At 62.6% G+C, this 56753-nt stretch carries 52 protein-coding genes (1 of these 52 cut by a window edge); 31 read left to right on the top strand and 21 right to left on the bottom strand.

Annotated elements, in window-relative coordinates; genetic code table 11:
• Nucleotides 1-113: 113 nt before the first annotated feature.
• Nucleotides 114-998 carry a hypothetical protein gene (locus tag P2T57_RS07550; protein WP_276301874.1) on the bottom strand — a complete coding sequence of 295 codons (885 nt, stop codon included), beginning with the start codon at nt 996-998 and terminating at the stop codon, nt 114-116.
• A gap of 112 nt (nt 999-1110) precedes the next feature.
• Complete coding sequence (locus P2T57_RS07545) at nt 1111-2178, bottom strand: helix-turn-helix transcriptional regulator (protein WP_276301873.1); 1068 nt, start codon at nt 2176-2178, stop codon at nt 1111-1113.
• Nucleotides 2179-2420: 242 nt separating this feature from the next.
• Between P2T57_RS07545 and P2T57_RS07540 the strand changes: the two genes are divergently transcribed.
• Entirely contained in the window at nt 2421-2729 is a 309-nt protein-coding gene (locus P2T57_RS07540; RefSeq protein WP_276301872.1) for a HalOD1 output domain-containing protein, read from the top strand.
• 45 nt (nt 2730-2774) lie between these two features.
• On the opposite strand, the gene P2T57_RS07535 is transcribed toward P2T57_RS07540, so the two are convergent.
• The gene (locus P2T57_RS07535) at nt 2775-4256 is read right to left on the bottom strand and encodes a replication factor C large subunit (RefSeq protein ID WP_276301871.1); all 1482 of its coding nucleotides are present in this window, start codon (nt 4254-4256) and stop codon (nt 2775-2777) included.
• 371 nt (nt 4257-4627) lie between these two features.
• Between P2T57_RS07535 and P2T57_RS07530 the strand changes: the two genes are divergently transcribed.
• Nucleotides 4628-4855, top strand: coding sequence for a DUF7385 family protein (locus P2T57_RS07530; RefSeq protein ID WP_276301870.1), 228 nt, complete (start codon nt 4628-4630; stop codon nt 4853-4855).
• 18 nt (nt 4856-4873) lie between these two features.
• On the opposite strand, the gene P2T57_RS07525 is transcribed toward P2T57_RS07530, so the two are convergent.
• A complete protein-coding gene (locus P2T57_RS07525; protein ID WP_276301869.1) occupies nt 4874-6118 on the bottom strand; it encodes a metal-dependent hydrolase family protein in 1245 nt (414 codons plus the stop codon).
• Between the two features lie 159 nt (nt 6119-6277).
• On the opposite strand from P2T57_RS07525, the gene P2T57_RS07520 reads away from it, so the two are divergent.
• On the top strand, nt 6278-6871 hold the full coding sequence (locus tag P2T57_RS07520; RefSeq protein WP_276301868.1) for a DUF7978 family protein: 594 nt from the start codon (nt 6278-6280) through the stop codon (nt 6869-6871).
• A 374-nt stretch (nt 6872-7245) separates the two neighbouring features.
• Here the strand turns inward: P2T57_RS07520 and P2T57_RS07515 are convergent, their stop codons facing one another.
• Together P2T57_RS07515 and P2T57_RS07510 are read right to left on the bottom strand one after the other, a co-directional pair.
• The gene (locus tag P2T57_RS07515) at nt 7246-7812 is read right to left on the bottom strand and encodes a GNAT family N-acetyltransferase (RefSeq protein ID WP_276301867.1); all 567 of its coding nucleotides are present in this window, start codon (nt 7810-7812) and stop codon (nt 7246-7248) included.
• 69 nt (nt 7813-7881) lie between these two features.
• On the bottom strand, nt 7882-8622 hold the full coding sequence (locus P2T57_RS07510) for a metal-dependent hydrolase (RefSeq protein WP_276301866.1): 741 nt from the start codon (nt 8620-8622) through the stop codon (nt 7882-7884).
• A gap of 106 nt (nt 8623-8728) precedes the next feature.
• Here P2T57_RS07510 and P2T57_RS07505 point away from each other — a divergent pair, with 106 nt between their 5' ends.
• A complete protein-coding gene (locus tag P2T57_RS07505; RefSeq protein ID WP_276301865.1) occupies nt 8729-9442 on the top strand; it encodes a helix-turn-helix domain-containing protein in 714 nt (237 codons plus the stop codon).
• Nucleotides 9443-9782: 340 nt separating this feature from the next.
• On the opposite strand, the gene hmgB is transcribed toward P2T57_RS07505, so the two are convergent.
• The 4 genes from hmgB to P2T57_RS07485 all read right to left on the bottom strand — a co-directional run bounded on the left by hmgB (nt 9783) and on the right by P2T57_RS07485 (nt 14591).
• Nucleotides 9783-11120, bottom strand: a complete 1338-nt coding sequence (gene hmgB, locus P2T57_RS07500) for a hydroxymethylglutaryl-CoA synthase (protein WP_276301864.1) — start codon at nt 11118-11120, stop codon at nt 9783-9785.
• An 84-nt stretch (nt 11121-11204) separates the two neighbouring features.
• A complete protein-coding gene (locus P2T57_RS07495) occupies nt 11205-13004 on the bottom strand; it encodes a hypothetical protein (RefSeq protein WP_276301863.1) in 1800 nt (599 codons plus the stop codon).
• A 98-nt stretch (nt 13005-13102) separates the two neighbouring features.
• On the bottom strand, nt 13103-13690 hold the full coding sequence (locus tag P2T57_RS07490; protein ID WP_276301862.1) for a DUF2150 family protein: 588 nt from the start codon (nt 13688-13690) through the stop codon (nt 13103-13105).
• 49 nt (nt 13691-13739) lie between these two features.
• Nucleotides 13740-14591 (bottom strand): TatD family hydrolase, encoded by an 852-nt coding sequence (locus P2T57_RS07485; RefSeq protein WP_276301861.1) that lies wholly within the window; start codon nt 14589-14591, stop codon nt 13740-13742.
• A 724-nt stretch (nt 14592-15315) separates the two neighbouring features.
• Between P2T57_RS07485 and P2T57_RS07480 the strand changes: the two genes are divergently transcribed.
• On the top strand, nt 15316-15780 hold the full coding sequence (locus tag P2T57_RS07480) for a DUF8009 family protein (RefSeq protein WP_276301860.1): 465 nt from the start codon (nt 15316-15318) through the stop codon (nt 15778-15780).
• A 350-nt stretch (nt 15781-16130) separates the two neighbouring features.
• Here P2T57_RS07480 and P2T57_RS07475 read toward each other — a convergent pair whose 3' ends face one another.
• The gene (locus tag P2T57_RS07475) at nt 16131-16577 is read right to left on the bottom strand and encodes an NYN domain-containing protein (RefSeq protein WP_276301859.1); all 447 of its coding nucleotides are present in this window, start codon (nt 16575-16577) and stop codon (nt 16131-16133) included.
• A gap of 194 nt (nt 16578-16771) precedes the next feature.
• On the opposite strand from P2T57_RS07475, the gene P2T57_RS07470 reads away from it, so the two are divergent.
• The 5 genes from P2T57_RS07470 (at nt 16772) to P2T57_RS07450 (ending at nt 24232) form a co-directional block, all read left to right on the top strand.
• Entirely contained in the window at nt 16772-18358 is a 1587-nt protein-coding gene (locus P2T57_RS07470) for a S8 family serine peptidase (protein WP_276301858.1), read from the top strand.
• A gap of 239 nt (nt 18359-18597) precedes the next feature.
• Nucleotides 18598-20205: a S8 family serine peptidase gene (locus P2T57_RS07465; RefSeq protein WP_276301857.1), complete on the top strand. Its 1608-nt coding sequence runs from the start codon at nt 18598-18600 to the stop codon at nt 20203-20205.
• A 124-nt stretch (nt 20206-20329) separates the two neighbouring features.
• Nucleotides 20330-21895 (top strand): S8 family peptidase, encoded by a 1566-nt coding sequence (locus P2T57_RS07460; RefSeq protein ID WP_276301856.1) that lies wholly within the window; start codon nt 20330-20332, stop codon nt 21893-21895.
• A 76-nt stretch (nt 21896-21971) separates the two neighbouring features.
• Nucleotides 21972-23702: a Na+/H+ antiporter gene (locus tag P2T57_RS07455; RefSeq protein WP_276301855.1), complete on the top strand. Its 1731-nt coding sequence runs from the start codon at nt 21972-21974 to the stop codon at nt 23700-23702.
• A gap of 209 nt (nt 23703-23911) precedes the next feature.
• Complete coding sequence (locus tag P2T57_RS07450) at nt 23912-24232, top strand: hypothetical protein (protein WP_276301854.1); 321 nt, start codon at nt 23912-23914, stop codon at nt 24230-24232.
• On the opposite strand, the gene P2T57_RS07445 is transcribed toward P2T57_RS07450, so the two are convergent.
• Nucleotides 24208-24720, bottom strand: coding sequence for a hypothetical protein (locus P2T57_RS07445; protein WP_276301853.1), 513 nt, complete (start codon nt 24718-24720; stop codon nt 24208-24210). The genes P2T57_RS07450 and P2T57_RS07445 overlap by 25 nt on opposite strands.
• 129 nt (nt 24721-24849) lie before the next feature.
• Here P2T57_RS07445 and P2T57_RS07440 point away from each other — a divergent pair, with 129 nt between their 5' ends.
• On the top strand, nt 24850-26925 hold the full coding sequence (locus P2T57_RS07440) for a hypothetical protein (protein WP_276301852.1): 2076 nt from the start codon (nt 24850-24852) through the stop codon (nt 26923-26925).
• A gap of 1 nt (nt 26926) precedes the next feature.
• Here the strand turns inward: P2T57_RS07440 and P2T57_RS07435 are convergent, their stop codons facing one another.
• Nucleotides 26927-27061: a DUF7503 family protein gene (locus tag P2T57_RS07435; protein WP_276301851.1), complete on the bottom strand. Its 135-nt coding sequence runs from the start codon at nt 27059-27061 to the stop codon at nt 26927-26929.
• A 231-nt stretch (nt 27062-27292) separates the two neighbouring features.
• Here P2T57_RS07435 and P2T57_RS07430 point away from each other — a divergent pair, with 231 nt between their 5' ends.
• The 5 genes from P2T57_RS07430 (at nt 27293) to gcvH (ending at nt 30196) form a co-directional block, all read left to right on the top strand.
• Nucleotides 27293-27979, top strand: coding sequence for a DUF7504 family protein (locus P2T57_RS07430; RefSeq protein WP_276301850.1), 687 nt, complete (start codon nt 27293-27295; stop codon nt 27977-27979).
• Between the two features lie 169 nt (nt 27980-28148).
• The gene (locus P2T57_RS07425; RefSeq protein ID WP_276301849.1) at nt 28149-28325 is read left to right on the top strand and encodes a hypothetical protein; all 177 of its coding nucleotides are present in this window, start codon (nt 28149-28151) and stop codon (nt 28323-28325) included.
• Between the two features lie 93 nt (nt 28326-28418).
• Entirely contained in the window at nt 28419-28598 is a 180-nt protein-coding gene (locus P2T57_RS07420) for a hypothetical protein (protein WP_276301848.1), read from the top strand.
• Nucleotides 28599-28718: 120 nt separating this feature from the next.
• Nucleotides 28719-29816 (top strand): glycine cleavage system aminomethyltransferase GcvT, encoded by a 1098-nt coding sequence (gene gcvT, locus P2T57_RS07415; RefSeq protein ID WP_276301847.1) that lies wholly within the window; start codon nt 28719-28721, stop codon nt 29814-29816.
• Nucleotides 29813-30196 carry a glycine cleavage system protein GcvH gene (gene gcvH, locus P2T57_RS07410; RefSeq protein ID WP_276301846.1) on the top strand — a complete coding sequence of 128 codons (384 nt, stop codon included), beginning with the start codon at nt 29813-29815 and terminating at the stop codon, nt 30194-30196. Before gcvT ends, gcvH begins: the two co-directional genes overlap by 4 nt.
• Here the strand turns inward: gcvH and P2T57_RS07405 are convergent, their stop codons facing one another.
• From P2T57_RS07405 to P2T57_RS07395, 3 genes are all read right to left on the bottom strand, one after another.
• Nucleotides 30197-30958, bottom strand: a complete 762-nt coding sequence (locus P2T57_RS07405; protein ID WP_276301845.1) for a DUF7504 family protein — start codon at nt 30956-30958, stop codon at nt 30197-30199.
• Between the two features lie 343 nt (nt 30959-31301).
• Nucleotides 31302-32186 (bottom strand): La RNA-binding domain-containing protein, encoded by an 885-nt coding sequence (locus P2T57_RS07400; RefSeq protein WP_276301844.1) that lies wholly within the window; start codon nt 32184-32186, stop codon nt 31302-31304.
• A 252-nt stretch (nt 32187-32438) separates the two neighbouring features.
• Entirely contained in the window at nt 32439-34661 is a 2223-nt protein-coding gene (locus tag P2T57_RS07395; protein WP_276301843.1) for a hypothetical protein, read from the bottom strand.
• Nucleotides 34662-34920: 259 nt separating this feature from the next.
• On the opposite strand from P2T57_RS07395, the gene gcvPA reads away from it, so the two are divergent.
• From gcvPA to P2T57_RS07375, 4 genes are all read left to right on the top strand, one after another.
• Complete coding sequence (gene gcvPA / locus P2T57_RS07390; RefSeq protein WP_276301842.1) at nt 34921-36264, top strand: aminomethyl-transferring glycine dehydrogenase subunit GcvPA; 1344 nt, start codon at nt 34921-34923, stop codon at nt 36262-36264.
• Entirely contained in the window at nt 36265-37719 is a 1455-nt protein-coding gene (gcvPB, locus tag P2T57_RS07385) for an aminomethyl-transferring glycine dehydrogenase subunit GcvPB (protein WP_276301841.1), read from the top strand.
• Nucleotides 37720-38271: 552 nt separating this feature from the next.
• Nucleotides 38272-39294, top strand: a complete 1023-nt coding sequence (locus P2T57_RS07380) for a DUF8098 family protein (RefSeq protein ID WP_276301840.1) — start codon at nt 38272-38274, stop codon at nt 39292-39294.
• Nucleotides 39295-39298: 4 nt separating this feature from the next.
• A complete protein-coding gene (locus P2T57_RS07375; protein WP_276301839.1) occupies nt 39299-39868 on the top strand; it encodes a hypothetical protein in 570 nt (189 codons plus the stop codon).
• Between the two features lie 172 nt (nt 39869-40040).
• Here P2T57_RS07375 and P2T57_RS07370 read toward each other — a convergent pair whose 3' ends face one another.
• Nucleotides 40041-40397, bottom strand: a complete 357-nt coding sequence (locus P2T57_RS07370) for a response regulator (protein WP_276301838.1) — start codon at nt 40395-40397, stop codon at nt 40041-40043.
• A 138-nt stretch (nt 40398-40535) separates the two neighbouring features.
• Here P2T57_RS07370 and P2T57_RS07365 point away from each other — a divergent pair, with 138 nt between their 5' ends.
• Nucleotides 40536-41399, top strand: coding sequence for a class I SAM-dependent methyltransferase (locus tag P2T57_RS07365; RefSeq protein WP_276301837.1), 864 nt, complete (start codon nt 40536-40538; stop codon nt 41397-41399).
• 431 nt (nt 41400-41830) lie between these two features.
• Here P2T57_RS07365 and thrS read toward each other — a convergent pair whose 3' ends face one another.
• A complete protein-coding gene (gene thrS / locus P2T57_RS07360) occupies nt 41831-43759 on the bottom strand; it encodes a threonine--tRNA ligase (protein ID WP_276301836.1) in 1929 nt (642 codons plus the stop codon).
• Nucleotides 43760-43914: 155 nt separating this feature from the next.
• Between thrS and P2T57_RS07355 the strand changes: the two genes are divergently transcribed.
• Nucleotides 43915-44538 (top strand): methyltransferase domain-containing protein, encoded by a 624-nt coding sequence (locus P2T57_RS07355; protein WP_276301835.1) that lies wholly within the window; start codon nt 43915-43917, stop codon nt 44536-44538.
• A 132-nt stretch (nt 44539-44670) separates the two neighbouring features.
• Here P2T57_RS07355 and P2T57_RS07350 read toward each other — a convergent pair whose 3' ends face one another.
• Nucleotides 44671-47301, bottom strand: a complete 2631-nt coding sequence (locus tag P2T57_RS07350) for an efflux RND transporter permease subunit (RefSeq protein ID WP_276301834.1) — start codon at nt 47299-47301, stop codon at nt 44671-44673.
• A gap of 138 nt (nt 47302-47439) precedes the next feature.
• Here P2T57_RS07350 and P2T57_RS07345 point away from each other — a divergent pair, with 138 nt between their 5' ends.
• The 3 genes from P2T57_RS07345 to P2T57_RS07335 all read left to right on the top strand — a co-directional run bounded on the left by P2T57_RS07345 (nt 47440) and on the right by P2T57_RS07335 (nt 50399).
• On the top strand, nt 47440-48111 hold the full coding sequence (locus P2T57_RS07345) for a helix-turn-helix domain-containing protein (protein ID WP_276301833.1): 672 nt from the start codon (nt 47440-47442) through the stop codon (nt 48109-48111).
• A 104-nt stretch (nt 48112-48215) separates the two neighbouring features.
• A complete protein-coding gene (locus P2T57_RS07340; RefSeq protein WP_276301832.1) occupies nt 48216-48971 on the top strand; it encodes a hypothetical protein in 756 nt (251 codons plus the stop codon).
• A 123-nt stretch (nt 48972-49094) separates the two neighbouring features.
• Nucleotides 49095-50399 (top strand): cytochrome P450, encoded by a 1305-nt coding sequence (locus P2T57_RS07335; RefSeq protein WP_276301831.1) that lies wholly within the window; start codon nt 49095-49097, stop codon nt 50397-50399.
• A gap of 562 nt (nt 50400-50961) precedes the next feature.
• Here the strand turns inward: P2T57_RS07335 and P2T57_RS07330 are convergent.
• Complete coding sequence (locus P2T57_RS07330; protein ID WP_276301830.1) at nt 50962-51129, bottom strand: DUF7838 family putative zinc beta-ribbon protein; 168 nt, start codon at nt 51127-51129, stop codon at nt 50962-50964.
• A 296-nt stretch (nt 51130-51425) separates the two neighbouring features.
• On the opposite strand from P2T57_RS07330, the gene P2T57_RS07325 reads away from it, so the two are divergent.
• The 5 genes from P2T57_RS07325 to P2T57_RS07305 all read left to right on the top strand — a co-directional run bounded on the left by P2T57_RS07325 (nt 51426) and on the right by P2T57_RS07305 (nt 53937).
• On the top strand, nt 51426-51665 hold the full coding sequence (locus P2T57_RS07325; RefSeq protein WP_276301829.1) for a glutaredoxin family protein: 240 nt from the start codon (nt 51426-51428) through the stop codon (nt 51663-51665).
• 61 nt (nt 51666-51726) lie between these two features.
• Nucleotides 51727-52260 carry a cob(I)yrinic acid a,c-diamide adenosyltransferase gene (locus P2T57_RS07320; protein WP_276301828.1) on the top strand — a complete coding sequence of 178 codons (534 nt, stop codon included), beginning with the start codon at nt 51727-51729 and terminating at the stop codon, nt 52258-52260.
• 371 nt (nt 52261-52631) lie between these two features.
• Nucleotides 52632-53183: a hypothetical protein gene (locus P2T57_RS07315; RefSeq protein WP_276302091.1), complete on the top strand. Its 552-nt coding sequence runs from the start codon at nt 52632-52634 to the stop codon at nt 53181-53183.
• 74 nt (nt 53184-53257) lie between these two features.
• Complete coding sequence (locus tag P2T57_RS07310) at nt 53258-53737, top strand: nuclear transport factor 2 family protein (protein WP_276301827.1); 480 nt, start codon at nt 53258-53260, stop codon at nt 53735-53737.
• 2 nt (nt 53738-53739) lie between these two features.
• Nucleotides 53740-53937 (top strand): hypothetical protein, encoded by a 198-nt coding sequence (locus tag P2T57_RS07305; protein ID WP_276301826.1) that lies wholly within the window; start codon nt 53740-53742, stop codon nt 53935-53937.
• A gap of 22 nt (nt 53938-53959) precedes the next feature.
• Here P2T57_RS07305 and P2T57_RS07300 read toward each other — a convergent pair whose 3' ends face one another.
• Entirely contained in the window at nt 53960-54913 is a 954-nt protein-coding gene (locus P2T57_RS07300) for a zinc-dependent metalloprotease (protein WP_276301825.1), read from the bottom strand.
• A gap of 1042 nt (nt 54914-55955) precedes the next feature.
• On the opposite strand from P2T57_RS07300, the gene P2T57_RS07295 reads away from it, so the two are divergent.
• Nucleotides 55956-56753, top strand: the 5' portion of a protein-coding gene (locus P2T57_RS07295) for a Cdc6/Cdc18 family protein (RefSeq protein ID WP_276301824.1). Its footprint extends 432 nt past the window's final position; 798 of the gene's 1230 nt are visible here — the first part of the coding sequence; it begins with the start codon at nt 55956-55958; its stop codon lies off the right edge, out of view.

The raw sequence follows: 56753 nt of genomic DNA, 5'->3' as shown, positions 1-56753 counted from the left end.
GGCGATTCCGCGGTTCGCGGTCGTACTCACCTCGAAACGAACTAACCCGGAGAAGACACCAGAACAATCATTAAGACAATACAAGTATGGTTCTAAAACAACTACACAATTCCCTAACGCTCGTCGGAACGCTTGTCCTCGTCCTCCGAATCGCCCATCGGCAGTTCCGCCATGCTCTGATTCGCCAGCGTCTCGTTCGCCACTTCCTGTCCGATTTCGTCCTCGAACTGGTAGAGCGCGTGGGCCTCCTCGCCCAGACTGCGGATGTAACTCACGTTGACGTCGTGGGTCTCGCGGGTTCGCACCGATAGCTCCTCGGCCACTCTGGCGGTTTGGTTGGCCCGCAGTTCGACGGTCCGCGCCCGGACCACGAACTCCGAGAGCGAGGCCCGGTACTGACCCTCGGAAATCTCGCCGTCGGCCCACTCCTCGGTGAGGTTCCCCCGCACCGACTGGAGCGCGGCGAGGTTCGATTCGAGTAACTTGACTTCGTTTCTCAGGACCTCTGCGCGCTCGCCGGGCGTCGTCGCGTTTCTCAACCGCCCGGCGAGCGTGCGGTTCCAGAGGTCGCCCTGAAGCGAGGCCCCCTGCGCACCGACCGCACCGGCGAGTTGCTGACCCGGCGAGACGCCGGTCGTGGTCGCGTTCGAGTCGTTCCCGGTCGTGTCGTCCTCGTCCGGCCACGGCGGCGGACTCTGACTCGACTGGTCCTGTAGTCCCAACTCGCTACTCGACTTGGCTTGCGGTGCCGACCGATTCGGCCCGTCGGTTCGGTTTTCACCGGTCGTCTGGTTTTGCCAGCCCGCCTGCTGTTCGCCGGTCGTCTCGTTCTGCCCGCCCGCTTGTTGCCCACCGGCCGTCTGATTCTGCCCACCTGCCTGCTGTTCGGCGACTGTCCCGTTCTGTACCCCTGTCTGGTCTCCCCCATCGGCCGCGACTGCCCCGGTCGCTCCGACGAGCGCGACCACCGCGAGGAGCAAGACGAACGTCGGTCTCATTCGTCCGTTTCCACGCCGTCCACGGCCAATAAGCCGCCGTTACTGAACTCGGATTTAGCCGAATTAAGACTGATTCGGGCGGCCTATCGGTCCGCCACGCCTGCCGTCCGAGTTAGGATTCCCGTTGTTCTTGGGCCAGCGCGAGTACGTTCTCCCTACCCAACCGAAAACTCTCTATTTTGCCCTGCTCGCGCAGGCTCCCGACGACTTGGCTCGTCTTGGCCTCGGTCCACCCGAGTTCGTCCACCACCGCTTTCTGCTTGACTCGACCGCCCCGACGTTCGAGGAGTCGCAAAACGCGCTCCTCGTTGCTCAGGAGGTCCTCGGGCGGTTCGGCGTCGGCGTCGTCGGTCTCCTCGTCGCGCGACCGGTAGAGCCACCACCCGCCGCCCCCGAGCGCGACGAGGACCCCGAGACCACCCGCGACGAGCGCGAACAGTCCCCACGGTAGGTTCTCGGGGAGGTCGAACCACCCGGTGCCGGGCGTCGAGACGACGACTCGCGGTTCGTTGCTGGCGAACTCGATGGGACCGTTCCAGACCACCGCTTGGTCGCGCTTCTCGTAGCCCGTTTCGGGTTCGGGTTCGACGGTGGTGGCCTCGTAGCCTTCGGGCCACTTCACCAGCAGGCGGGTCTTCTCGTTGAGAATCAGCCCCGACAGCGAGTCGCCGACCCGGATTCGGTCGCCCGACACGTCGGCGAACCCGCGCCACTTGAACGAGTAGACCACCAGCCCGTATCGCTGGGGGAACTCCCGAATCTCGGCCCGGACCGAGTAGTTGGTACCGGACATCTCACGGTCCGTGGACTCCTCGGCGCTCCGGATGGTACTGTTCATCCGGCCGACGAACTGCTGGCTGTAGCGTTCGGAGTTGTTCTCGATGTCGGCCTTGTAGCCTCGGAAGGCCGCGGTCGTCTCGGGGTCGTCGAGTCGCGTCCGGTAGACCACTTCCCACGTGGCGGTCCCGTTTTCGTACACCTGTACGTCGAGGACCACCGTGTCGGGCGTGACCTGTTGCATCTGGGACCGGGCGGTCGCTGGCGTCGTCGGCGAGTCCATCGGACTCGCTGAGACCGCTCCCTCAATCGGTCTCTCTGAGACCGCTCCGCCAATAGGCGTACCGACCGCGGCCACGAGACAGAGCGCCGCGGCGAACAACGCGAACTGTCGCGCCCCCATTCGACTGTATCTCCGGCCCCCAGCAAAAAAGAGATTGCGTCATTTTGGGTCGTCTTACCCGCTCAGACGGGATTCCACGAGACGTTTCTCGGGCGTATTCGGTCGTTACCCCGATTAGGAAGGAGTTGGCAGGTTTAATCCGGATTAATTCGACGCCAACCCGCGCTCAGAATTTCCAATCGGCTTTCAGCGTTTCAGGGGTTCAAGCACCTGTCCGTCTTGCCGTGAATTGGCGAGACATCATGTCGAAGACGGAAACGCACACGGTTGACGCGGTGGAGTACGAGAGCGAGACACCCCTGCGCGTGCAGGCCGACTGGGAGGGCACCGAGACGCTCGACTCGGCGGTCACGTGCGCCATCTCTCGGGCGACCGGGGTCTCGGTGACTGAACTCGCGCCCCTCTACGAGTACATGGACCCTGACGCGCTCCACGAGTTCGTCGCGTCGATGCGCGACCGCGAGACGGAGACGTCCATTACGTTCCAGTACGAGGGCCACGACGTGACGGTCCGCGAGGACGGCGAAATCCTCGTCTGGCCCGCCCGGTAGCCCCCGACTGCCCCCGACTCCTCCGACCCGCAGGCGACTCAGAAGTCAGTCCGACCCGAAGTCGGTCAGTCCGGCCTGATTGTCGTCGGTGTCGTCCTCGCTGGCGTCGGCCTCCGAGTCGTCCTCGGACGCCCCCTCGGCCTCCGAACCGGCCGCCGAGTCGCTGTCCGAATCGGCTTCGGCCCCGGTGGCTCGGCTCCCGTGACTCCCCTCGAACGCGCCCCCGGAATGCTCCACGGCCTCCTCCTCCCGGAGTTCCTCTGCCTCCTCGACGATGTTCTGGACCTTGTTCGTGGTCTTGCCGGACCCGGTGACGAACGAGACGTGTTCGGCCTCCAACTCGTACTTCGCCGTCATCGCTATCGTCAACTCGCGGTTCTTGCAGTGGTGGGTCATCGCTGAGAGGAAGGGAAGCATCTCCCGCCGGGCGGTGGACATGCTCACGCCGTCGGCCTCGGCGATTTTGCGGGCCACGTAGTCGCGCTTGTTCCGGTTGGCCTTCGAACTCCCGAGCTTTCGCCAGTAACTCGGCGGGCCATACCGGGTCCAGTCGCCCTTGTCGCCCTGCCGAGCGGCCGCAACTCCGCCCGCGATGTTGTCGCCAGCGTACCGCCACAGCGAGTAGTCTTGGGAGGCCCGGACCCGGCCGAGCCACTTGTCGGCGTTCGAGAGGAAGTCGTAGGCGGTCGCTAACTCCTCGCCCTCGTAATCCTTGGGCACGTTGTCCTCGACCCAGTTGAGCATGTCGTCGGGGGTCTCGTCCACGTCGTAGGACTGCTGTATCGCGCTCTGGGCGTCGGCCTCTTTGAACAGCACGTCGAGGAAGTCGAAGATGCCGCTGGTCCGGTCGCGCTCGCCCGTGACCTCGACGTCCTCCTTCGTGAGTCGCTCGTTGGTCTCGGCGATAGCCTGCAAGTCGTTGACCGCCGACCGGAGGTCCCCGTCGTTCTTGTCGGCGATAGCCCGGAGGGCGTCTTTCTCGTAGTCGATGTTCTCCTGTTTGCAGATGTGGCGGAGCGCAGGCACGATAGACCGGGCCTGCACGTCGCGGAACTCGATGGTCTCGCAGTTGTTCCGCAGGGTGTTCGACATGTCGTAGAACTCGTTGGCGATGAGGAGCATCGGTTGACCCGACTCCTTGACGACCTCGGTGATGGCCTTGGTTCCTCCTCTATCGACGTTGCCGTGGAGGTTGTCGGCCTCGTCCATGATGACGAGTCGGCGACCGATTTCGCCCTGCGCGGTCTGGGTCAGCGTCCCGCTCTTGGCGGCCTCGCCCGCAACTTTGTCCACCACGTCCGCGGTCCGAGTGTCGCTGGCGTTCAACTCGATAGTCGGCCACCCCATGTCGTTGGCCAGCGCGTGGGCCGCGGAGGTCTTGCCCACGCCCGGACTGCCGTGCAAAATCGCGGCGTCCCGGTGGTTCTCCCACGTCTGGGCCCACTCCTTCAACTGGTCGCGGGCCTTGTTGTTCCCGCGAATCTCGGAGAGAGAGGAGGGCCGATATTTCTCGGTCCAGTCGGTCATTAGGGGGAGTAGGGACGAAGGGAGTTTAGTGGTTGCGAAGGATAGGTTCGGCCTCAGCGAGCAAAATCCGAGACTTGCGAGCGCCAGATTGAGAAGTTGTAACGAGGTTTTTACGGGCTACTTCTGACCGCCAGAGCGAAAGACGCGCTTGAACATTGCGGTGAAGTCCGGTCGATTCGACCGGACGAACCCCTCCGAGTTTTTGACTTCTTCTCGGTGTTCCTGTTCGTCAGTCATACTTGGCATTTGTCGGCCAAATCATATACAACTTTGCTACGACCCGTCGAAGCATTTATTCAGTTTCGCCATTACCCGTCACCAGCGACGAGTGGAGCGAAGCGACGAAGGGCGATTGACGAGAAGGCCGAGATATGCCCGAGCGATTCGACGTCCACGACCATCGCCACGCGCTGAAACTCCACAAGGATACGGGCAAGGTAGAGTTATGGGAGAACAAGAAAGAGTTGTCCTGCCCGGCGTGCGACGACGTCTTTTCGGACCTGCTGATTTCCGAGAAGCGCCACAACAGTTTCAACCCGCCGGGCGGTCGGTTCTGCGTGGTCCGCGACGACGACCGAATTCTGGTCTTCACCCACTGACGCGCTCCCCGCCGACGCTCACTCGCCGACGGCGGGGTCGGCGTCCTCGGTCCGAGGAGACGAGTTCGACTCCGCTCTGCGGTCGCCCAACCGGTCCAGCGCCGTTCCGGCGACGAGTTCGCCGCCCTTGAGAACCGCCTCCGGTTCGCGGAGCGCGGCGGTGTCTTCGAGGGGGTTCTCGTCCAGCACGAGGAGGTCGGCGAACGACCCGGATTCGAGCGTTCCGGCGTCGTCCAAGCCGATAACGTCCGCCGCGCGGCCGGTCATGGCGACGATGGCGTCCATCGGGTCCATCCCGTACTCGGTCATGAACGAGACTTCGGTGGCGTTCGCGCCGTGGTAGTTGAACGGCGTGCCGGCGTCGGTGCCGCCGACGATTTCGACGCCCGCCTCGACCGCGGCCTCGAACGACTCGATGTGGCGCTCGTAGACGTTCTGGGTCTTCTGGACGCTCTCGTCGGTGGCGTGGTCGGCGTTGCGGACGATGCGGTAGGGTGCCGAGAGGGTCGGGACCAGCACCACGTCCTCGGCCACCAGCAGTTCGATGGTCGCCGAATCGAGGAAGGTACCGTGTTCGATGGTGTCCACGCCTGCTCGGATGGCGGCCCGCGCTCCCTCTGCGCCGTGAGCGTGGGCGGCGACGTGGACTCCTCGGCGGTGGGCCTCGTCCACGAGAGCGTCCATCTCGTCTTGGGTGAACGCGGGCGAGTCGGGGTCCGTGCCGGGCGTCGTCACCCCGCCGGTCGCCATGAACTTGATGAACTCCGCGCCCTGCTTGACCTGCTCGCGGACCGCCTTCCGGCACTCGGTCGGGCCGTCTACCTCCCGGCCGAGGTGATGGCCGTGCCCGCCGGTGATGGTGATGGACCGGCAGTTCGCCACCATCCGGGGACCGGGCACGTCGCCGCGTTCGATGCGTTCGGCCAGCACCACGTCGAGGTCCCGCGCTCCCATCGCTCGGACGCCGGTAATCCCGGCTGTGAGGGTCTCGCGGGCGTTCTTGGCCTCGGTCAGCATCAGTTCGCCCTCGCTCATGTTCACCACCTCGGTCACGCTCGCTTGCCCCGACAGCGAGAAGTGGACGTGGGCGTCCACCAGCCCCGGCACGACCGTCTTGCCACCGAGGTCGAATATCTCCTCGTCGTCTCTGGGTTCGGCATCGCCGACCGCTTCGATTCGGCCCTCCTCGGTGTCGAACCGGAGCGACGCCTCGTCGTCCTCCTCGCCGGTTCCGTCCAAAATCCTGACATCCCGGAGAATCATTTGGTGGATATTTCTCGTCCGCGGTCTTGAATCCGATGGGGGCAGTCCTCGACGGCGACGGATTCGGAGCGGCAGGGCGAGCGATTCGAGAGGGAACAGGCTTCAATCCGCTGTCGGGAGGCCACAAGATACTCCATCCGTCGGTAGAAGGTCGCCGGTATGTCCACGACCCGAGACGCTACCGGAACGGGAGACGGAATCGCTGTCAGGGGACTGCTCGCCCGCGGCGCAGTCGGCGGTGCCGGCGCGTGGTTCGTCGGGTATCTGGTGGCCTACGTCTGGAAGTCCCAGACCGTCTCGGAGGCGCTTCGAGGAGTCGGTGTCGTCTCGGAACTGCTCGGCGGCGAGGCCGTCCCGGCGTGGAAGGGCGTCGCGTGGCTATTCCTCAACGCCCACTTCGTCGCCACTCGGATTCCGACCATCACCGGCGCGACCCGGACCGCCAACTTCGTCACGGGCGAGGGCGGTTCGACGTTGCTCCTCGCGCTCCCGGCCCTGCTGTTGACCGCGGTGGGAGCGATTGGGGCTTACGGACGAGGAGCAGGCCTCCTCGACAGTGCGAAGGCCGGCGCGGGCGTCGTGGTCGGCTATCTCCCGCTGTCGGCGGCCGTCGCTTTCCTGACCGCCCACGCCATCGGCGACACGCAGGTCGCTATCTCGCCCGACCCCGTGACCGCCGTCCTGCTAGCGGGCGCGGTCTATCCGGTCGTCTTCGGGGCCGTCGGCGGCGCGCTGGTCCGACTGGCCGAGTAACCAAGCATTCGACTCGGGGCCTCGGTTTGGGGCGTCGGCGATGCCGACGTACGTGTCGTTTCAGCGCGTTAGTCGGCGTTTGACGGCGGTCCGACTCTCGTTCCAATCGACTGCGAACGAGGGAAAGGGGCGTCCACCGAGACAGAGGAATCGGCTTACGACACTCCGGAACAGTCTGACTCTCGGTGTGTTCTCGCTTACCGGTCGAAACTATGCCAAACTTTCCCACAGGAATAAGTGTATTTCGTCCAACTTTTACGCGATGGAACGCTGGTGCGACTACTGCGAGGACGAACAGCAAATCGTGAAGACCGTCTCGTGGCAACCGAACCACTGCGCGGAGTGCGGAAACTCGCTCGAGGCTTCGTAGGCCGCTATTCGAGTTTTCGGGCGACCATCTCGCCCCAGTGTTCGAAGCCGTGGCGTTCGTAGAACGCGCTCGCCCGGTCGTTCTCCCGGTCCACGTCCAACACGAGTCGGTCGAGGGGCAGGTCTTGGTCCTCGGCTAGCGCGACTGCCGACTCCATCAGGTCGTCGGCGAGTTGGGTCCCGCGGAACTCGGGCCGGACGTAAATCTCGTTCAGGACCCCAGCGTCCCAAATCATCGCCAACTGCTGGGGCAGGACGAAGACGTAGCCCGCGAGAGTGTCGTCCGCGCTTTCTCCCTCGACAACTTCTGCGACCGTCACGCACCGGGGGTCGTGTTTCGTACACCAGAACACCCAGTCGAGGTACCGCTCGCCGTACTCGGTGGTGAGTTTCTCCTCGTAGACGGCCTGCTTGCCGTCGCCGCCGGTGCCCGACCCGAGGCCCAACTCGAAGGCGCGCTTGAGGTCCCAGAGGTCCTCGGGGTCCCGGTCCGGGTCGTAGGGCCGGAGTCGAACGCCGTCGGTCGTGGCCTCGTCGGCGGGAGCGTCGTCTGTTCCAGATTCGTCGGTCATACCCTGCGGTTGGCCGACGAGGGTGTTAGCGATTGCGTGTTGGTTTCGAGGGTCCCGGTCGTCGCCCGGTTATTCGCGTCGTCGCTCCATCCAGACTCGCATCCCGACCACCGAGTAGCCAGTCAGCGCCAGCAAGGCGCGCTCGCCGGTGTAGGCGATGGGAAAGAGGCGTTCGACCTGTCCCGTCTCCGCGCCCTTCTTTGGGTCGATGCCCGTACTGTAGTGGGTGTTGTCCGTCGTCGGCGCGGGCTTGGAGTTGCTCGCGCCGCTACTGGCGCTTGTACCGCCGCCACCGCCGCCCGCCGCGGCCGAGTCCGAGCCGCCTGTCGAGGCCGGGTCCGGCACCACCGCGTCGATGAGCGCCTGCACGTCTACGGTCACGAGCGTCTGGACGAACCCCTCGGTGGTGGAGTAGAACACCTTGCCCGAGAACGTGTAGAACCGGTCGTGGACCGGGTAGAGGAGGTTCGCGCCGTTGAAAAACCCGTCGAGGCCGATGCCGGCGAACGCCACGGCGACCACGCTGACCCACGCCACCCGGACTCCTCGCGGCCCCCACCGCGAGCGAAGGCGCGACCGGTCTCGTCGGTGCAGGTCCCACCACAGGAGGACGCCCCCGAGCAGGGGCAACAGGAGCGTGTGGAAGGCCGCCCGGTGGGCACCCTCTATCCAGAACCCCAGAAACACGTCGAAGTCCACCAGCGCGGTGGCGGCCATCACCACCGCCACCGCCTTCCCGTCGAAGTACTCGGCCAACAGCGCCGTCCCGACGAGTCCCGCGAGCGCGACGTGAACCACCGTCGATGGCATGCGTGCCACTTGGGGACGAGCAACAATATCAGTTTCCCGGCGTGTTCGGCGAACGTCGAACCCCGATTTCGATACGCTTTTCCGCGAGACTCGCGCACCTCGGACCATGACCGACGCCACCGACCCCCGCGAGGACCTCGCCGAGCGCATCGCGGGCGAGATAACCCTCAGCGAGAATCCCGGCGCGACCCTCCGGAAGTGGCGCACCGACTTCGGCGTCTCCCAGACCGACTTGGCCGACCACCTCGACGTGTCCTCGTCGGTCGTCAGCGACTACGAATCGGGCCGGCGAGAGAGTCCCGGCATCGGCGTGGTGGCCCGCATCGTCACCGCACTGTTGGACATCGACGAGCGCAGAGGCGGCGACCGAATCCGCCAGTACGCTCGGGTCCTCTCGGCCGGGTTCGAGAGCGACATCGTGAGTGACCTGCGCGAATACCCCACGCAGGTCTCGCTCGACCGATTCTACGAGACGGTGGGCGCGACGGAACTCTCCGAGGGCGACCAGCGCCACGTCACCGGCCACACCGTCATCGACAGCATCGAGGCTATCACGCGCCTCTCCAGCGAGGAGTTCTACCGACTCTACGGCCAAAGCACCTCCCGCGCGCTGATGTTCACCAACGTCACGCGGGGGGAGTCGCCGCTGGTCGCCATGCGCGTGGTCAACCCGACGCCGAACGCGGTGGTCCTCCACGGACTGGACCGCGAGGACTTGTGGGAACACGCGCCGAAGATGGCCCGCCTCGACGGCTTCTCACTGGCGGTTACGGACGAACCAATCGAGGACGTGCTGAAAGCATTGCGAGAGTTTCCGTAGAACATTATTTTGTTTCTTTTATAATTGTATAGTGATTCGATGGACTCCCGTCCCGGCCCGGCGCGCGTGGGCGCGTCGCTCCTGCGCCGCGCCTCGCGTGCGAGGGACGAGCATCGGAGGCCGAGCGAAGCGAAGGCCGAGAAGCACAGGAGGTTGGGGAGGACGAGGCACGGTCGCAGAGCGGAAGACGGCCATGCTCAAGCCTGAAGCTAGTTCTAATAATCAATTCGTCTACTGTTTCGGCGAGGACAAACCGGCAACCCTACTCGAAGAAATCGGAACCGAGAGACGAGAACAGCAGAAAAGCCGTGAATAGAAGAACGGACGCGCGACAGACCGATTATTCCACGTAGTCGTACAGACGCTCGTTCATCCGACCGCGACCGGTAAACACGAACTCGCCGTCGGGGACCGTGAAGTCCTCCATCTCGATGGTCTTGTCGTGATTGTGTCGGTCGTGGACGTTCTCGTACTCCTCGAAGGAAAGGTCGTAGCGCGCGGCGTTCTGCTCGTCGATGTTGAGCGCCTCGATTTCGTCTTTCCAGCCCTCTTGGACCGTCTCGGCGTGGATTTCGGCCTGTGCGCCGGAGCCGTAGGAACCGACGCCGAGCTTTTTCCCGGCGAGGTCACGGCCCTCCTCGGCGGCCTGCTTGAGCGCCGCGGCGCGGGCGATGTGGACAGAGCCGGTGTACCAGTTGCCGACCTCCCGCGAGATGGAGAGGGTCGGCTCGATGGCGGCGTCGTACCACGTCTGGTAGTCGTCGGTCGAACTCAGTTCATCCATGTAGTCCCGGATGGCTTCCTTGTACTCCTCGCGGTCCTCGAAGTCCTCCTCGCGCGGCTGGAAGCCGATTTCCTCGGCGAGGTCCTCCTCGATGGGGGTGCCCCGAATCATGTGGCGGTAGGCCAGCACCGCGGCCTTCCGGACCATGCCGGGGAAGGGCGTGTGGAAGGGGACGTAGGCGAAGTCGTCGGGGTGGGAGGCCCCTGCGACCGACTCGTAATCTTCGAGGGCCTCGCGCATCCGAGCGAGGTAGACCTGCATCGAACGCTTGCCGTCAACGCTCGGGAACTGCTGGTTGGGCTTGAGGAAGTCGGTCTCGTCGGCCGACCCGTAGCCCTGCTCGGCGGAGAGTTCCACGAGGTTGGGGTCCTCGGAGATGAGCATGGCGACTGCGCCAGCGCCTTGGGTGGCCTCGCCGGGGTCGCCGCGAGCGTAGAGTGCGGTATCCGTCGCTACCACGAGCGCCGACCGACCGCGGTTCCGACCCGCCTTTATCCAGTTGTAGGCGTCGTCCAAACTCTGGGTGCCAGCGATGCAGGCGAACTTGCGTTCCCCTTTGTTGGCGTGGTGGAAGTCCTCGTCGTAGACCTGTTCGAGGCATCCCGCGATGTAGGTCGAGACCGGCTTGGAGTTGTCGAAGGCCGACTCGGTGGCCACGTCGATGCGACCGATGTCGTCGGGGGTCAGACCCTTGCGGTCCATCAGGCGGTGGGCCGCGTTCGCGCCCATCGTCACGATGTCTTCGTGTGCGTCGGGGAAGGAACTCGCGTGGAGGCCCAGACCCTTGGTGTACTTCTCGGGGTCCTCGCCCTTCTCGGGCGCGAACGTCTCCGCGAGGTCGAGTTTCAGCTTTCCGGTCCAGATTTCGATGGCGTCGATACCGACGGCTGTCATATCTTCATCTCCGGCGACCGGATATAAGGTTTTGTCGATAGGGTCTTCGACGCGCGTCGAAAATCCCGGTCGTCTCGACTCGTCTCAGCTATTGACGTTCGTGACTCGGAAGTAAATCTGTTTGGTCGAACTGTCTTGGAAGGTCAGCGTGACCGTGAGGTCGGCCTTCGCGGGGTCGTCCACGAGGTAGTAGGTGAGTTCCACGTTACCGCCGTCGAACGCGCCCATATCGACGGCCGCCGTGCTTCCGCCGGTCAGGGTCGCTTCCTGCCCGCGTCCGTCGTTTCCTCCCCGTTTCAGGGAGTACTTCGTGTCGTCCGTAGCGAAGGGATTGTCGAAGCGACCGTAGTCGGGCGAGGAGTACCCGTCTCTGCCACCGCCCTCGATGGTGACCTCGTATTCGCTGTTCGGGCGGTTGATTCGGTCAACCTGCCTGACGCCGCTGTTCTGGTTGCCGGGAGTCGAGATTGCGAAGTGGGTCACGACGGCCTCCGAATCGCCGGTGTTCTCGATGTCGAGCGAGAGGGTGTCGGACTCGCTCTCGGGCGTCGTTCCGTCCACAGCGCGAATCCTGTCGGCCGCTGACCCGCCGTCGCCGTTTCCGGGGCCATCGCCGTTACCGGGGCCGTCGCCGTTTCCGGGACCGTTACCGTTACCGGGGCCGCCGACGCTGTACACCTGCAGGTCGAAGGTCAGGTTCTCCTTGGCCTCGGCGTCGAACTTCCCGTTGGGCACGTCCTTGATGCTCACCCTGACGGCCTCCTCGCGGGTGTTCTCGCCGGACTCGACAGCGTCGAACCGGACCGCGACTTGCCCTTCCGAGTCGGTCCGGCGATTCTCGAACTCGTCGCGGGACTCCCCGAGGTGCGTGAGCGTGTCACCGTCCACGTCGCTGACCAGCGAGAGGTTCACCCGAGCGCCAGAAACCGGATTGTTGTACCGGTCTCGGACCTCCACGACGAGTTTTTGGCTTGTCCCCTCTGCCACGCTCGCGTCGTCTCCTCGAACGTCGGTGGCGTAGTGAGGACCCACCCCGGTAACGTCGGACCCGACCCCGACCTTGGCCATCTCCAGTTCGTAGACGCCGGGTTCCAGCACGATGCGAACCCGGTCCGTTCCGGCGTCTTCGACCGCGGTGACGCGCTTGTCTGGTTCGTCTCCGTCGGGGTCGAGTTCGCTGTCGAGGAGGTCCTCCCATGTGCCCACGCTCAGTTCCGTCGGGACGACCATCGAGAGGTCCTCGCCGTCCTCGTTTTCGACCGTCACGGTCCGGGCGGCCGGACTGACCGGTCGGAGGTTGACGCTCGCGGTGCTACTGCTCGCCTTCGAGAGGTCGCCGGTCAGCGCGACCAGCGAGACGGTGTTGCCCCGGACGAGGCGCTGGCCCGCCACGATTCGGGTCGCGCCGTCGAACCGATTGTAGAGGACCCCGTTGCGGTAGACGGTGGTCGGCGGGTTCTGGTAGACGTTGTAGTTGGGGTTGTAGGTCAGGCCGCGGGTCTGGAAGCTTCGGGGGTCGCCGGTCCAGTAGTCGCCCGTCTCGCCCGTGGCCTCGGCATTGTCGAGGACGACCGGGGCCGTCGCCGAGGTCCGAAGGCTTCCAGAGGGCGGATTGGGGTTGACGAAGAAGGCCCGAACCGGGTACCGGGTACCGAGCGCGAGCGAGGCCGACCCGCCGCTTCCCGTCTCGGCGGTCCGGAGGAGTTCGTCGCGCAGGTCCTGCATCTGGCTCTGGACCTGCTGGTTGTGGTTGAACTCCACCTGCTCGTTCTGCTGGGGGACGACCGACGCCTGATACGTCGAGAGAAGGACGACGAGTACCGCGAACAGCAGTACCGTCCCGATTTGGACCGTCACCCCGCGCTCGTCGGTTCGGAATCGCACTACTCAGTTCCTTTCGCGGACGGTAGTTAAAAATAGCGCCTGTCCGGTCGAAACACTCCCGTCGTAGAAATCGCGGGACCGTTCGACCGCGGAGACGCTCAGGCGTCTTCGTCTTCTTCTTCGACAACTTCGGGGTCGCTCATCGCGCTCTGGAGGCTATCGAGACCGTTGACCCACTCGGTGACGAGACCGTACTCCAGTTCCTCGGTCACTTCCATGTCGAGTTCCTCGCCGTCGATGATGCGCGTCCCGGCGGCCGCGACCAGTCCGAGCGCCGAGTCGAGGTCCTCGGCCTCCTCGGCCTTGCCCGCTTCCACGACATACTCCTCGACGGCGGCCTCGTCGGCCGGACCCTCAGCGACGTACTGCTCGGCGGCGTAGAAGACGCAGACCAGACTCGTCTGCACGCCGTCGATGAGCATCGCTTTCTCGTCGTTCTCGAAGTCAACTTCGTTGAGGACGACTTCGCGGATGTCGTTCAGTTCGCCAAGCGCCTCCTCCTCGTCGATTTGTTCGTCGTCGTAGGCGGTGACGATTTTGGCGACTGCAATCGCCACGTCGTCCTGAAGGTTGAGGAGGAGACGAGCGGAATCCTCGTCTTCCGGGTCGATGTCCTCCTCCCGGATTCGGTCGAGCCAGTTCTGCCAGCGTTCGTCGGAGTAGAATTCCTCCGGAGGCGCGCTCATGTCTTTTCCGAGTGTTGCGCGCTTCATATGCCTTTCTCCTTTGGCCGCGCTACCTGTCGAATGTTTCTTCCGTGCTAAGGTCGTACACCCGTTTCGGCGTTTCTACGTGGGCGTTTCGGACGGCCTCGTCGTATCCCTCCTCCTGCATCCAGCGGACGCGCCGGGGGACCGTCTTGGGTCCCATGACAGCGCCGGGTCGATTGGGGTCGTCCACGAAGTCGGTCTCCATCAGGAAGGGGTCGCCCCGGTCGGCGGCGAGTTCGAGGCGATTTTTCTCGCTCATCACGCTCGGGGTGGGTCCCGCCAACTTGCCGCCCGCGTAGTGTTTGACCACCTTCTCGGGGTCGAGGCCGGCGTCTTCTGCCCACCCGGCGATGTCGGTTAGGTCCTCGCTGGCCTCGGTGTGGAGTTGGACCGCACAGTCGTTCTCCGCCCCGAGGACGAGGCCGTGTCGGAGAACCTCGTTCGAGGCCTCCCACACCGCGTCGGTGGTGTCGTAGTGCGGTCGCCCGGTTTTGAGCGCGACGGCCTTCCCGTCGGCGACGTACTCGGCGGCGAGGTCCAACCCGGCCTGCATCAACTCGCGGGCCTCCTCCGGGGCGAATCCCCGGTCGTCCACCAACTTCGAGACCAGTCCGGGGTGGACCCCGAGGACGGGCCACGCCTTGCCCGGTAGCTCCTCGGTGGCGCGTTCCACCACGTCGATGGTGGTCTCGAAGACAGGGCGGAACTCCTCGCCGGTCTCGGGTTCGACGCCGAGCAACCACGAGGGCTTGTTGACCACCAGCAGGTGGGTGCCGCCGCTCCGCGCGAAGTCCTTGACGGCCTCGATGCCTCGCCCGTGGTCGGGGTCCAGATGCAGGTGGTTGTCGAGTACCGGCGTGCCGAGGTCCTCGGTCATGGTCGTCGCTACGACCAAGCAAGGAAAAACGTCGGCGATTCGGGCCGACTCCTCGGAGTCGGTCGGTGGGACTCCTCTCCGGTGTCGGCGGCGACGTTGCCACAGACAATTGAAACCAAGTATTTAGAAAATATATAGTTGTCTTTAGGAATTGTTTTTCATCGTAAACTGCTCTCTCGTCAGTGTCGGTATCGCGTTACGACTCTCGCGCACGCGAGAAAATATGATATGTCACTATCGGACGAGAACCGTCTTCGGGAAGACGACCGTTCACCTGTTCCGTCCAGTGGAGCAATCCACGCTCCTCGGTGGACTGAAAGGGCGAGTAGGGTTCGCGCTTGCGTGGTCGTCTCAGCGACCCCTATCGGCGCGGGCGGTGTCTCGCCGAACGGAGTGAGGTCGTTCGAAAGGCGAAGCCTTTCGTGATCACGAAAATCTCCGATTTTCGGACGACGATGGCTCGGAAGACGCGGTTTGTCTTCCGGTGCGAGTGTGGCCTCGGAAGTCACAGCCCGCGCAGGCCGCAGGCCAAGCAGGACTGTCCTCCGGATGGCGAACCGCGCGAGGGCTTTCGAGGACATTGCTGTTTCGTCTGCTGTTGCGGTGCCGAACACAAGGGCTTTCGAAATTACTGTCGAGATTCCCGCGACTTGTCTAAATTTCCTCCCCGAGAACGCCCAACCTAGCGCGAAATTCAAGACCGCGCAGAACCCAAGACACGAGCATGGCAGACGACCCGCGCCGAATCCGGTCGCTCGCCGTCACCGCCGACGACGTGGTGTCGGCCTACGAGGCCCGCCAGCAGAGTCCGCGACTCCTCGTCCTCCGGGCGACGCCGCCGTTCTCGGGCCGGATGCGGGCGCGGCTTCACGACCCCGGTCCCGCCGGGACGGACTCGCAGTCGGACCTCGACCCCGAGACCGGGGCATTGCTGGTCCCGCCCGCGAGGCTCCTCGCCGAGGAGTCCGTCCCGTCCTACCCTACGCCCGACGAAACCGAGGACGCGCTCCGCGAGACTCCGGACGAGGAGGTGACGGTCGAGCGCCACCGCGAGCGCCACGTCGAGGCCGTCGAGGCGTGGCGCGAGGCGGTCGCGGACGCGATTGTCGAGACGGCGGCCCTGCGGGTGGGCGAGGGTGAGACTCATCAGGTCGAGGTGAAGACGCTCGGAAAATCGTCTGGGGAATGAGTATGGCTTGCTGATTTGTGTCGTCGGTATGGATTTTGAGAAGGGAGTAGCAGTCGGTGGATTTCCGAGAAGATAGCGGCGGCAGTAAAGTCGAGCGAAGCTAGCTATTGCCGAAGCACAGGCGTTCCCGCACTGCCCCGCACCGCTACCGCGGGCCACACCCTCCCCAACCGATTGCGCTACTCGCTTCGCTCCGTTGCTCATCCACCGGCGGACAAACCGCGTCCGCCGAGCAGTCACTCGCTTCGCTCGTGATGACCGCGCCAGCACGCGCCGGGCGGAAAGTAGAAAAGTAGAAAAATAGTTGTGAGTAACGCGAAGCGCGATTCTTCTTCCTCGGTTTCTGGCGTTCACTCCTCGACGACGTAGGCGTCGTGGGCCGCGTTCCGGAGCGCGTCGGACCGGCCGTACTCGCCGGGAGCGATGGCCACCGTCCGGACCCCGTTGTGGGCCGCCTTCTCCAGCACGGGTTTGAAATCGGTGTCCCGCGAGGCGATGGCCAGCACGTCGAGGCCCTCGGTCAGCGCGAACTCCGTGGCATCGACGGCCATCTTCACGTCCACGTCCCCGGAGGTCACCGTGACCTCGAACCCGCGGGCCTCGCCGGCCTGAATCAGGCCCGGCGTGGCGTGTTCGTCCAGATAGAGTTTGGCCGTCACGAGTTGACCGAGGTCCTCGGCGGCCTCGCGCACGTCGTCTAAGTCCACGTCGAACTCGTCCCGGAGGACGTTCGGACCGTCCACGAACAGCGCGACGGTCGTCTCATCGCTCCCGAGAAGCGAACGCAACGGTTGCATACCCTGCCGTAGCGGGCGTCCCGGTTTAGCGATGGCGGTCCGAAACGCCGTTCGTATCTGTTTTAATTTATATTTATACTGTTCTTTCGGGACTTTCTAGACCAGTTATCACTGGTGAAAGGAACCCGAAAACCACTTTATTACAGCGTATGATTAAGATTTAAATAATAGGGGTGCTTTGTGTAGAATGTAGCATGTCAGACGACAGCACACAGCGATTTGACCGCCGTACTTTCCTCAAAGCAACCGGTGCCGTTGGCGCGGCCGCCGCCACTAGTGGCGTTGTAGCCGCAACCCCCGGCCGCGAGCCCGGCCCCAAGAAGGACGAGATTCTCGTCGGCGTCTCCGCCGGTCAGGGCGACGTGGAGAAGAACGTCGCTCAGCACGTCCCCGGTAACGCGGAAGTCGTTCACACGAACGACAACCTCCGCTACGCCGCCGTCAAGTTCCCCAGCTCGGCCAACGAGGAGGCCAAGGCGAACTTCATCGAGACCGTGACCTCGAAAAAGGGCATCAAGTACGCCGAGAAGAACGCAACCCACAAGGCGTTCGCTTCCACGAACGACCCGAAGCGCAGTCAACAGTACGCGCCCCAGCAGGTCGAGTCCCCCTCCGCATGGGACAACGTGAGCGGCTTCGGTGACTCCAGCGTCACCATCGCAGTCGTTGACACTGGTGCCGATTACAACCACGTCGACCTCGACGGGAACTACAAGTCCAACCCCGGCTACGACTTCGTTGACAACGACTCGGACCCCGCTCCGCCGGACCCGTCGAGCGAACAGCACGGCACCCACGTCTCCGGCTGTGCGGCCGCCGTCGTTGACGACGGTACCGGTGTCGTCGGTCAGGGTAACTCCTCGCTCATCAACGGTCGTGCCCTCGGCCCGAACGGCGGTTCCACCTCGGACATCGCCGACGCCGTCGAGTGGGCAACCGACCAAGGCGCGGACATCATCAACATGTCCCTCGGTGGTGGCGGTTACTCGTCCACCATGAAGAACGCCGTCCAGTACGCGGTCAACAACGGCGCGCTCCCCATCTGTGCGGCCGGTAACGACGGTACCAGCTCCGTCTCGTACCCCGCCGCCTACAGCGAATGTATGGCCATTTCCGCCGTGGACTCCAGCGAGAACCTCGCTTCCTTCTCGCAGTACGGCGACGTTGACCTCGCCGCACCCGGTGTGGACGTTCTCTCCACCATCCCGAACGACGACTACGCGGAGTTCAGCGGTACCTCGATGGCGACCCCCGTCACGTCCGGTGTCGCCGGTCTGACTCTCGCCAAGCACAGCTCGCTCGGTCCGAGCGGCCTCCGCAGTCACCTCAAGGCCACGGCGAAGGACATCGGTCTCTCGTCGGACAAGCAGGGCGCAGGTCAGGTCAACGCCTACAACGCGGTCACCACCACGCCCGGCGACGGCGGTGGCGACGACGGTGGCGACGACGGTGGTAGCGGTGACACCACCACCTCGACTGCCAGCGGTTCGCTCAGTAGCTACTACGACTACGACGACTACTCCTACGGTTGGAACTACAGCTCCCCGAGCCAGGTCGAGGTCGTTCTCGACGGACCTTCGGACGCTGACTTCGACCTCTACGTCAACACGGGCACCACCTCGAGCCCGACCACGAGCGACTACGACTACCGCTCCTACACGGCGGACAGTCAGGAGTCCATCCTCATCGACACCCCCGACGACTCGACGGACATGCAGATCCGAGTCGACTCCTACAGCGGCTCCGGTAGCTACGACCTGACCATCACCGAGACGCAGTAACTCGGCTCATTCGGTCTGGTTGCTCCCATTTTTCTTTCGCGCTCGAACGGCTAGCGACTGCGCCGTCCGAATATCGACAGCCGGTGTCGAGTTACCGAGTCAAACCCGATTCGAGCAATCGATAAAATGTCAGAAATAAATTCATATTGGAATCAATATTTCACCTTTCAGGTTCTGACTTTTAGTTACTATCTCTAAGTAAAATATTAATAGGTGGGGTGTAATGTATCCCATACCGCATGGCAGACAAAGACATGCAAAATTTCGACCGACGTACATTTCTGAAAGCAACCGGCGCGGCCGGCGCGGCCGCCGCCACCAGCGGTGTTGCGGCGGCAACCCCCGGCCGTGACCCCGGTCCCAAGAAGGACGAAATCCTCGTGGGTGTCTCCGCCGGTCAGGGAGACGTTGAGCAGAAGGTCGCTCAGCACGTGCCCGGTAACGCGGAAGTCGTTCACACCAACGACACGCTCCGCTACGCCGCCGTCAAGTTCCCCAGCCAAGCCAGCGAGAAGGCCAAGGCGAACTTCATCGACGCCGTCACCTCGAAGGACGGCATCAAGTACGCCGAGAAGAACAAGACCTTCCAGACGCAGGCTACCCCCAACGACCCCGACTTCGGTAGCCAGTACGCGCCCCAGCAGGTCGAGTCCGACCGCGCATGGGACACCACGTTCGGCGACTCCAGCGTCACCATCGCCATCGTGGACACCGGCGCGCAGTACAGCCACCCGGACCTCTCGGCTAACTACAAGTCCAACCCCGGCTACGACCACGTAGACAGCGACTCGGACCCCGCCCCGGACGTGCCGCAGGACGAGTACCACGGCACTCACGTCTCCGGCTGTGCCGCGGCCACCGTGGACAACGGTACCGGCGTTGCGGGTCAGGGTAACTCCTCGCTCATCAACGGTCGCGCGCTCGACGAGAACGGCTCGGGTTCGACCTCCGACATTGCCGACGCCGTCGAGTGGGCCGCAGACCAAGGCGCGGACATCATCAACATGTCCCTCGGTGGCGGTGGCTACACCTCCACGATGAAGAACGCTGTGAGCTACGCGGTCAACAACGGCGCGCTCCCCATCTGTGCCGCGGGTAACAACGGCTCCAGCTCCGTCTCGTACCCCGCCGCCTACAGCGAGTGTATGGCCATCTCCGCGGTTGACTCCAACGAGAACCTCGCGTCCTTCTCGCAGTACGGCGACGTCGACCTCGCCGCACCCGGCGTGGACATCCTCTCGACCACGACCCAGACCCGCGGAAGCTACGAGAAGCTCTCGGGTACCTCGATGGCGACCCCCGTCACGTCCGGTGTCGCCGGTCTGACCCTCGCCCAGCACAGTTCGCTCGGCGTCAGTGGCCTCCGTAGCCACCTCAAGGCGACCGCCAAGGACATCGGTCTGTCCTCGGACAAGCAGGGCGCAGGCCAAGTCAACGCCTACAACGCAGTCACCACCACGCCCGGCGACGGCGGCGGCGGCGGCGGTGGCGGCGACGACGGTGGCGACGGTGGCGACGGTGGCGACGGCTCCACCTCCTCGACCGTCAGTGACTCCCTGAGCAGTTCCTACGACTACGACGACTACAGCTGGAACTGGGAGTACAGCTCGCCGAGTCAGATCGTCGTGGAACTGTCGGGTCCCTCGGACGCCGACTTCGACCTCTACGTCAACGAGGGCACCACGACGAACGCGACCCCGAGCAACTACGACTACGCGTCGTACTCCACCAACAGTCAGGAGTCCATCACCATCGACAACCCGGACACCTCGACGGCGCTCCAAATCGACGTGGATTCCTACAGCGGGTCGGGCAGTTACGACCTGACCATCACCGAGTACCAGTAATCCGACCGTCTCGGTCCGATTGCTCCCATTTTCTTTCGCGTGCGTCGCCCGGTAGCGACCGCAGTCTCCTCGTCACGTGTATCCGACCCTAGATTTTAGGTTATCTAATTAGAAATAAAAACCTATGTCGGATTACCATCAGTTCGGCCGACGGAGGTTTCTCGAGGCCACTGGCGGTGCGGGTGCGGCCGCACTCGTCGGAACCGGCGGCGCAGTCGCCGGGCCGGGACGTTCCCCCGGCCCGAAGGAGAGCGAGATTCTGGTCGGCGTCTCGGCCGGCCGGGACCTCCGGGGGACCGTCGAACCCCACGTCCCCGCCGAGGCCGAAATCGCCCACGAGAACCGGACCCTGCGCTACCTCGCGGTCGGATTCCCCGCAGAGGACGCCGAGGAGGCCCGGCGAAACTTCGCCGAGGAGGTCCCACAAGTCGAGGGCGTCAAGTACGTCGAGGAGAACGCGACTCACCGGACCCAGTTGACGCCCAACGACCCGCAGTTCGGGAGCCAGTACGCGCCCAAACAGGTGCGGGCCGACGATGCGTGGGACATCACGCAGGGGTGTTCGGACGTGACCGTGGCGGTTATCGACACGGGGTGTCAGTACGACCACCCCGACCTCAAGCCGAACTTCGCGTCGAATCCCGGACGGGATTTCGTAGACAACGACTCGGACCCGTATCCGGACGCGCCCGCCGACGAGTATCACGGAAGCATCGTCGCGGGCCTCGCCTGCGGCGCGACAGACAACGGCGAGGGCATCGCGGGCATCGGCAACTGCACGCTCATCAACGGTCGCGCCCTCGACGAGAACGGTTCGGGTTCGACTGCCGACATCGCCGATGCAATCATGTGGGCCGCGGACGAGGGCGCGGACATCATCAACATGTCCTTCGGCGGCGGTGGCTACACCGAAACGATGAAAAACGCCGTGAGCTACGCGGCCAATCAGGACTGTTTGATGGTCTGTGCGGCGGGCAACGACGGGTCCAGCACGGTCAGTTATCCCGCGGCCTACAGCGAGTGCATGGCCATCTCGGCGGTCGATTCGAGCGAGAATCTGGCGTCGTTCTCCCAGTACGGTTCGAGCGTGGACCTCTGTGCGCCCGGCGTCGATATTCTCTCGACCACGACGGAGACCCGAGGCAGTTACGAGCGGTTCTCCGGCACCTCGATGGCCACGCCCGTCGTCTCCGGAGTCGCCTGCCTGACCCTCTGTCAGTGGGATTCGCTCACCAGCGTCGAACTCCGGACTCACCTCAAGGAGACGGCCAAGGACATCGGTCTCTCGTCGGACAAGCAGGGCGCGGGGCAGGTCAACGCCTACAACGCGGTCACGACCGACCCGAACCCCATCGGCACCGCTCGTGGCGACTCCGTGCGCACCACTATCAGCGACTCGCTCACGGGTTCCTCGGACTACGACGACTGGGAGTACACGTGGGAGTTCGACAATCCGAGCGAGGTCACGGTCGAACTCTCGGGTCCCTCGGACGCCGACTTCGACCTCTACATCAACACCGGCACCACGCTCAAGGCGACCCCCAGCAACGCGGATTACAGCGTGAGAAGCCCCGGTAGCCAAGAGCAGGTCCTCATCGAGAATCCCGACGACTCGACGCCGATGCAAATCGACGTGGACTCCTACAGCGGGTCGGGAAGCTACGACCTCACCATCACCGAGTACGAGTAGCGACCCCGGCGATTTTCCCGCGAGAAATCCCTCGGCGGGCCACGGACGTTAATGGCCGTGCGAGTCTATTCGGTGTATGGTCGCCGAGACTGGAATCGCGGCCGAACTAATCGACCTGCTGTCAGTGTTCGTCATCGCGGCGGGTGTCGGCGTCTTCGTCGCCAAAATCGGCCGGTTTCCCTACACGATTGCGCTCCTGCTCGCCGGACTCGCAGTGTCGATTCTGGGTCTCACCATCGACATCGAACTCTCCCACGACCTCATCCTGCTGGTCTTTCTGCCGCCGCTGTTGTTCGAGGGCGCGGCCACCACCGACCTCGAACACTTCCGGGCGAACATCTCGCACATACTGGTGCTGGCCGTCGTCGGGTTGATAACCGCCATCCTGTTACTCGGGGTCGTCGGCCACTTCGCGTTCGGGTTCCCCCTGCTCGTCTCACTTCTGTTCGCGGCGATGATTCTGCCGACCGACCCCGTGTCGGTGCTGGCGCTGTTCGAGGAGCTAGGCGCACCCGAACGCCTGTCGGTCCTCGTGGAGGGCGAGAGTCTGGTCAACGACGGGGTGGGCGTCGTCATCTTCTCGACGCTGTTCGCGCTGGTCGTCGAGTCCACCGACGCCGGGACCGACCTCGCGGAACTCGTCACGCTCGACACCATCGCCGGCGCGTCCGCCGACATCGTGGTCGCCAGCACGGGCGGCGCGGTGGTCGGATTGGTCGCGGGCCTCGCAGTGTATCAGGTCATGTACCGCCTCGACGAACACATGACCGAAATCGTGCTGACGCTGGTGCTGGCCTACGGAAGCTTCCTGCTGGCCGAACACACCCTGAGCGACGCCATCGGCGGCTACTACTTCAGCGGCGTCATCGCCACCGTCACCGCGGGCCTGCTCATCGGCAACCGAGGAGCAGAGCGCGCCATGAGCGCCCAGACCAAGATTTCGGTGTTCAACACGTGGGACACCGCGGCCTTTCTGGTCAACACGCTCATCTTCCTGCTCATCGGCGCGAAGACGCCCATCCATCAGGTGCTGACCCACGGCCGACTCATCCTGCTGGCCATCCCGCTGGTCGTGCTTGCCCGCGGGGCGGTGGTCTACCCCCTCGTCGCCGCCGTCAACCGATTCGTGAACCGACCGGTGCCCTTCGACTACCAGCACATCATGGTCTGGGGCGGACTTCACGGCTCGATTCCCATCGCGCTGGTGCTGGGTCTGCCGCCGAACTTCCCGCATCGGGACGAACTACGCGCGATGGTGTTCGGAGTCGCGGCGTTCAGTCTGGTCGTACAGGGCCTGACGATGGGCAACGCGATGGGCTATCTGGACATCGTGACGCGCTCTGACGCCGAGGAGTTGTACGAACTCCTCGTGGGGCGCGCTCGGGCGGTGGACGCCGCGCTCGAATCGGCCCGACGGCTTCACGACGCAGGCGAACTCTCCGCCAGCGTCTACGAGGACTTCCAAGGGGAGTACGAGCGCGAGAAGACGGACCTGAACGAGGCCATCTCCCAACTGCTGGAGAACAACCCCGAACTCCGCCGCGAGGAGTTGTTGGTCGGCGAACGCCGGGTCCTCAAACAGGAAAAGAGCGCCCTCATGGACGCGATGCGAAACGGGACGGTCAGCGACGACGTGGGCCGACGCCTCATCGAGGAGATAGACCTCAAACTCGACCGGGTGCAGTCGGGCGAGAGTACGGTCAGCGACCGACCGGAGCGCGAGGGCTACGAGGAGTTCTGGCGCTCGCAGGCCCAAGAGTACGGTCTCGAACTGCCCTTCGAGGCGGGCGAACCGAGCGACGACTGAGGTGGAAACGCTTCCGCGTCGGTGAAATCTCGTCTGCGGTGCTGTGCGGCTGTGGAATTATATAGTTATCTTAAAGACATAATTTAGTTTCCTTAGGAAGTATTTGTATTTCTTTTCTCGGTCCACGGTCCTCCTGCCAAGGTTCAAATACGATACCGAACCAACTCGTCCCGACCGGCGCGCGGAACGCACCTGCCGGTCCGACAACCATGACGAACTGCTACAACTGCGGTCACACCGGTACGTTCGTATTGCTCGTCCAACTCGCGCTCGCGGTCCCCGGTCCCGACGCTGACGCATCCGACGCGGATGCACCCGATGCTGGCGCGCCCGGCGCTGACCAGACACGTCCCGAGGACGATGCGGCCGCTTCCGACGCCGGAGCGTCCGACGGGGCACTCGACATCGAGGAGACCCCCGACTCGGGCGGCCTCCGTCTGGCGGTCCAATGCCCGGCCTGCGAAAGCACCGATGTCGGCATCGAGGCCGACGACCTGCTGGCGCGCTATCGGTCGAGAACCACGTCGTAGCGGTCGGTGGCCGCCGCGTCGTTTTCTGTACGCCTGTCGGGGCCGCGAGGGTCCTCCTCGCCGTGGGTCTCGTCGCCGGTTTCGCCCGCGCCGGTCCAGACAACCAGTCGCGCGTCTACTTGGCGCGCGGCGTCGGCGAGTCGTCGCTCCAGAAAGTCGGCGACCTCCTCGCTCCACCACGACCGAATCTGGTCGCGTTCACAGAGCCATACCGCTCGGGGGTCGCGCGCCGCGGTCAGGTCCTCTGCGCAGTCGGCCGCCGGACCGACCTCCGCGCCGTCGTACTCGCGGACAGTCCGGCCGCTCGGGGCTTGGGCGGTCACGTACAGCGGTGCGCTTCGGCCGTCGGGACCGACCGAACGGGCGATGCCCGGCGCGAGGGTTACGGTGTCGGGCGGCCGCGAGGGTGCGCTCGCTCCGCGGACCAGCGCGGTTCGGGCACCGGTTTGGTCCAACCGCGAGCAGATTTGATTCATCCGAGTAGTCATTAGCGACTATCGAGCCGTAATCGCCAACTATCCATAACAGTACCGGAATTCGGGGCGGCGGGTCGGAGCCGATTTCTTGTCGGCTTTTCAGGTAAAACTATAAACACAGCAAGGCACGCTTCACAACGAATGGAGTTCGACGTTCCCGACGACCGAACAGGGGTCCGTATCTTCGACCCCATCGAGAACGCCCGGTTCGAGTTGTACACCCCCGAGTCCGTCGAACTGGAACCGGCATCGACCGACGAGTTCCACTTTCCGGTGAACTACGCGGTCGGATTCGACGCGCGAGCGGTCGAGGTCCCGAAACTCGTCTCGACCGTGGTTCGGAGTCGAGACGGCGAGATGCTGGCCGACGCGACCGCGAGCGAAATCCAGACGTTCGAGACCGGCACGTACCTCGTCGAACTCCAGAGTACGCCGATGAAACTCTACCTCACGGTCGAGGGGCCGATGGAAATCCATCCCGGCGAAACGTCGGTGACGGTCAAATTCGGCGAGAACCGGCACGTCCGGGTCGGCGCGCGGTCCTTCCACGAGCGTCCAGTCGGCACCATCACCGTGACCGACGAGATAGAGGACGTGATGGCGGCGATTTCGCACTTCGGGTCCGCGCTCAAGACCACCACCTGCGAGCGGTCGTTTCCGACGCTCCGTGGGCACCCGCCCCGCATCGAACGCGGCGACGAGTTCGACGTGTTGGACGGCATCGAGAAACCCGATACGGGTGTCGAACTCGTCCTGCCGCCCGACCGCGAGTACGTGTATCCGGCCTCGTCGCTGGCGTACTACCTCGGCGCGGAGGTCGTTCCGGGGTCGGACCCGCGACTGGTGGCGGGCGACTTCGAGTACGCCCTCGACGGGCCGGGTGGCTACGAGGCCACGGTGAATCGGGTCCTCAAGCAGGTGTTCTTCCTCGATTGTCTGACTCGGACCGAGGGCTACTACCCGGTCGAACTCCACGAGCGCCAGCAGGTCGAACCCTCGGTGGACCTCGATTTCGCCGACCTCTACGACCGGCCGCTGGCCGCCCAACTCCCCGCCTACCTCTCGGTGCCCTTCGAGGTGCTGGAACCGCACCTGCTCGACTGGCACTTGACGACCGACATCGCGTCCTCGGCCGAGAACGTGGCGGCCCTGCCCTACTTCGCCGACGAACTCTCACTTCTGCGGACGCCAGACGACCCGCAGGCCCACTCGGTCGAACCCGCGGTAGAGAGCGTCGAGCGGTTCACCCGGTCGGCAGTCGCGGAGGGCGATTTCACCCGGTCGGCCAGCGACGACGCCGACTGGAACGACGAGATGTTTCAGGTCGAACCCGCCGAGACCATCGAACACGCGTGGGTCGGCGAGGGCTACCCCATCAACGCCAACAAAGTCACCATCGACTCCCTGCACCGCGAGGCCGAGCGCACCGCGCCCGACGACTCGGCAATCGAGGTCCACGTCGTCTGCAACGACCCGCGGATGGCCGAGGAGAACGTGGTCGGCGAGTTCTACGGTCGCCGGGACTTCGTGAACTACGAGGTCGAAATTCACGACGAGACCACCACCGACGAACTCGCCGCGCTGTTCGAGTCGGAGTCCGACTTCCTGCACTACATCGGCCACGTGGACGCGAAGGGCTTCCAGTGCGACGACGGCTATCTCGACGCCGAATCGCTGGACTCGGTGGGCGTCGAGGCCTTCCTGCTGAACGCCTGCCGGTCCTACGAGCAGGGCGCGACGCTGGTCGAGAAGGGGAGTCGCGGCGGCGTGGTCACGCTGGCCGAGGTGGTTCACTCCTCGGCGACGAAAATCGGTCGGGCGCTGGCGAGACTGCTCAACTCCGGCTTTTCGCTCCGGTCGGCGCTGAATATTGCGAAAGATGAGGTCGTGGTGTCAATCGAGTACGTGACTGTCGGAGATGGCGGGTTGACGTTGTGTGAGAGTGAAAGCGGAAGTCCGCTAAAATACCGAATTCAGCGAGGTGAGGATGGGTATTTGGTCAGCAAGTATTCGTACGTCAACTCTACCCACCGGCTCGGAACGCTAGCGCGGTCAACAGTAGAGGAGACGACTCGCTATCTGGGGTCCGGTCTCATCGGGACATTTGAGGTAACACGCGACGAAGTAGACTCAATTCTTGACAAGGCACTTGTTCCGGTAGAAATTGATGGCGAACTCTGCTGGAGTCAGGACATTTCTGCGTCTGATTTAGATTAGTTCAGGGTCCGGGAGTCATACTTGCGCCATTCGCCGCCGCACTTCCAGCGTGCGCGAGGGCCAGACTCATCGTGAACAGGAAACCGACTAGTCGGGGGTGCTGTGCGATTCGTTCGAGGGTTTCGTTCTGCGTCATCCATTTCAGACGACCACCTGTCAGAAACTATATTTTTCTAAAGTATTCTACCATGAAATATATGGGAAAAACCCGATGATTTCAATTGAAGTAAATACTAAATGCCATTTCACACTCGAATGGTAAAAGCTTGTCTGAGAGTCTCACGCTCTGTGTCGCGTCGTCGCTCGGCTCCCAACCAGTCGGATTTTCCGGAAATTTTATCAGAAACACCTCCGACAAAATACGTATATGACGACGGAGCTACGGTTTCGCGGCGGGTCCAACGCCCGCTTCTCGAAATGGCTCGCCAATCTCAAGCAGGTCGGAAGCAACATTCTCGTCACCGGCGAGGTCCCCGACTCGGTATCCGCGCAGGCCTCTCGCAACTTCTTCGGGTGCGCGGACCGCCGGTTTCGCGTCCTCGGGTTGACCGACCAGTCGATTACGAGCGCCGAGGCCCGACTTCCCGACGAGACCTCCTCGGACGACCCCACGACGTGGATTATCGACCAGCGCCAAGGCGAGCGGTCGGTCCCCGCGACTGCTTCGGGCGTGACCGACGAGTTGAACCCCCTGCAAACCGACGACGCCCGCCAGCTCCGCGAGGAGGTACAGACCGCGATTAGTTTCTACGACGAGCAAGCCGACGGCCTCGACCCGGCGGAACTCCGCGTGGGCGTCGATTCGCTCTCGCCGCTCGTCCAGCAGGACCTCAACGCCACCGAGCGCGCCCTCCAGACGCTCGGCGAGACGGTCCGGGGTGTGCAGGGCATGGCCCACTACCACCTCCGCGTCCCGGCCGACAGCGAAATCGTCGAGGACCTGATGCACCTTTTCGACGCCCGCGTCGAACTCCGGAAGCGTCCTCGGCGCGACCCAGAACAGCGGTGGTACGCGCCCGACATCGACGCCGCGACCCCGTGGATGGGCCTCTGAGCGACCGACCCGAAACCACCACCCGTAGCTCTGCTGTCACTTTCCTTCCCGTCCGACGTTTCCTCCGAGCAGTCCTCCGAGCGTTCGAAGCCGTCGTGTAGTCAATATAGTCAAAATAGCTTAAATAGCTAACAATCCATAAAAACGCCGAAATACAAGCCGGGAGTAGATGAGCGACAAAACGACGGAGCAGATACTCGGCACCACAAAAATATCAGACCGCTGGCGTATCAGTTTCCTCGAAGCGGTCCGCGAGGAACTCGCGGGCGACGACGATGAGGTCGAGGAGGGCGACCGACTCGTCTATAAAATCTCAGATGGAAAAGTCGTAATCGAGTTGGCTTAATTACCTATAATCCGTCAGCAATTCCACCAACTCGGGATTGTAGTCGAAATAGCTAAGAGTCCATAACAACACCGATGCCGAAGACGGGCGTAGATGAGTGAAGACGATTCCGAGGAGAAAATACTCGGTACGACGACAGTAACCCAGCGATGGCGAATCAGTCTCATCAAGGCGGTCCGAGAGGAGTTCGCCGACGACGGACTCGAAGTCGAAGAAGGTGACCGTCTCGTCTACAAACTCCGAGACGGTCAGATTGTCGTCGAACCGGCATAAACGCGCCAGCGTGACGGCGCGAACCGGTCGGTTCGGAGTACAGTAGTTTACTCGAAAGCGAGTGATTGTCAGGCGTCCGGAAGACAAAGCATTACGTACCGGGCGTGCAACCCTTCCAGTATGACCCTTCGGAAGCCGCCACTGCGCGACGTTCACGCCGCCGAGGGAGCGACGTTCACCGAGTTCGGTGGGTGGGACATGCCCGTCGAGTTCGACTCCATCAAGGTCGAACACCGAGCAGTCCGCGACGAGGCGGGCATCTTCGACGTGTCCCACATGGGCCAAATCGAAGTCTCCGGCCCCGACGCCGACGCGCTGATGCAGAAGCTCACGACAAACGACGTGAGCGAACTCGGCCACGGCGACTCCCACTACTCGATGATTACCGACGAGGAGGGGACGATTCTGGACGACACCGTGGTCTACCGGCTTCCGGCCGACCACGACGCCGAGTTCCTTTTCGTGCCCAACGCGGGCCACGACGAGCAGATGCACCAGCGCTGGACCGACCACCGCGACGAGTGGGACTTGGACGCCACGGTCCACAACGCCACCGACGAGTACTGCATGTACGCGATTCAGGGGCCTGACGCCCCGAACCTCGTGAACTCGGCGGCCGAGGGTTCGGTCTCGGACATCTCGAAGTTCGAGGGGCGATACGTCGAGTTCGCCGGCGCTGACTGCTGGACCGCCCGCACCGGCTACACCGGCGAGGACGGCTTCGAGGTCATCGTCCCGACCGATTCGGCCGAGGCCGTCTGGGACCTGTTCGACTGCCAGCCCTGCGGTCTCGGGTCGCGCGACACCCTCCGGATGGAACAGGGCTTCCTGCTGTCCGGGCAGGACTTCGACGCCGACGAGAACCCCCGCAACCCCTACGAGGCGGGCGTCGGGTGGACGGTCAAACTCGACACCGAATTCGTGGGCCGGGATGCCTTGGAGCAGGCCAGCGAGGAGGGCGTCGAAGAGGAGTTCGTCGGCATCAAACTCGTGGACCGCGGGGTCCCGCGCCACGGCTACGACATCACCGACACCGACGACCACGTTATCGGCGAGGTCACCAGCGGGACGATGAGTCCCACCCTCTCCGAACCTATCGCGCTCGGCTACGTACCGACCGACTCCTCGGACCCCGGCACCGTCGTCCGGGTCGTGGTTCGGGGGCAGTCGAAAAAAGCTAAGATTGCGAGTACGCCATTTCTGAGTGACGACCAATGAGCTTCGAAGTTCCCGACGACCGAAAGTATCTCGAATCGCACGAGTGGGTAGACGACGCGGACGACACCGCCAAAATCGGCATCTCCGACTTCGCGCAGGACGAACTCGGCGACGTGGTGTTCGTCGAACTCCCGAGCGAGGGCGACGACCTCGCGGCCGGCGACGAGTTCGGCGTGGTCGAGTCCATCAAGGCCGTCTCGGACCTCTACTCGCCAGTCAGCGGCACCGTCACCGCGGTCAACGACGCGCTGGCCGACCAGCCGGAACTCGTCAACGACGACCCCTTCGGCGAGGGCTGGATGGTCGAGGTGGAGTTGGCGGAGGACAGCGGCATGGACGACCTGCTGACCGCCGACGAGTACCGCGAGCAGATAGAATAGTTAAATCGACGCCCATCCGATGGTCAGGTCCTTACTCGGGACGTGCCATCGTTGCTTGCCGACTCGGCCATCCTCGGCCGTGTCGTCCAACTGAATTTCTACGATAGCGTCCATATCGTCGGCGAATAGTTGTACGACCTCGCTGTCGTAGGGTTTCGGCAGAATATAATGGGCCATCGCGTCGTGGTCCCGGACGTAGCCCCCGACGATGCGAAGACAGCGCCGAACGACCTCCTCGCCGTAGTGGTCGAGAAGCGGCTCCAGCGAGTCGATACCGACTCGGAGGTCTCCCGGATGGAGCGAGTCGCCGCGATTTGCGAACTCCTCGATAGCTTCGACCAGCGCGGACTGAAGCCCGGCCAACTGCGGGTCCGCGATACGGGTCTCCTTGACGCCAGCGAGGTCCGGCGGGGTGGTCGGGTCCGTCGCGGCCGTGACCGACCGGAGCGCCCCGGCGTGGTTGAGAACGTGGGTCGTCTCGCCGACCGGGCGTGGCGACTCGCTCGGGTCGGGGAGTCGCTCGGCGATGCTCTCCGGAGTTGCGTCCGTAACTGCAAGGGTACGATAGCGAACCACGTCGTCGTCCCCCAACATCCGGGAACTCGCCTGCGTGAACAACTCTCGCGGCGCGTCGCCGACGACGAGAAGATTGCACCCGGTGGATTTCAACTCGTTCAGGAGGTCGAGAAAGTCCGCGAAATCGTCGTCGGGAGGCGATTCGTCGGACCCACGTTTGAAATCGCGGGGGTTTGAGGACGACATGGGTGTTGTTAGAGTTGTCATTTTCAGGGCAAATTTATAAAATTTCCCTCTCTATTCTTGTAGATATAACCGTCTCGTTGTCCTATGTCTATTGCGCGTCCGAAGCTATCGGTGCAGATGCGTACCACCCAACCCTTATTTAAATTAATATCAATTATGGAACTACAGTGGAAAGTTGGAAGGTGCTACATTTGGTAATAGGATAATACGATGGCACAGTTTGATTTCACCGATTGGTCTCATGGGTTACTCCTTGCCATAGACGTGACTTGGATACTCGCACTGACTTTAAATAATAGCGACCTCGGAACTGCCATTTGTTGTGCAAAACCGGGGCCATAGGTCACTTACTGAAAGCATATTCACTCCAGACCAACGTTTGGTTATCTATTAACGGGTACTGATACTTAGACATTTGTTCATCAAGATTGGAAAACGTAGTGATGAAATCAGTATATTCACCAACAGCGACATAATATTTCTCGTCATTTAGAAAAGCGGGTTTAAAATTCGTCCCAAGTCCGTAGCCCTGAGCAGGATACGCATAGGGAATCACGCTAATTTTCTCCGCGCCCCTATTAATAGTCTTAATATGACATAGCGTCGGGATTCCACTCTCGCATTGCGCTACCACAACACTGGGATTACCGATAACTACGTATCTATCACCAGTTGAAACGTACCTACGAATAATTTTCATCGTGGCACCGATACCAAACCCGTAATGAAGCAGTCGCGCTAAGGTTTCACCGACTTCGACTGCACCGGAATTAAACAAGTCGGCAAGGCTCACGATTGCCGCATTTGCTCCCGCTTTCACCAGTTCGGTGCCTTGGTCGTGCGAGCGACAGCCATTCAGAAGTACGGTCGTCGCGTTGACCTCCTCGACGGTTCCGGCGTCCAAGATGCCGTTGTGACACTCGAAACCCTGTCCGTCGATGTGACCGATGAAGTGGAACACGTCGTGGTCCTCGGCGAGGAGGTTCCGTAGTTCGCCAGTCGAGAGGCCCGCTTTCGAGGTCACGTCGGCCGGTACGTCGTCTCGACTGCCGTAGATTTCGCCGACCGAGGACAATTCCTCGCGCATTCGGTCGTCGTTGCAGACCACCGCGATGTCGATGGTCCCGTCCGATGGTTCGGGCGTCTCGTTGGCGAACGCCTCCTTGAGGAGCTTCGTCCCGCGAATCGGCGTGCCCTCGCCGACCCACGCCTGTTCCAGCGCGTCCACCTCCGGGAGAGTTACGTACTTGTCCTATTTTATTATATGTAAAGACGGTGTTCAAATATTATTCATATTCTACAATAGTGGAAAATTGGAAGGTGCTACACTCATTAGCAGGATATACGATGAGAAAACCGGACATCATAAGGAGAATTAAAGAAAGTCAGAAAGTAGTCGAGATTATTTGGTTTGTGTCTGTAACCATGGTAGATTTAGGAATCGAAATTGAAAAATGCTGTGCAAAAGTTGGACCATAGACTACATCTCAGTCAGGAATTCCCGTCCCCAAATTAATTCTTCATTCAATATTATGGGTTCATAATCTGCCGAAATCCAGCTTTTCAGTCTATTAGTCGTGATATTAGTATCGACGTGTTCTCCGATGGCTAGATGGTAATAGTCAGTTTCGAATATCTCTGGCTCAAAGACCGTACCAATCCCGATTTCCGGAATTGGATATGCCATTGAATTAACATTGAGAACTTCTGCTTCACCGAACTTTTCGGTTACATGGCACAGTATCGGTAGAAATCCATCGCATGGTACTACAGAAACACCGGGATTCCCAACAACTACGTATCGGTTGCCAATTGACGTATATTCTCGGATAATCTTCATAGAAGTCCCAACGGCAAATCCATGGTAGAGCAACCGAGTCAGCGCCACGCCTATTTCAGACGCACCGGAATTAAACAAGTCGGCAAGACTCACGATTGCCGCATTCGCTCCTGCCTTCACTAACTCGATACCTTGGTCGTGTGAGCGACAGCCATTTAGAAGGGCAATTGTCGCGTTGACTTCCTCGACAGTCGCGGCATCCAAGACACCATCCGGACACTCGAAGCCCTGCCCATCGATGTGACCAATGAAATGGAATACGTCGTGGTCCTCAGCGAGCAAGTCGCGTAGTTCGCCAGTTGATATACTGATTTCAGAGGTAACGCTAACCGGTGCATCCTCCCGACTGCCGTAGATTTCGCTGACTAAATCGTGTTCTTCTACCATTTTCTCGTCGTTGCAGACCACCGCGATGTCGATGGTCCCGTCCGATGGTTCGGGCGTCTCGTTGGTAAACGCCTCTTTGAGAAGCTTCGTCCCGCGAATCGGCGTGCCCTCGCCGACCCACGCCTGTTCCAGCGCGTCCACCTCCGGGAGCGTCACGTACTCGTCCAAGTCCGGCACGCCCGAGGCCGAGCCATCCGACTCGCCGTCTCTGCGTAGCGTCGGCGCGTCCGCGGACCGGTAGAAATCCTCGACAGCGGCGGCCTCGCTCGCGCCGGGCCGCCGGAGAAACGACCCGAGTGCGTCGTCCAGTTCGTCGTCGATTTCGGCGCTGTCCGCCGACTCCTCGGGCGTGACCTTCGGCCGCACCAGCGAGAGGTCGTTGACGAGGTAGGGCAAGAGTTCGGCCTCCTCGGGACCGGGGTTCTCCTCGGTGTGCGTGACGCGATGCCACGGCGAGGAGATAGCGTCGATTGCCTCGTCCGGGACTGAGAGGTACACCGCGAGTCGCTCGGCGGGCGAGGACTCGTAGAGGCCAGCGAAGTCCAACTCCACGTCGGCGCGGGATTCGAGGACGTTGCGCTCGTGGAGTTCGTCGGGGTACAGGCCCTCGGTGCGGACCACGCAGTCGAGGAAGAAGACTCGCTTGAGGAGGTCCTCGGTGGCGTCGGCGATTTCGCCCGGTTCGTCACCGAGGTAGTGGGCGGCCCCGCTGTCGGCGGTGACGTGAGCGCCGTCGCCGGGGACGACTTCCGCGCCGAGGTAGTACGCCAGCGGCGCGACGGTGTAGACCGCCCAGTACTCCGAGGGGACCGTTATCCGGATTCCCGTGTCGGGCGCGTCGAGGTCCGAGGGAATGTCGAGTTCCTCGCCGCGCTCGATTCGCGGCGGGTGCCCGCGGAGCGTCGGCCACGCACGCTCCGGCGAGAGGGTCTTGAGCGCAGACGAGAACGTCGAGACGGCTTTCATCATCGCGTCGGGGTCGTCCGGGACCGTAATCGTCGCGCCGGGTGCGCTGTGGTACGACCGCGCGCCGATTTCGATGGCGGCATCGTCGCCGAACTCGAAGACTACCTCGTCGGTCGTCGCTTCGATGCGGACGCGCCCCGAGACCCGCAGATACACTTTGATAGGCGAATGGAGTTCCAGTAGGTAGTCGTCGGCCGTGAGGTCGTGGGACGACGGGCTATCGACCGACCGAAGCGGGTCGCCGTCGAACGTTCGCACGTCCACCGGCAAGAGATACGGCAGGCGAATCTCGCCGACCGAAATCCGGCAGGCCGTATCGACCGGGAACTCGAACGGTTCGGTGTCGGCGGGCGTCGGGTCTGCCGGTTCGTCCGTGCGGAGCGAGAAGTAACGATTTTCGACCGGGTCGATGAGGTCGAGTCCGGTCTCGTCGGACGGTAACTCGAATCTCGGATGGAGGGACATCGGTTGGAACTCCTCGACTGTACGTCGGTGGTCGAAGGCCGTCATTAAAAACCCTCGGACGACCAATCATCTCCCGGTGTCTCCTCGGGCCATATAATGAAACTCAATTGTGTTAGCCATATCTATAGCCCTCAAAGACTTATTTACGTTTCTCCGTGCGTCGATAGCTTGAGGACTCGGTTCACGGTCCGCCACTCCCGTCCAGTCGAGTCACACCACCGAGGCGAACGCCTCCGAGCAGTTAACCGGAGAACGCAACCGAATACCCCTATCTTAAAACGGTACACTCCCTAGCCCCGACTACATGAGCGGACGACACGAGCAAGGGGAGCGCGGAAGTCCCTACGCGCCCCACACCGCCGAGGAGACCGAGGCGATGCTCTCGGCCGTCGGCGCGGACGACGTAACTGAACTGTTCGACATCCCGGCGTCGGTCGCGTTCGACGGGGAGTTCGACATCGAGGAGCGAACCGAGCGCGAGGCCGAGCGCCACGTCCGAAGCCTGCTGTCGCGCAACGACGACCTGACCGAGTTCCTCGGTCGGGGCCACTACGAACACTACGTGCCCTCGCTGGTTGACCACCTCTCCCTGCGGTCGGAGTTTCTGACCTCCTACACCCAGTACCAGCCAGAGGTCACGCAGGGGTTCCTACAGGCCCTGTTCGAGTACCAGTCGATGCTCGTGGAGTTGACCGGATTGGGCATCGTCAACGCCTCGATGTACGACCACGCCACCGCGCTGGCCGAGGCGGCCCTGCTCTCAGCGCGCGTCCGGTCCACCGACGGCGACCGAGTGCTGGTGCCCGACTACCTCCTCGAAAACCGCCGGGACGTGCTGGAGAACTACACCGACGGCGCGGGCCTCTCGGTCGAAACGTTCGCCACCGACGACGGCAACGTCGATACCGACGCGCTCGCCGAGGCCATCGACGACGACGCCGTGATGATTTACGCCGAGAACCCGACGACGCGCGGAACCGTCGAGGAGAACCTGACCGAAATCGGCGAGTTGGCGGACGACCACGGCGCGCTGTTCTGCCTTGGCTCTGACCCCGTGGCGCTCTCGATTCTGCAGGAACCCGAATCGGTCGGTGCGGACATCGTGGTCGGTGACGCGGCCACCCTCGGCCTGCCGACCGCCTACGGGATGGGACTGGGCCTGTTCGCCACGCGCGAGGACTTCGTGCGCCAAGTCCCCGGTCGCCTCGTCGGTGCGAGCGAGGACGCCGCCGACAAGCGAACCTACACCCTCACCCTCCAGACCCGCGAACAGCACATCCGCCGGGAGCGCGCCACCAGTAACATCTGCACGAATCAGGCGTGGGTCGCGCTCCGGACCGCCATCCACGCCGCCTACCTCGGTCCCGACGGACTCGTGGACCTCGCCAACGACTGCGTGGTCCTCGCGGACTCGCTGGCCGACGAACTGGACGCCGTGACGGGCGTGCAGGCTCCGGTCCACGACCGCCACCACTTCCGGGAGTTCGTGGCTCACACCGACCAACCCGCCGGAGCAGTCGCCGAGGACCTCGAAGCAGAAGGCTTCGCGGTCCACGCGGTCGGCGAACACGAGGTGCAGGTCTGTATCACGGACGCGAACGAACACGCCGCGGACGAACTCGTCGCGGCCTTCGAGGAGGTGGCCTGAATGAACTACGACCAAGCACGTTGGACCGACGGCAAGGTAGCAGAGGGCGAGGACGCAGACGGCCAGTACGAACCGCTCCTGTCCGAGAAAAATTCCGAGGAGGTCGAGGTCGATTCGCCCCTGCCCGACGAGTTGACCCGCGACAGCGTAGAACTGCCCGACCTCTCTGAGCCGGAACTCGCGCGCCACTACACTCGGCTGTCCCAGATGAACTACGGCGTCGAGTCCGGTCCCTACCCCCTCGGTAGCTGTACGATGAAGTACAACCCCAAGTTCACCGAGGACGTGGCCGCGCTCCCCTCCGCCGGCGTCCACCACGACCGGTCGGACCGGAGCCTGCAGGGCAGTCTGGCCCTGATGCACGGCCTGCAGGACTACCTCGCGGAAATCGGCGGGATGGACGCCGTGAGCCTCCAGCCTCCGGCGGGCGCGGCGGGCGAGTTCACCGGGATTCTGGTCGCCAAGGCCTTCCACGAGGCCAACGGCGAGGGCGACCAGCGCGACGAAATCATCGTCCCCGACAGCGCCCACGGCACCAACTTCGCCAGCGCGGCACTCGCTGGCTACGAAGTGGTCGAACTCCCCTCGGGCGACGACGGCCGGGTGGACTTGGAGGCGCTGGAAGCCGCCGCCAGCGACCGAACCGCGCTATTCATGCTGACGAACCCGAACACGCTGGGACTGTTCGAGCGCGACATCGAGGAGGTCGCCGACATCGTTCACGACGCGGGCGGTCTGCTCTACTACGACGGCGCGAACCTGAACGCCCTGCTGGGACAGGCCCGACCCGGCGACATGGGCTTCGACATCATGCACTACAACGTCCACAAGACGTTCGCCACGCCCCACGGCGGCGGCGGACCGGGCGCTGGCCCGGTCGGCGTAGTCTCGAATCTCGCGGAGTTCCTGCCCGCGCCCCGAGTCCGCGAGGCCGAGGAGGGCGGCGGCTTCGAGCGCTTCGACCCCGAATCGACGGTGGGCAAGGTCCACGGCTTCGAGGGCAACTGGCTGGTCCTCGTCAAAGCCTACGCTTACATCGCCCGCCTCGGCCACGAGGGACTGGCCGACGCGGCGGAGAAGGCGGTGCTGAACGCCAACTATCTGGCCAGTCAGACCGACTACGAGGTTCCCTTCGAGCCGTTCCACCACGAGTTCGTCGCCAGCGCGGGCGACCAAGACGCCGCCGACGTGGCAAAGCGCATGCTCGACTACGGCGTCCACCCGCCGACGACCAAGTGGCCCGAAATCGTCTCCGAGGCCCTGATGACCGAACCCACCGAAATCGAGGGCAAGGACACCCTCGACCAACTCGCCGAGGCGTTCAACGCCGTCGCCGGCGAGGACGACGAGACGCTGGCGAACGCGCCGAACCGGACCACGGCCCGGCGCATCGACCAGACCAGCGCGGCCCGGAATCTGCGGTTGTCGTGGCAGTCGCTCGATAGCGGGGAGTAGTCGGGCGTCCTCCGCTCTCGAAAAGGTGGGTATTTGTTTGATGATTGCATTCAATTGCATAGGAATTGTGTAGTTGTTTTTGAACTGGAGTGCGAAAAAGTGCTGACGACGGTTGTAGTCGGCGGCGGACGACGGAAAGCAAAAGACGAAACCGAAGAAACAGAGTAGCTAGCTATTCACAAAGTCTCGGCGTCACCGCAACCGCACTCCGCTTCGCCTGGTACCGTGGACTGTCCTCTTCCAAGACCAGCGGGGAGGGCAACTTCAAGTTACAGTCACAGTACCGGATACGGTACAGTAGCCCGAAAATAAGCCTTGTTGAAACCTCCACCTACTGATAAGGTAATTGCCTATACACAATTTAGAATTAGAACGTGTATTTATCACTGCCACTGATGACCTGACCGACAGTTGTCAGAGATAGCGTGCTGAATAGAGGGCGCATATTCAGCAGATCAGCACAAGGAATCTATTATAGAACCATGTAACAAAGACTGTTGAGAAAGCGTAGTTTTAACAAATAGGCTCTGTTAGTAGTATGCAACGATCAGTATGACTTCGCCTTGGGAGCAGAATCAGATCCTCATTGATATCATGGATGGTCTTAGTGTGGCGATCCATGACGAGGACGCAGATATTGCTAATCTCACCTCTATCAAGCTGAACAAGTTGCTCTACTTAGCCGTCAACAAATTCGATCTCCCAATCACATACAGCTGGTACAAATATGGAGCCAGCCTCAGTGGTGGTCAGAACGACGTCGCCGTCGATTCTGTCGAACCACGGGCGCTTGCGGACCTACCTTCACCTGACGAGCCGAGCATTGGGAATTCTTGGGACTACCCCTCTCCAAAGGAGTATGCATACTTTTTCAAGAGAGACATAGATCTTACGAATATTCTCCAAGAGGAAACGAAATCCTACCTACGTGATTTCTACACCGGCTATGCCCCTGAAGAATATCGGGATCTCTACGTTGCCTCGTCGGTATTGCAGAAGTCTCTGGATACAATACTAGACATGAATACCGAGGAGTTCAACGAGAACTCTGCCGAGTGTCTGGACACGATTGAAGAAGAACTACGGGATCTGGATCACCAGCTTCTCTTGAACAGCCATATTGAGGCTGATGAAGAGAACGCACTCACGGCGTATACAGACCTCGTCCGGCAGGCTATCAACAATCTGGACAACCAAGTGACTGACCTATCCCGGAAACAGTTTCAAAAATTCAGGCGATTACTTAAGTTCTATTATTCGCATGCGTGGAAGTACGTCTCGCTCGGTATTTCGGAAAAAACTGCGAGCGGTCCCAGTAGACGTGATCTGATCGGTGGGGCCGTCAATGATTTGGATTCGTTAGAAAAGAACTACACTGACGAACTACAAGCACTCAGGAAAAGTTGCGAAGACGCAGGATTGGTTCCTGGGGTGCCGGAGCAATCAATTATGGTTGACGCTGAAGAGTCTGCTGACCCAGATGCCGAGGCTGTTGACGTAGCATTCGAAAGCATCCAGTCCAATATGCAGTCGCGTGACTATGAGTCGGTAGATCCCGAAGAGTTTACCAAGTGATCGAATGACAGTTCAGCCGATCCTCGCGGATTCTTCAGCCTTGATCGGGCTAGCCGCTTGTGAGGAGGAATATGCAGATATGGTGTTCTCCGAGATCGCCGTCAGTACGACATGGACGTGTTTCCAGGAGATTCGAGATAAAGCCAGAAACGGTGGCTCTCATTGGTTACAAAAATCCGCAGAAAGAATCATGGATTACGTCAAAGACGGTGAAATCGCGTACCCGACTCGAGTGAACATCCCAGGCGCGCCCAATAGTGGCGTACCTGATGCTGGGGAGAAATCTGTCCGCACCGCTCTCGGACAATATGAAGAGATCTCAAGCATCTTGTTATTTGACCAAGGTGCTGCAGTATTACTAGAGCGAACACAACAGGAGCTTGAAGGGACACCGAATGAGTTTACGATTGAACCACCAAACTTTCCACTGTATCTCTTGACGCGCCGGGATAGTGACGAGCAGAATATGTCAAAAGACACGTTTTGCGATCAGTCAGAAAAGATCCTGCAACGGATGGATTGGAAAGGATCTCGGCAAGAAAACCTCTTTTGGAGGTTCCCGATTAACTGCTAAAGCCTCCTTGTGATATTCATCCTCTGTATTCAGCACAGCCATCGCCAAGTAGCTCGAATCTGATAGAAGCCGCGTGGTCAATTCGCACCACAAATCGCACACGGTACCTACTGTCAGACCTGAAGGGTTTCAACAGAGCCGAAAAATCCGCGTCGAAAAACGACCACACGCCTCACAGAACGTTCGAGAGTTCCGCCTTGATGTCCTCGGGTTCGAAGGGCTTGGTGACGTAGCCGTCGGCACCCGCCTTGACCGCCTGTTTCATCTTGCTGTTCTGGTCCACGCTCGTCACCATCACGATGGTCGGCGGGTTGTCGCTGGACTTGATGCGGTCGGTCGCCTCGACCCCGTCCATCTCGGGCATCATGATGTCCATCGTAATCGCGTCGGGGCGGTGGTTCTCGTACATCTCGACCGCCTCGACGCCGTTACTGGCCTCGCCGACGATGGTGAAGTCGTCGCCGACCGCCTGCCGTATCATCGTCCGCTGAAAGTCGCTGTCGTCCACGATGAGCAAATCGGGAGCCATTCGTTACTCGTAACCGGGCATCTATCAGGATATAAGTATTTCCCGTTCGACTCGCCCGAGGCCGGTCCGCGGGCGCGGTCGGTCCGTCGCGCTCGCGCTTCCAGAACCCTTTTTCCCGTCCGAGGAGTCGCCCAGTCCATGCGCGAACTCTCGCTGAACGACCTGCCGAAGCACTCGCCGTGGCCCGGCCGCCTCCTCGGACGCGACGACTGGGCCGAGCAACCCGGCCACGGCGGCGTCGGCATCGACGCCTACGACGAGGTGTACGCCACCCTCCTCGGCCTCGCCCGCGAGAACCCCGAGATGGGCTTCCGCGAGGTCCAGCGGTCGGCCAACCACCACGCCGAGGAGAGTCCGGTCGCCATCTCCCGCGCCGAGGACCTCTTTCTCGTAGACGTAGACGAAAAGCAGACGCTACAGGACGAGGCCACCGTGGCCGCGCTCGCCGGACTCCTCGACGGCGGCGAGACGGTGGTCTCGCTCGGGTGCGGGTGGGGCTACGAATTGGGCGTCCTCGCGGAGGCCTACCCGGACTGCGAGTTCGTCGGCGGCGACCCCACCGAGAGCGGCGTGGCACTCGGCCGGGAACTGTTCGGCGACCACGACCGTATCCGGGTCGAACCCTTCGACTTTCGGGACGACGAGTGGGACCTTCTGGAGGAGGTCCTCGAAGCCAGCGAGAGCGACGACGAGGTAGTTCTGTTCACGCAGGGGTCGCTGACCGCGCTCCCGAGCGTTCACGACATCGTGTCCGAGACTCTGACGGACTACGCCGACCGCGTGAAAGCCGGCGTCCACCTCGAACACGTCTACGAACTCCACCCCGAGGAGACCCTGCTGGGCCTCCTCCGGCGGCAGTACACGGATTTCCGGAACTACAACGACGACCTGCTGGCGTCGTTGCAGGCCGCCGGGGGCATCGACATCGCCACCGCAACCTACGACGTTGTGGGCGGGAATCCCCTGCATCCCCTCTCGGAGATTCGCTGGGAGTCCGTGTGAGGCGGTGGGTGGAGACGATACGTACGTAGCTCGGCCCGACAGTCTACATCCTTGGCGGACTGAAAGGGCGAGCGCGGTTCGCGTTCACTTTAGTCGTCTCAGCGGGCCACTATTCGAGTCCCGAGCGTCAGCGAGGGACGAGAATATCCCGGTGAGCGACCGCGAACCGCGCGAGGGCTTTCGAAACCTCAGTTGCTGTTTCTGTGACGCTTCAGAACAGCATCGACAGAAACAGGAAGCTAGCTTCAGGGTTGAATACAGCCGTCTACCGCAACCGCACCGCCCTCGAACCTCCCCAGCCTCCTCGTTCGCTCCTTGTAGTCGCTCACTCGTCCACCGGCGGACAAACCGCGTCCGCCGAGCAGTCGGTCACGTTGTTCCCGACGACCTCGCGCGTTTCTCGCGCGCCGAATCGGAAAATGGGGAGAGCGTTATTCGAGGAAAGTCACGTCCGTCGCCTTGTCCGCGACTTCTTCTTCGAGGTGGTCACGGAAGGCTTCGACCGCCACGTCGTCGCGCGAACGCTCCTGTCGGTCCCGGACCGAGATGGTGCCGGTCTCCTCCTCGTCGTCGCCGACGATGAGCATGTAGGGCACGTTGTCGTCGTGGGCCTGCTGAATCTTCTTGCCGACCGTCCACGACCGGTCCTCGATTTCGACCCGGAAGTCGCCCAGATACCGGTTCTGAAGCTGTTTGGCGTAGCCGATGTTGTCGTCGCTCACGGGCAGGATGCGGACCTGCTCGGGGGCCAGCCACGTCGGGAAGTTGCCCTTGAAGTGTTCTATCATCACGCCCATGAATCGCTCGAACGACCCCAGCAGGGCGCGGTGGACCATCACCGGGCGATGCTCCTCGTTGTCCTTGCCCGTGTAGGTCAGGTCCAGTCGCTCGGGGATGTTGAAGTCGAGTTGGACCGTGCCGATGGTCCACTCTCGGCCGATGGCGTCCCGCGCATCGAGGCCGATTTTCGGCCCGTAGAAGGCGGCCTCGCCCTCCTCTACGTCGTAGTCGAGGCCCTCGGAGTCGAGGGCGTGTTTCAGCGCGTCGGTGGCCTCCTCCCAAATCTCGTCGCTTCCGACCGCGTTGTCGCCCTTCGTTTCGAGTTTGTAGAGGACTTCGAGGTCGAAGTGGCCGTAGATGTCCTCGATGATGCTGAGCGTCTGGGTAATCTCCTCTCGAATCTGGTCCTTCCGGATGAAGGCGTGGCCGTCGTCCTGCGTTAGCCCCCGAACCCGGAGGAGGCCCGAGAGTTCGCCCGACTGCTCGTTGCGGTAGACCGTGCCGAACTCCGAGAACCGGACAGGGAGGTCACGGTAGGAGTACTGCTGGTCGTCGTAGATGTGGGCGTGGTTCGCGCAGTTCATCGGCTTCAGGCCGTACTCGGTGTCGTCCTGTTCCCACGCGAACATCTCGCCTTCTTCCTTGAAGTTGTCGTAGTGGCCGGTGGGCTTCCAGAGTTCGGCCTTGTTGAGTTCGGGCGTCCACACCTCGTCGTAGCCGAGTTCGTCGTTCTTCGACCGGATGTAGTCTTCGAGTTCGCGCCGGATGGTCATCCCGTTGGGGTGGTAGTGAGCGCATCCCGGCGAGTGGTCCGGAATCGAAAAGAGGTCCATCTCTTGGCCGATTTTGCGGTGGTCGCGCTCCTCGGCCTCTTGTCTGCGCTGGATGAACTCGTCCAGCTCGTCTTCGGTTTCGAAGGCCGTGCCGTAGACGCGAGTCAGCATCTCGTTGTTCTCGTCGCCGCGCCAGTAGGCACCCGAAATCGACAGCAAGGCGAACCCGCCGATTTCGCCGGTCGATTCGACGTGAGGACCCTTGCAGAGGTCCTCGAACTCGCCCTGCTCGTAGAAGGAGATGGACTCCTCGTCGCCAGCCTCGTCGTCCAGAATCTCGCGCTTGAACTTGTTGTCGTCGTAGACCTCGAAGGCCTCGTCGCGGGAGCGCTCGAAGCGTTCGATTTCGAGGTCCTCGTCGATGATGTCGTAGGCCTCGTCTTCGATTTCTTCGAGGTCCTCCTCTTCGAGTTCGACGCCGTAGATGTCGTAGTAGAACCCGTCGTCGGTCCACGGGCCGATGGTCAGTCGGGCCTCGGGGTAGAGGCGCTGGAGGGCTTGGGCGAAGACGTGGGCCGCCGAGTGGCGAAGCACGTCGAGGTACTCGTCGCTGGAGGGCGTGACGATTTCGAGTTTCGCGCCCTCGTGGAGTTCGCTGGCTTTGTCCACGAGGTCACCGTCTACGACCCCTGCCACGGTGTCCCGGCCGAGACCGGGACCGATTTCGAACGCCGCGTCCTCGACCGTCGCGCCCTCCTCCAGTTCGAGTTCGGAACCGTCTGGAAGGACGACCGTAATCTGGCTCATGTTTCGTTTAGGGTTCCGGTGGCTCCATAACCCTTTCTACACGCGGGCATTCGTCGCCCGGAAGCGTCGTCTCGACCGCCCGACGACCGACTCTCGTCGCCGCGTCTCGCCCCAGAGGAGTTAATTTATGCGGCGCGAGTCGTAAGTATCCGAACATGAGCCTCCTCGAAGATAAGGAGCGGGCGCAACTGTTCTACAAGTACCTCTCGAAGGTGTATGACCGAGTGAACCCGTTCATCTGGAACGAGGAGATGCGCGACGAGGCCCTCTCGATGCTCGACATCGAGGACGGCGATAGGGTCCTCGACGTGGGATGCGGAACCGGGTTCGGAACCGAGGGACTGGTCCGCCACAGCGACGACGTTCACGGACTGGACCAGTCGGTCCACCAGCTGGAACAGGCCTTCGAGAAGTTCGGCGACGACGACCGGGTGCGGTTCCACCGCGGGGACGCCGAGCGCCTGCCCTTCGCCGACGACGCCTTCGACGTCCTCTGGTCGTCGGGGTCAATCGAGTACTGGCCCAACCCGGTCGCCGCGCTCCGGGAGTTCCGGCGGGCGGTCGAACCCGGCGGACAGGTGCTGGTCGTGGGTCCTGACTCCCCGAAGAACTCGGTGTTCGAGCGCGTCGCCGACGCCATCATGCTGTTCTACGACGAGGAGGAGGCCGACCGGATGTTCACTGAGGCCGGGTTTGACGACGTGGAACACCGGATTCTCCAGCGGTCGCCGACCAGTCCTCGGGCCATCGCTACCGTCGCCCGAGTTCCCGGCGAGTGAGCTGAATCTCGGACGAGTGAACCGACTCCTCGGCTAGTAAAGTAGTCCGGCAGAAGACCGCCCGCTGTTTTCTCTCTGCTCCGTCGATACTTCGACCGAAAAAAGCTCGTAATCGCTGGAAAGACGCTGGCTTCAGTCGTCTGCGGTCGTCGGCGTCGCCTCTTGGGCCGCCCTCGGCGACCCGTAGCGCGTCCAGAGCGCGAGGAGACTCGGCTGGATGAACACGCTGGCGAGGAAGGCGTAGACGATGCCGACCGCGAGAATGAAGCCGAACCGCTGGAGACCGGGCAGAAGCGAGAAGGTCAGGACGCCGAACCCGGCCGCGGTCGTGACCGCGCTACTCAGCAGGGCACCGCCGGTCCCGACCACGGTCCGTTCGAGGGCCGTCATCGGTTCGACGCCGGATTCGAGTTCGTGGCTGAACCGTTCGCTGACGTGGATAGCGTAGTCCACGCCCAGACCCAGCGAGATACTGCCGACGAGCGCGGTCGTCAGGCTGATGGGAATCTCGAGCACCGCCATGGTCCCGAGCAACCAACTCACGGTGAAGACGACCGGCGTGAGCGTCAGCGCGCCCAAGGTGGCGCTCCCTCCCTTCGCGCGGAACACGACGGCCAGCAGGACGAGGATGGCGACCAGCGTGAGTGCGAGGCTCTCGACCAGCGTCGACGTGAGCCGTTCCTTGGCCGCCTTTGCGACCACCGGTCTGCCGGTCGCGGCCGCGGTCACCGTTCCGTCGTCGGTCTCTATCGCTCCGGCGACGTTCTGCAGTTCGTCGGCGATGGCCGCCCGGCCCGCCGTCCCGACGACTGCGACCCGTAGCTTGAGGGCCTCGTAGGTGCCGTCGTCTGTCCGGTAGACCGTGCGTTCGGCGCGGTCCGGTGCGGTCGCGTAGAAGTCGTCGTAGACCGCTTCGAGGTTGCGGTCGGGCACACCGTCACCGTCGGTGTCCGCAGACTGGAAGGTCGCGTTGAACGTCTCGTTTTCGTCCGCGACCGTCTGCATGGCCGACAGGGGCGTCTCGATGGCCGGTTCGCCGTCCGGTCGGACGAACGTCACGCTCGACTCGCTGACGGCGGACTCGCCCTCGGCGATGCTGTCGAGGGTCTCGGGACTCGTGACGTTCCCCCTGACGAGTATCTTGCCCTGCTTGTCGGGCGACTGGAAGTTCTCGTAGATGAACTGTCGGCTATCCTTGAGGAAGAAATCGCTCGGTTGCATCTGCTCGGGGAGGTTGTCGGTCCACTCGGCCGGGTCGTCGGCGATGAACGCCTCCGAGGAGAACGACGATTCGACCTGCGTCGCTCCGTAGGCCCCGCAGGCACTGACGAGGACCGCGAGGACGAGGACCGCGAGCGGTGCCCGGCGTGCGAGGGTCGCGCCGCCGCGCAGGAGGTGTCGAAGCCGACCGCCGGACCCGAAGGGAGTCGCCGAGCGGTCCCAGCCCCGACCTTCGAGGAAGGAGTCGATTTCGGACTTGAGCGCGGGGATGAAGACACCGAAGACGACCAGCGTCACCACGATGCCGACGGCGGTGACGACGCCGAACGTCCGGAGCGCGCCCACCGAACTCGTGAGGTTGGCCAAGAAGCCGATGGAAGTCGTGGCCGTGACGAGCGCGAGCGCCGGTCCGAGACTGGTCAGCGAGTCCTTCATCGCGGTGCGAACGTCGGTGTCGTTCTCGGCGCGCTCCTCGCGGTACCGCATGACGACGTGAAGCGCGTAGTCCACCGACAGTCCGATGAGCAGAATCGGGACCGCAATCATCACCTGATTGAACGTGATGCCTGCCCATCCCATCACGCCGAAGGTGCCGTGGACGACCAAGAAGACCCCGAGCAGGCCGAGAACGATGTCGAGGAGGTCGCGGTAGGCGATAGACAGCGTGACGAGAACGAACAGAATCGCCAGCGGGCCGATGATGCCGAAGCTATCGGTGATGGCGATGTTCTCCTGATACGTGACCATGCCGAACCCGAACGCGAGGTACGACTCGGGTCCGGGCTGTTGCTTCGCCAAGTCGCGCGCGGCCATCTCGCCCTCGGCGACCGTCTCGGAGACTGCGGCACCGGTCCGAATCGGCTGTTCGGTCTGCTGGGTCACGACGACCAGTCGGGCGTCGGCCGTCGCGGACCCGGCCTCGTACTCGGTCGGCAGGAGTCGGTAGGCGAGTTCGTTTCCGGGTAACTGGCTGTCCTCGGCCAGCATGCGCTCGACGAGTTGCTCGACTTCGGCGTCGTCCATCGACTCCAACTGGTCAATTTGCTCGTCGAGTGTCGGGGTCTCGCCGCCAGCGCCCGAAGCGGCCATCGCGGCCGAACCGTTGGTGGCGTTGCCCTGTCGGGCCTGTTTGGCCTGCTGGCGGCGCTCGGAGTAGATTGCCGCGCGGGCAACGAGGTTGGCGATACCGAACGTCGGTCGGTCGTCAACGAGCGTGTCGTTTATGGTCTCGTTGCTCCGGACGGCCTGCTGGTAGCGAAGCGTCCGAAGTAACGACGCCTTCGAGAGAACGTTGCCCTCCTCGTTTCTGACCGTGATGAGGGCCGTCGTCGTGTTCCCCTCGCGCGTCGAGGTCGAGAAGTTCTCGCGGACGTAGCTGTTGGTCTCGGCCGCGTCCGACCCGCTGGCCAGCGACTCTATCGAGGTCGATTGCTCGACGTTGCTGGCACCGGCACCGACGACTGCCAGCGCCAGTATCATCACGACGATGACGATACGACTGTGTTCGGTGATGAACGACGATACTCGCTCCGCTACCGACATCTATCGTCCATTTCCGTTACGGCGTTTGGTTGTAACTGCACTTGCGCTATCATATCGTAGCCGAGACGCCTGCCGGTCCTAACGATTCTGCCACGTATGATAGGGGGATTTATTACAGCGCCTCTGGGACGAAAACCCGTGAAGTATCTCCGCGTGAGCGCCCGCATCGACCCCGACCGAGCGCCCGAGTTCCTCAGGCTTCTCGCGGATTCTCCCGACGTGCAGGAGACGCGCGTCCTCGACTGGAATCGGGCCGAGAGCGTCTCGACTGTCCTCTACGCCATCGACGGCGACATCGAATCGTTCCGGGCGAGCGCGACCGACACGCCGGGCATCGACTCGGTGGAAGTAACCGCGACCGAACAGAACCCCTCGTACGTCCTCGTCGAGGCCCGACCCTTGGCGATACCCGTGTTCGATAGCGTCTTTCAGGTCCTCTCGCGGTCGGGAATGGTCGTCCGCAAGCCGATTATCTACCGCGACTGCAAGGTGTTCGGCAGAATCGTCGGCCGGTCGGAACCGGTCGAGGCCGCGCTCGAATCGGCCCCCAACGCCTTCGACCTCCGAGTGGACGAGATTCGGACCTATCGCGGCGACCCGAAGCGACCGGAAGTGGCGCTCAGCGACCGACAGCGGGAGGCCGTCGAGGCGGCGCTCCGACTCGACTACTACGACCAACCGCGGGGCGCGACCCACGAGGACATCGCCGACGAACTCGGGTGCGCTCCCGCGACGGCGAGCGACCACCTCCAGAAGGCCGAGCGGAAAATAATGAGCGCCGTCGTTGACAGCTTCGGCCCGAGCGTCTGAGCCGTGTCTGAATGATTCTGAAGGGTAATTCCGCTCTCAGAATAATATATTTTATATAATTTCTCTAGGAAAGTTTTATCCATGACATGTGTGTACTGCGTCACATGGCAACAGAAGTCGAGACACACGCCCCGGAGGTCGAGAAGGCGAGTGTCCTCTATAGCGTCTATCGGTCGGTAATCAATCAGTACGCGCTGTACACGCTGTTTCCGATGGCGGCGACCACCATCGGGATGGCGATAGCCTCGGTCCAGCACGGATGGGACTGGACGCTCTGGGCCGTCGGCGTGTTCCACTTCTGGCTCCTCGACGAGGGGATGAAGTCGGTTGACCTGTCGGCCGACGACATCAACCTCCAAATCAACTCCGACATCCAGTTCGCCATCGGGGCCGGGATGATACTCGCCGGATTCGGCGTCGGCATCGTCCTCGCGCTGATGACGACGATTTGGTACATCGGCTGGATTCTCCTGCTCATCCTCCTCGGATTGGCGTACAACCTCGAATGGTTCGGCGGCCGACTCCACGACCGCAAGTACGTGACCGGATGGGGCAATCTGGCGTTCTGCCTCGGATGGGGATGCACCGTCTCGGGGTACATCTATCTCGCCGAGGAGATAAGCCTCGGTATCGCGCTGTTCGCCATCGGCCCGATGATGATGATTGGCACGATGGCGTGGGTCGAGGAGGACATGAAGGACATGCTCTACGACATGAAGGACATCAAGCACGTCCGAGAGACCCCGACCGACGTCGAGCGAATCAAGTATCGCGCGCTGACCGGACAACTCTACCGCCTGTTCGGCACCGTGATGATAGCCATCGGCCTCGTCGTGGAGTTCGGCCACCTGTCCCTGTGAGAGTCCCATGAACGAACCTACATCTACCGACGGTCTGCGGTCCGGTGCGGTCGCTGGGCGACCACGGCGAGTGACTGACGTATCCAGCGACGTGGCCGGGGTATCCAGCGAGGTGACTGACGCATGAGTCAGTCACCGCCGCAAGTCGATGGCCTTCCGCTCGCGGGGAACATCCACCAAGCCATCGACCCGCTCGAATTCGGCGAACGCTGTCGGGACGTGTCGTCGCCGGTCGTCCGGGGGCGCATCGGCCCACAGACCATCTACGTCGTCCTCGACCCGAACCTCGTGGAGCGAGTCCTCTCGACCGAGAACGACCGGTACCGGAAGACCGAGATGATACGGAGCAGTATCGACGACAGTTTCGAGGGGTATCTCACGCCCGACGTGATTTCGGCGCTCCGGCAGGCGTGGCAACCGATTCTGACGATGGACCGGTTGCAGGAGTACGGCCGGCGGGTCAGTCACCTCGTGACCGAGTTCTGGGACCGATGGGCCGACGGCGAAATCAGAGACGCCCACCGGGAGTTCCGCGGCCTCTGCCTGCGATTGGCGTGCGAGTTGCTCCTCGAAGAAGAGAGTTCCGTCAGCGTCGGCGAGTACACCTCGATGGTGGACGGAATCAGCCAGAAGTACGCGCCCCGGAAGGTCCTGCTCGATCAACTGCTCCCCGACTGGACTCCGACGGCGACCAACCGGGCGTACCGCGGTGCCCGCGACCGACTCCACGAGTTCCTCGACCAACTGCTGGCCGACCAAGACCCCGACGGCGAGTGCCTGCTGGCCGAACTGTTGCGACTCGAAGCCGACCCCGAGTCGCCGGTATCGCGCTCGGAAGTTCGGAACGAGTTGGGCGTCCTCCTCGTCGGTGCGCTCGAACCGCTGGCGGTCGGTCTCGCCTGCGCCTGCCAGTGCGTCGCCACGTCCGAGCGAGTGCAGGCGGGTCTCCAACAGGAGGCCGACCGGGTTCTCGACGGCGACCACGCGACCATCGACCACGTTACCGAACTACAGCGCGCCGAACGCGCCTTCCGCGAGACCCTGCGGTTGTACCCGCCGCTGTACACGATGTTCCGGGAAACCCGCGACGACGTGACCCTCGGCGGGTACGAACTCGAAAGCGACGCGCAGGTCTGGCTATCACAGTGGGCGATTCACCGGAATCCGCAGAACTTCGACCGGCCGGAGACGTATCTCCCGTCTCGCTGGCAGGGCAACCACGACCGCGCCCAGTTCGCATACTTCCCCTTCGGCGGCGGGCCGCGCCATTGCCCGAGTCGGCGGCTTTCGATACTGGTCGCAAAGCTGACGCTGGCGACGATGGCCCGCCGGTTCGAGATAACGGCCGAGGCCGAACAACCGGAGTTCCGGCCCGAACTCGCGCTTCGGCCCGTGGACGGTATCGGCCTCTCCGTGACGCGGCGATAGCCGAGACGGTCGGTCATCCGCTATCTTCTTTCGACGGCTTCGACCACGGCGGACTCTGCCCACTCGCAGGTTTAGTGCGCCGAGAGACAGACCGGTCCTCGGCGTCTCAGCCACGGCGTCGGTAGTATTCGACGCGACGAGAGACCAAGAACCAATTTTGTATATCGGAAAACAGTTTATTCGTTCGGAAGTCACCGGCTCGGAGGACTATCGAAGAGTAAGACGCGAACTCCCCGTGGATTTCACGGAGGAGAGACCGGTCGTGCCGATGGTCGGCCAGTCGGAAGGCCGGGACGCCGGTCGGAACTTCGACAGTAGCCGAATGGTCATCCGAGCTTTCAGGGTCGGTCCTCGGGAAATCAGCGAGCGTGTCGGTGAGAGACTTCGGTCACGAAACAATGGGTGTCCTATACGAGGAAAATAAATGGGTGTCTTTAGCGTATCTAAACATTGTTCAAAGCGTCGGGTACAGGGAGCGGGGAGAAGCGTGACGCTGACGGACGAGCAATCTTCACCAGTGACGGGAGAACGAGAGTCGCAACTCCGAGCGAGAGAACAGTCGTCAGGCCTCGGTCGAGTCGATGTCGCCGTCTATCTGGACGAAGCGGAAGTCGCACTCCGGACAGCCCCACTTGGTCTTCTCGCCGAGGTGGAGGTTGGTGCTGGCGGTGCGGTAAAACGTTCGCTCGGTGCCACACTGAGGACAGTCGTGGTCGAGTTCCTGAGCCATGTTCGAACGTCGAAGCGCGCGGCATTTGAGGATACTGGTTCGAGACGCCGGTTGGTCGCCGGTGGCGGTTCGACGGCTTGGGGGTCCTGCCGAGACCCCGTGTATCCCGATACCGGGCGAATAGTCTCTCGTCGTTGGTTCTCTTTCCTATCGTGGCTTCGACTCCGGCCAGTGGCCTCGGTAAACTAATTACCACGATACGAAAGCCGAGGAGACACCGGACCGATGAGTGTTGCGGTGGCATCGATTGCTCCTCTGGCAGTAGTTACTTCCCCGACGCGCCCCAACCGAGTCGTATGTCCATCGAACTCTACTCGCTCGACGGGTGTCCGTACTGCGAGAAGGTCCACGACGCGCTGGACGACCACGGCATCGAGTACGAGACCGAGTGGGTCGAACCGCTCCACTCCGACCGCAACGAGGTCAAGCGCGTCAGCGGCCAGCGCAGTGTACCGGTGCTGGTAGACCACGATTCGGGCGTCACGATGGCCGAGAGCGAGAAGATTCTGGAGTACGTCGAGGCCTCGCTGGCCTGAATCCCGCGACGGCCGGACGTTCGGGGCGGGAGTTAAGTGCAGTCGGTCGGTAGTCGAAGGCATGAAAATCTACACCGGTCGCGGTGACGAGGGCCAGACCGACCTCCGAGACATGTCCCGCGTCTCGAAGGCCAGTCCTCGAATCGAGGCCTACGGCACCGTAGACGAACTGAACGCCGTGGTCGGGCGCGTCCGACCCACGGGCCACGACGACGTGGACGACCAACTCCGGGAAATCCAGAACCACCTCCACGTCGTGCAGGCCGACTTCGCCAACCCCGACCCCGACGACGAGGACCCCGTTATCCGCGACGAACACGTCGCGCAACTCGAAGACTGGATAGACGACTACGACGACGAACTCGAACCGCTCGAATCGTTCATCCTGCCCGGCGGGAGCGACGGCGGGGCGCGACTTCACCACGCTCGGACGGTCTGCCGACGCGCCGAACGCCGCGCGGTGGCGCTGGAGGCCGACGAGGACATCAACGAAACGGCCGTCACCTACCTGAATCGACTCTCTGACGCCCTGTTCGTCCTCGGTCGCGTGGTCAACCAACGCGACGGCGTGCCCGAGGAGTCGCCGACCTACTGACCGGGACTGCGCTCGCTTGCTTTCGGCCATCGCTCGATTTCCCCGTGTCTGCCCGGTGAACAAGCCACTAGCAGACGCTTGACTGGGCAACCGACGGGTGCGCTCGGCCGACAAAACTACCGTTTGGGTGGATGAAAGGGGCCGGACGGTCGCGGGCCGGAGGCCCGTGGTCGTCTGGCCGACCCCTATCCGCGACGGTCGGTGCGGAGAGGAGCGGATATGTCGGCCAACGACCGCGACCGGCCGGGGGCTTTCTAAAACAAAGTCTCTCCGGCTCTAACTCTTCCCGAGGCCCTACCGATTTTGATTTTTCCGAGGAGTAACCGAGACCGATACGTTAATTCTCCCTCGCTCCCATGCTACAGATAACCATGCGGATACGCGAGTGGCAGGACATCGTCGAGGACGTGGTCGAGAAGGACGTGGACCCCGAGGGCTGGCGGGCCGTCGGCGGGTCCCGCGCCGGCGGCGTCGGCGAGGACCTCTATCTGGGCCACCCCCGAGGAGGCGTCTATCTCCTCAAGACCTACGCCAAGAACCCCTACGAGGTCCAAGGCGTCGGCACGCGGGTCGCCCGGAGTCTCGACGACGAAATCGGCTCGTTCCTCCCCGAGCAGGAGACCGAAGGCCGCTTCGCGGTCCAGAACCCGCCGGAGGACGAAGACGACGCCGAGGAGAAAGCCCGCCACCTCGAACAGGTCGTCAAGGCCCACGCCGACGCGCCGACCACGCCCAACGACTTCTTCGACGACGTGATGGACGCGATGGACAGTCCGGCGTTCGGTCCCATCGACTTCGACCAGTACGGCCGGCCCGACCCGGCGGACGAACTCTCCGACCGGTTCGAGGAGGCCGAGGACCTGCTGAACGAGGAGTTGGACGACCTCATCGAGGACGCCGAAGTCGGCAAGGGATTCCAGTAGCGTCTCCTATCGCCGACTCGGCGGTATCGCCCGAGACGAGTAGGCTTAAGCGAGTTCGCCGACACCGATTTTTCATGAACCCGACCGAGACCGTCGAGGAGTACTACGAGGCGCTCCGGCGGGGTGAACCCCTCTCGCCGTACTTCGCCGAGCGCGAGGACGCCGTGAAGTTCGGCGTCAGCGAGCGCCTCGCGGGCTACGAGGCCATCGCCGAGGGCCTCCGCGAGCAGACCCGGACTACCGAGGACTGGCAAGTCGAGAGCCGGAACCTACAAATCGCGGTGCCGGAGTCGGAGGGCGATAGCGTGGCGAGTGCGTCCGTCGCGTGGTTCACCGACGACGTGGCGCTGTCGTGGACCGAACTGGACGGCAGTCGCTCGGCCGATGCCGACCCAGCGGAGACCCGCCACGCATTCGATACGCGGTGGAGCGGCGTGCTGGAGCGAGAACTGGGCGAGCGTCGGGTACCGCCCCGAGGCAGAGAGAGAGACGATGGCGAGGAGCCACGCTGGCGGTTCGTCCAGACGCACGTCAGCGCGTCCCACGACCTCTGACCATGGTCGGACCACCGTCAACCGAGGAGAAGCGCGACTCGATGAATCGGCTCAAAATCAGCATCGTCGTCATCGTCGGCCTCTCGGCCGGTCTCATCACCGTGTCGGGCGGCGGGTCGCTGGTGCAGGTCGCCCTCGCAATCGTCGCGGGGTCGCTCGTCGGCGCGGCACTGCTGGGCTATCTGGTCCACATCACGTAACTTTCTCTCGGGTATCAGATTTTTACGGATTCACCCGCGCTAGCCACCGGTCCGGGTCATCGAGTTCCGCGTCGGTGGGCAGATTCTCGGGGCGGTCCCAGACCGCGCTGGCCCCCTCGATACCGCGCTCCGCCGAAACGGCGTCGAAGAAGGCCTTGCCGCGCTCGTACTGTCTGCGCTTCAGTCCGAGACCGAGCATCCGCCGGAGGAGTCTCGACAGGGGGTCGCCGCCCTGCCTGCGGGCCTCCATCTTCTCGCGCAGGTCGGCGTACTCGTCGTCGAACGCGCCGTCCATCAGGAGTTCGGCGTAGCCCTCGACGGCGGTCATCGCGGCGTCGAGTTCCTTGAAGGCCTCCCGGTCGAGATGGCCACCTGCAAGCGCCTCGATGCCCGACTCCATCCGGGATTCGAGGTGGTCCGAGAGCCACGGGGCCGCGCCGAACTCGGCGGCGTGCGTGACCTCGTGGAAGGCTATCCACCGCCGGAACCGGTCGTAGTTCACGTCGAGTTCGCGGGCGATGCGCTCGATGTTCGGCCGGACGAAGTACAGCGCGTGGTCGTCGCCGTCGGCCAGAAGCAGGGGGTCGTACTGGCCGAGGACGTTCTTGGCCAGCACCGTCAGCATCACTGACATCGTGCCGGTGTTGATGGTCCGGGCGACGCCGGGCATGGCGACCGGCCCGTGTTCTTCGACGGGTTCCATCACGCGCCGGAAGGTGTCGATGTTGGCGTCTATCCAGTGGTGTCGGTTCTGGACCTCGATGGTCTCGGGCACGTCGAAGTCGGCCCCGGAAACCTCGCGGACTCTGTTCCGAGCGTCGCGCACGTCGGCGGCGTAGCCTTCCTTCTCGGTCTCGGACAACTCGAGCGACCCCGGCGGAGTCGATGCCTTGGCGGCCTCTGCGACCGCCGTCCAGTCGATGGGTCCCTCGCCAGACGCGTCGGCGATTGCCCGGACGCTACGATAGATGCTCACGGCTTCGCGTTGGGGGCCGACGGTCAAAATCCTTCTGCCGAGTTCCGGCCATCTGGTCGGTTTCGGGGTCGTCTCGGGCCTCTTTGGAGTCCTCTTGGGAGTGTTTGGGGTCTCCTCGGATTCATTCGTGGTCGGCGAGGAGGGTCGTGGGCGAGTAGCGGACGGGTCGGCACGTTGGCGGTTCGATACAAATGAGAGTAGACTGACTGGCCCACACCACCGTCGCGGATGTAAGGGGAAATCGGTGGGGGTGGGGGAGAACCGCATCGATGCGGTGACACTACTGTCGCGGATGTATGCTGATTCGCCCCAGATGGCAGAATGTTGGAAAAGCTATAGTCGTCTTTCGGCATCTGTAGACTCAATAAATAGCAATCTTACATTCGCGATGGTGGTGTGTGGTTTCTAAATAAACCTATTCTTCGTTACAGACGCGACAGGGGTGTGTCACTCACTCTCTGTTATCATTTCCGCAATCGCTCACCCACGATTATTTTCTATAAGTAGTAGTTAGTATCCAATAGAAAAATATATAATAGTATTCAAAACAACTCACAAATAGACATTATTATGAATTCTAAACGCTTACTTATATATCTTTCACAAATAAATAGATTGCTCTTAGCAGTTCCCGGTCAGCGGCTTACCAGTCGCACCCACCCCTACCACCCACCGACTTACATCCGCGAGGTAGGTGTCTGCCCGGTCCTCGACCCTCTCGACTCCTCCGTGAGTACCTCCTTTCGACCCAACAACTCGAACTTGCCGCACTGCTCGTCACTGACTCCGCACCAGATCACGTACTAGCCACTTCCCGAGCGTCGCCGATTGTCCACTGGTTGCCCGCCGATGGCTCATCGATTACCCGCCAATCTCCCGCCAATCTCCCATCGATTTTCTGCCGGAACATCCGCGACGGTACTCTCAGCGCCGGTGACGCCGAACCGCCGGGGAATCGCCCGCGCCGTCACTCGACGGCGAGATACATCCGCGACGATACCCTCTCCATTTATATGCTGAAGTGCGAAGCAAGGGTAATCAGATGGCTACCGACGACGACGTAGACCGCGACCCCCTCTTTCGGTACGACGAGCCGATATTCGCCGACGAGGACCTCCTGCGTATCTCTCACCTCCCCGGCCCGAACCGCATCGTCGGCCGCGACGAGCACATGCAGAAGGTCGCCGAGGCCCTCAACCCCGCTATCTTCGGCCAAGAGCCGACCCACCTCTTTATCTTCGGCAAGACCGGGACCGGCAAGTCGCTCATCTCACGGAGCGTCTCCAAGCGCGTCGAGAACGAGGCCGACAAAGAGGACGTTGAGGTCGAAACCGCGTTCATCGACTGCGGCGAGCAGACCACCGAGGCGTCGGTCATCAAGACAGTCGGCCGGGAACTCAACGACCCCAACGAGACCGGTATCACCGTGCCTCAGCGGGGCCTCGGTACCGGCGACTACTACGACCGCCTCTGGCAAATCATCGACGCCTGTAGCGACGTGGCGCTGGTCATCTTGGACGAAATCGACATGCTCGAAGACGACGAGGTACTTCGAAAACTCTCGCGCGCGGGCGAGAACCGCAGGGTCACCGACTCGACCATCGGCATCATCGGCATCTCGAACAAAATCGACTTCCCGGACGAACTCAACGAGCGCGTCAAGTCGAGTTTCGCCCACGACGAACTGGTCTTCCCGCCCTACGACGCCCACCAGCTCGTGGACATCCTCCAAAACCGCGCCGACGCCTTCCGCGACGGGGTGCTGTCGGACGACGCGATTCCGCTGACCGCCGCCCTCGCCGCCCAAGAACACGGCGACGCCCGGAAGGCCATCGACATC

It is taken from the genome of Halorussus lipolyticus (genome assembly GCF_029338375.1).
Lineage (GTDB): Archaea > Halobacteriota > Halobacteria > Halobacteriales > Haladaptataceae > Halorussus > Halorussus lipolyticus.
Note: the sequence above shows the minus strand (reverse complement) of the source record. Positions and strands in the feature narration are given on the sequence as shown.

Bases quoted from the DNA above. Each gene is read 5' to 3' on its own strand.
- P2T57_RS07550 (WP_276301874.1), bottom strand. From the start codon at position 998: ATGAGACCGACGTTCGTCTTGCTCCTCGCGGTGGTCGCGCTCGTCGGA.
- P2T57_RS07545 (WP_276301873.1), bottom strand. From the start codon at position 2,178: ATGGGGGCGCGACAGTTCGCGTTGTTCGCCGCGGCGCTCTGTCTCGTG.
- P2T57_RS07540 (WP_276301872.1), top strand. From the start codon at position 2,421: ATGTCGAAGACGGAAACGCACACGGTTGACGCGGTGGAGTACGAGAGC.
- P2T57_RS07535 (WP_276301871.1), bottom strand. From the start codon at position 4,256: ATGACCGACTGGACCGAGAAATATCGGCCCTCCTCTCTCTCCGAGATT.
- P2T57_RS07530 (WP_276301870.1), top strand. From the start codon at position 4,628: ATGCCCGAGCGATTCGACGTCCACGACCATCGCCACGCGCTGAAACTC.
- P2T57_RS07525 (WP_276301869.1), bottom strand. From the start codon at position 6,118: ATGATTCTCCGGGATGTCAGGATTTTGGACGGAACCGGCGAGGAGGAC.
- P2T57_RS07520 (WP_276301868.1), top strand. From the start codon at position 6,278: ATGTCCACGACCCGAGACGCTACCGGAACGGGAGACGGAATCGCTGTC.
- P2T57_RS07515 (WP_276301867.1), bottom strand. From the start codon at position 7,812: ATGACCGACGAATCTGGAACAGACGACGCTCCCGCCGACGAGGCCACG.
- P2T57_RS07510 (WP_276301866.1), bottom strand. From the start codon at position 8,622: ATGCCATCGACGGTGGTTCACGTCGCGCTCGCGGGACTCGTCGGGACG.
- P2T57_RS07505 (WP_276301865.1), top strand. From the start codon at position 8,729: ATGACCGACGCCACCGACCCCCGCGAGGACCTCGCCGAGCGCATCGCG.
- hmgB (WP_276301864.1), bottom strand. From the start codon at position 11,120: ATGACAGCCGTCGGTATCGACGCCATCGAAATCTGGACCGGAAAGCTG.
- P2T57_RS07490 (WP_276301862.1), bottom strand. From the start codon at position 13,690: ATGAGCGCGCCTCCGGAGGAATTCTACTCCGACGAACGCTGGCAGAAC.
- P2T57_RS07485 (WP_276301861.1), bottom strand. From the start codon at position 14,591: ATGACCGAGGACCTCGGCACGCCGGTACTCGACAACCACCTGCATCTG.
- P2T57_RS07480 (WP_276301860.1), top strand. From the start codon at position 15,316: ATGGCAGACGACCCGCGCCGAATCCGGTCGCTCGCCGTCACCGCCGAC.
- P2T57_RS07475 (WP_276301859.1), bottom strand. From the start codon at position 16,577: ATGCAACCGTTGCGTTCGCTTCTCGGGAGCGATGAGACGACCGTCGCG.
- P2T57_RS07470 (WP_276301858.1), top strand. From the start codon at position 16,772: ATGTCAGACGACAGCACACAGCGATTTGACCGCCGTACTTTCCTCAAA.
- P2T57_RS07465 (WP_276301857.1), top strand. From the start codon at position 18,598: ATGGCAGACAAAGACATGCAAAATTTCGACCGACGTACATTTCTGAAA.
- P2T57_RS07460 (WP_276301856.1), top strand. From the start codon at position 20,330: ATGTCGGATTACCATCAGTTCGGCCGACGGAGGTTTCTCGAGGCCACT.
- P2T57_RS07455 (WP_276301855.1), top strand. From the start codon at position 21,972: ATGGTCGCCGAGACTGGAATCGCGGCCGAACTAATCGACCTGCTGTCA.
- P2T57_RS07450 (WP_276301854.1), top strand. From the start codon at position 23,912: ATGACGAACTGCTACAACTGCGGTCACACCGGTACGTTCGTATTGCTC.
- P2T57_RS07445 (WP_276301853.1), bottom strand. From the start codon at position 24,720: ATGACTACTCGGATGAATCAAATCTGCTCGCGGTTGGACCAAACCGGT.
- P2T57_RS07440 (WP_276301852.1), top strand. From the start codon at position 24,850: ATGGAGTTCGACGTTCCCGACGACCGAACAGGGGTCCGTATCTTCGAC.
- P2T57_RS07435 (WP_276301851.1), bottom strand. From the start codon at position 27,061: ATGACGCAGAACGAAACCCTCGAACGAATCGCACAGCACCCCCGACTA.
- P2T57_RS07430 (WP_276301850.1), top strand. From the start codon at position 27,293: ATGACGACGGAGCTACGGTTTCGCGGCGGGTCCAACGCCCGCTTCTCG.
- P2T57_RS07425 (WP_276301849.1), top strand. From the start codon at position 28,149: ATGAGCGACAAAACGACGGAGCAGATACTCGGCACCACAAAAATATCA.
- P2T57_RS07420 (WP_276301848.1), top strand. From the start codon at position 28,419: ATGAGTGAAGACGATTCCGAGGAGAAAATACTCGGTACGACGACAGTA.
- gcvT (WP_276301847.1), top strand. From the start codon at position 28,719: ATGACCCTTCGGAAGCCGCCACTGCGCGACGTTCACGCCGCCGAGGGA.
- gcvH (WP_276301846.1), top strand. From the start codon at position 29,813: ATGAGCTTCGAAGTTCCCGACGACCGAAAGTATCTCGAATCGCACGAG.
- P2T57_RS07405 (WP_276301845.1), bottom strand. From the start codon at position 30,958: ATGTCGTCCTCAAACCCCCGCGATTTCAAACGTGGGTCCGACGAATCG.
- P2T57_RS07395 (WP_276301843.1), bottom strand. From the start codon at position 34,661: ATGACGGCCTTCGACCACCGACGTACAGTCGAGGAGTTCCAACCGATG.
- gcvPA (WP_276301842.1), top strand. From the start codon at position 34,921: ATGAGCGGACGACACGAGCAAGGGGAGCGCGGAAGTCCCTACGCGCCC.
- gcvPB (WP_276301841.1), top strand. From the start codon at position 36,265: ATGAACTACGACCAAGCACGTTGGACCGACGGCAAGGTAGCAGAGGGC.
- P2T57_RS07380 (WP_276301840.1), top strand. From the start codon at position 38,272: ATGACTTCGCCTTGGGAGCAGAATCAGATCCTCATTGATATCATGGAT.
- P2T57_RS07375 (WP_276301839.1), top strand. From the start codon at position 39,299: ATGACAGTTCAGCCGATCCTCGCGGATTCTTCAGCCTTGATCGGGCTA.
- P2T57_RS07370 (WP_276301838.1), bottom strand. From the start codon at position 40,397: ATGGCTCCCGATTTGCTCATCGTGGACGACAGCGACTTTCAGCGGACG.
- P2T57_RS07365 (WP_276301837.1), top strand. From the start codon at position 40,536: ATGCGCGAACTCTCGCTGAACGACCTGCCGAAGCACTCGCCGTGGCCC.
- thrS (WP_276301836.1), bottom strand. From the start codon at position 43,759: ATGAGCCAGATTACGGTCGTCCTTCCAGACGGTTCCGAACTCGAACTG.
- P2T57_RS07355 (WP_276301835.1), top strand. From the start codon at position 43,915: ATGAGCCTCCTCGAAGATAAGGAGCGGGCGCAACTGTTCTACAAGTAC.
- P2T57_RS07350 (WP_276301834.1), bottom strand. From the start codon at position 47,301: ATGTCGGTAGCGGAGCGAGTATCGTCGTTCATCACCGAACACAGTCGT.
- P2T57_RS07340 (WP_276301832.1), top strand. From the start codon at position 48,216: ATGGCAACAGAAGTCGAGACACACGCCCCGGAGGTCGAGAAGGCGAGT.
- P2T57_RS07335 (WP_276301831.1), top strand. From the start codon at position 49,095: ATGAGTCAGTCACCGCCGCAAGTCGATGGCCTTCCGCTCGCGGGGAAC.
- P2T57_RS07330 (WP_276301830.1), bottom strand. From the start codon at position 51,129: ATGGCTCAGGAACTCGACCACGACTGTCCTCAGTGTGGCACCGAGCGA.
- P2T57_RS07325 (WP_276301829.1), top strand. From the start codon at position 51,426: ATGTCCATCGAACTCTACTCGCTCGACGGGTGTCCGTACTGCGAGAAG.
- P2T57_RS07320 (WP_276301828.1), top strand. From the start codon at position 51,727: ATGAAAATCTACACCGGTCGCGGTGACGAGGGCCAGACCGACCTCCGA.
- P2T57_RS07315 (WP_276302091.1), top strand. From the start codon at position 52,632: ATGCGGATACGCGAGTGGCAGGACATCGTCGAGGACGTGGTCGAGAAG.
- P2T57_RS07310 (WP_276301827.1), top strand. From the start codon at position 53,258: ATGAACCCGACCGAGACCGTCGAGGAGTACTACGAGGCGCTCCGGCGG.
- P2T57_RS07305 (WP_276301826.1), top strand. From the start codon at position 53,740: ATGGTCGGACCACCGTCAACCGAGGAGAAGCGCGACTCGATGAATCGG.